This window comes from Nonomuraea aurantiaca (assembly GCF_020215705.1).
Classification (GTDB): domain Bacteria; phylum Actinomycetota; class Actinomycetes; order Streptosporangiales; family Streptosporangiaceae; genus Nonomuraea; species Nonomuraea aurantiaca.
Genome location: NZ_JAIWNB010000001.1, coordinates 110,565 through 168,235, shown reverse-complemented (window position 1 = coordinate 168,235; position 57,671 = coordinate 110,565). Strand labels below are relative to the sequence as shown.

Below are 57,671 nucleotides of genomic sequence, written 5' to 3'. Positions count from 1 at the left end.
GCGCGGATCAGCGGCGGGAAGCCGGGCTTCCCGCCGCTGATCTGCTATTTCGCCCTAGAGAAGGCCGGCCTGAGCCTGGACCTAGCTGCAGCCGCTGGTGGAGCCGCAGCCCTCGCAGACGTAGCAGCTGCCCGCCGGGCGCATCTTGGTGCCGCAGGTCATGCAGAGCGGGGCGTCGGCGGTGATGCGCTGGTGGTTCTCCAGCGTGAACTCCTGCATCGGCTCCGGCTCCGCCTGCTGCTCCGCCTCCTGCTTCGCCTCGATCGGCGCCGACTGGGCGAGCGCCTCACGGTCGACCGCCTCCTGGAGCGCGGCCGGGTCCTCGCCGCGCTGCTGCGCGGCGCGCTCGGCCGCCGAGAAGATGCCCAGCGCCGCCCGCTCGTCGTAGGGCAGGTGGTCGAGGGCCAGGCGGCGGAAGATGTAGTCCATCACCGAGGTGGCCATCCGGATGTCGGGGTCGTCCGTCATCCCGGCGGGCTCGAAGCGCATGTTGACGAACTTGCTCATGTACGTCTCGAGCGGCACGCCGTACTGGAGCCCTATCGAGATCGCCACCGAGAAGGCGTCCATGACGCCCGCCAGCGTCGAACCCTGCTTGGACATCTTCAGGAAGACCTCGCCGAGCCCGTCGTCGGGGTAGGACGAGGCGGTCATGTAGCCCTTGGCGCCGCCGACCGTGAAGCGGGTGGTCATGCTCGGCCGCTGGTTGGGCATCCGGCGGCGGGTGGGCCGGTTGACCTCGATGACCCGGACCTCGGGCTCGGCGGCCTCGGCCGCCTTGTCGGCCTTCTCGGCTTCCTTCTTGCTGCCGCCGGCCGACAGCGGCTGGCCGACCTTGCAGTTGTCGCGGTAGACCGCCAGCGCCTTGAGGCCGAGCCGCCAGCCCTCCAGGTAGACCTGCTCGATGTCGTCGATCGTGGCCGACTCCGGCAGGTTGACCGTCTTGGAGATCGCGCCGGACAGGAACGGCTGCGCGGCGGCCATCATGCGGACGTGACCCATCGGGGCGATGGCCCGCTCGCCCATCGCGCAGTCGAACACCTCATAGTGCTCCCTGCGCAGGCCGGGGGCGTCGACGACGTGGCCGTGCTCGGCGATGTACTCGACGATGGCCTCGATCTGCTCCTGCTGGTAGTTGAGCTGCCTGAGCGCGCGCGGGATCGTCTGGTTGACGATCTGCATGGAGCCGCCGCCGACGAGCTTCTTGAACTTCACCAGCGCCAGGTCGGGCTCGATGCCGGTGGTGTCGCAGTCCATCATCAGGCCGATGGTGCCCGTGGGCGCGAGCAGGCTGGCCTGCGCGTTGCGGTAACCGTTCTTCTCGCCGACCTTGAGGCACTCCGACCACTGACGGGACGCCTCGGCGTGGATCTTGGCGTCCATCGAGCCGACCGTGCGCAGGTCGTCGTTGGCGGCGGCGTGCTTGCGCATGATCCGCTTGTGCGGCTCGGCGTTGCGGGCATAGCCGTCGTACGGGCCGACGACCCCGGCCAGCTCGGCGCTGCGCCGGTAGGACACACCGGTCATCAGCGACGTGATCGCCCCGGCGACCGCGCGGCCGCCGTCGGAGTCGTACGCGTGGCCGGTGGCCATGAGCAGCGCGCCCAGGTTCGCGTAGCCGATGCCGAGCTGGCGGTAGGCGCGGGTGGTCTCCCCGATCTTCTCGGTCGGGAAGTCGGCGAACGTGATCGACACGTCCATGGCCGTGATGATCAGCTCGGTCAGCTTGACGAAGTTCGCGACGTCGAAGGTGTCGTCGTCCCGCAGGAACTTCAGCAGGTTGATGCTGGCCAGGTTGCAGGAGGAGTTGTCGAGGTGGACGTACTCGCTGCAGGGGTTGCTGGCGGTGATGCGCCCGGTCTCCGGGGTGGTGTGCCAGTCGTTGATCGTGTCGTCGTACTGGACGCCGGGGTCGGCGCACTCCCAGGCGGCCTTGGCCATCTTGCGGAACAGCTCCCGCGCGTCGACCTTCTCGATCACCTCGCCGGTCAGGCGGCCGCGCAGGGCGAAGTCGTCACCCTTCTCGACCGCGTGCATGAACTCCTCGGAGACGCGCACCGAGTTGTTGGCGTTCTGGTATTGGACCGAGACGATGTCCTTGCCGCCCAGGTCCATGTCGAACCCGGCGTCGCGCAGCGCGCGGACCTTGTCCTCCTCGCGGGCCTTGGTCTCGACGAACTCCACGATGTCGGGGTGGTCGACGTCGAGCACGACCATCTTGGCCGCCCGGCGGGTGGCGCCACCGGACTTGATGGTGCCCGCGCTCGCGTCGGCGCCGCGCATGAACGAGACCGGCCCGCTGGCCGTGCCGCCGCTGGACAGGAGCTCCTTCGAGGAGCGGATGCGGGACAGGTTGACCCCTGAGCCCGAGCCGCCCTTGAAGATCACGCCCTCTTCTTTGTACCAGTCGAGGATCGACTCCATCGTGTCGTCCACGGCCAAGATGAAGCAGGCGCTCACCTGCTGCGGGCTCGCGGTGCCCACGTTGAACCACACCGGCGAGTTGAACGCGAACACCTGGTGCGTCAGCGCGTGCTTCAACTCGTGGTCAAAAATCTCGGCGTCCTCGTCGGTGGCGAAGTAGCCGTGCTCCACCGCGGTCTTGGTGTAGACGCCGACGACCCGGTCAACCAGCTGCTTCAGGCTCCACTCGCGCTGCGGCGTGCCCACCGCGCCGCGGAAGTATTTGGTGGTGACGATGTTGGCCGCGTTGACCGACCAGAACTCGGGGAACTCGACGCCCCGCTGCTCGAAATTGATCGAGCCGTCGCGCCAATTGGTCATGACGACGTCGCGGCGCTCCCACTGGATGTCGTCATATGGGTGCACACCGGGCTTGGTGAAGATGCGCTTCATCTTGAGCCCCTTGCGCGGACGCTTACCTCCGCGCGTGACTGAACCGCTGGCCGTCTCCGTCATGACTCCCCCTTCTCCGCCTTCAACTGTTCGATCTCGGCCTCGAAGTCCGCCAGGCTCTCGAAACCGCGATATACCGATGCGAATCGCAAGTAGGCCACCTCGTCCAACTCCCGCAACGGACCCAGGATCGCCAGCCCCACCTCGTTGGAGGGGAGCTCGGCCGCACCCTTGGCCCGGATGGCCTCCTCGACGCGCTGGCCCAACTGAGCCAGCGAATCCTCGCTCACCGGCCTGCCCTGGCAGGCCCGTCGCACGCCCGCGACGACCTTGTCGCGCGAGAACGGCTCCGTCACTCCGCTGCGCTTGCTCACCATCAGCAGGACGGTCTCCTGCGTGGTGAACCGGCGCCCGCATTCCGGACAGGTACGGCGGCGCCGGATGGCCGCGCCGTCCTCTGTCGAGCGGCTGTCGATGACCCTCGTGTCGGGATGACGACAGAACGGACAGTGCACGTTTGCTCGCCCTCCTCGACCATGCGGTCACCACAGGCGTAAAGCGCTGTTCTGCGTACGCTCGCGCACGCCCCACGGCTTGCCATGGTGCGGTCAGAGAAACACAATTTGTGGTGAACTACATCGGTGTAACTACTAGATGTTGTGGTCCAACCGTAGAAGCGAGCGACCATGAACGCAAGTTGGACGGAGCCGTGCCGCCGAAGTCGCTGATCAGCGCAGCCACCTTGGTCCCGGCTCGGGCGTGTCGTCGTCAATACCGGCCGGCGGGGGTGTGTTCCCGCCTCGCTGGTCACGTTGGTTGGCCGGTCTCACGTGGGTGAACACGGCTCACAGGCGTCTCGCGGGCCACATGCGTGTGCGGTCGTCTCCGCGCTTTCGGTTGGGGACGGACCGTATCGCTACTGGGTGAGGACGGCCCGCCGTGGCGTTACCGACTGGCGACGGGTCGTGTCATTACCGGTGGAGGAGGGACCGCGTCGCTACCGATTGGCAACGGACCGGTTTCAGGGCGCCATGGCATCGCATGGCAGGCATCGCATGGCAGGCATCGCATGGCAGGCATCGCATGGCAGGCATCGCATGGCAGGCATCGCATGGCAGGCATCGCATGGCAGGCATCGCATGGCAGGCATCGCATGGGGGCTGGCTCGTCGGGGCTTCATTCGGGGCTTACGGCAGGGCACGAGCGCTCGGGACGTACAGGCGGCTGCCGGGGCGGATGAGCGAGCCGGGCAGGCCGTTCAGCCGCTTGATCTCGGTCACCACCGCTCCGGGGTCGCCCTCGTCGGGAGCCACCGCGTCGGCGATCGTCCAGAGCGTGTCCCCCTCGTGGACGGTCACCCAGGGCAGGCCCACGTGACTCGGCACGGCGGGCGCCGCGGCCGCCTGACTGGCCGCGCGGGTGCCAAGCCAGAAGCCGCCCAGGGACAGCAGAGCCATGGCCATCACCAGTACGGCCCGCCCCCGTCGCGTGAGCCGTACGGGGGGATTGCGCCGCCCCCGTCGAGTGACGCCGGCCTGCCTCCTGGACAGACGGGTCCGATCTGCGGGCAGAGGGCCCTTACGGCGGGGACGGTGCGTGTACGAGCCCGGCACCTCACGACCCCGACCCCCGGAACGACCACCTGCTTCCCGAACCCGGCCCCCGGAACGACCACTTGCTTCCCGAACCCGGCCCCCGACACGCCCACCCACACCCCGAGACCGCGCACCGTACCGGCCACCCGCCCGACGCGACCGCCCCTCCGACCGGACCACATCCTCCCGAGACTGCAACTCGGACCGGCCACCCGATTCACGGGCCGGACCCTCGGACCGGCCACCCACCCGACGAGACCGGTCCTCCGACCGGCTCTCTACCTCACGGGCCCGAACGTCTGCGTCGCGAAGAGGTACCTCCGTACGGCTCTCACCCGCCCGAAGCATCGAGTTTCCGGGCTCTGCCGATCGCCCAACTTCCGCTGAGTCTCCAGACTCCGCTGGGTGTCCAGTCGCGCCCGTAGGTCGTACTCCTCCACCAGACGACGGCGTGTCGTCGGCATCAGGTCGGGGCGCGGGCACCAGCCGCAGGAGCGGCCTTCCCTGTGCCGCAGCCCGACGACCGAGAGGCCCTCTGCCAGATGATCCTCCCCCGGCACGTACGCTGCCTCCCCCAGGACGACCCCCGCTGCCGTACTCGGGACGACCTCCGCCCGTACGTGCAGGGCGTCCCCCGCCCTCCCCGCCGAAACGGCTTCCGTCTCCACTCGAGCGAACGCTCCCGCCCCCGCTCCGCGAACGACCCGCACCCCCGGTTCCGGAGCGAGCCCCGCCCGCCATCCCGAGACGGCCTTCTGATCCAGGAGCAGACGAACCCGGACCGACCGATCCCCGACCGACGGACCCCGAACCAGCAGACCCCGGGTTGGTGAGCACTGAACCGACAGAACCCGGACCAACAGCCGCCAGTCCAACAGACCCCGGCTCGACAGACCCCTGGTCGACGGACCCCGGACCGGCCAATCCCGAACCCACGGCCCCCGCACCAACAGACCCTGGACCAGCAGATCCCGGACCGGCAGACGCCGCACCAACAGACGCCGGACCCGCGGACGGCGAACCAGCGGACCCTGAATCAATGGACTCCGGAGCCCGGTTGTCGGAGTTGTCGCGGGTATGCGGGAGTTCCCGATCTGGCCGGTTGGCGGAATCGCCACCCCGACAACCGTCCCCCCGGCCGTCACCCGTGTCGCAGCCCCCTGCCACCGGCCGCCGGGTGGCGTCAGCCAGGAGGGTGAGTCGCTTGACGTCGTCGCTGGTCGCATCTGTGATGGTGGTCGCTCGCATGTTTGACCTCCCAGCCGTCCCGGCCCGAAAAAAAGACCCAATAAAGATCGGCAAATCGAACACGGTGTCGATCGAACTCCCGTACGATGTTGTACACCACGCTGCCAACAATTTCGAGGAAGACTCGAACAATTGTTTGAAGATGATCTTCAACAGCGATACGGTCGCTGTGTGCGACACGAAGACCACGGACCGGGAGATTCGCCGGTGAGGCGGGCCGCCGGGCGAGGAGGCAGATCATGAGCGATCGGGATGACACCAACGGGGTCAGTGACCTCGCGGTGCGTCGGCGTGACTCCCTGGGCCTGACGCCCAGGCAACGCAAGATCCTCGAGGTGATTCGCGACTCGGTCCAACAGCGGGGCTACCCGCCGTCCATGCGCGAGATCGGCGAGGCCGTGCAACTGACCAGCACGTCCAGCGTGTCGCACCAGCTGACGGCGTTGCAGCGCAAGGGCTACCTGAGACGCGACCCCCACCGGCCGCGCGCGCTCGAGGTGCGTCTGCCCGGCGAGCCTGTGCTCTGGGTCGACCCCGACGCCGCCAACGAGTCCGACCCCCCGGTGAGCAGGCCCACGGCCGCGTACGTGCCGCTGGTCGGCCGGATCGCCGCCGGTGGCCCGATCCTCGCCGAGGAGAGCGTCGAAGACGTCTTCGCACTGCCCAAGCAACTGGTCGGTGAAGGCACCCTCTTCCTCCTGCAGGTCGCCGGTGATTCGATGATCGACGCCGCCATCGCCGACGGCGACTGGGTCGTCGTCCGCCAGCAGCCGGTCGCGGAGAGCGGCGACATCGTGGCGGCCATGATCGAGGGCGAGGCCACGGTGAAGACGTTCAAGCGCAAGGACGGCCACGTCTGGCTGGTGCCGCACAACGCCAACTACGACCCGATCCCCGGCGACGAGGCCAGCGTCCTGGGCAAGGTCGTAGCGGTCCTCCGCCGCCTCTGACGCCGCACACACTTCCGGGCGCATGAGGTTTCCGGGCGCATGACAAGATCATGCGCCCGGAGCACTGTCGGCGTATCTTATGGGTGATCATGGACCGTACGGGTGGCTGATGGGTATGGCAGGAAGACGCCACTCCGGTGATCCACGAGCGGTTGGTGCTGTTTCACCACCAGCCACCTTCCGGGCCTGCCATCGACGAGCGTTCGAGCATTTCGGCGAAGCTGTTGCTCTTGGTCGACAACGCATCTACCAGGGGCTTCTCTGCTTGTAGATCTAGCTCAGGAGCTCGCGATAAGCCTGTGACCTGCCGCTTCAGGGCGAAAAGGGCTCGCCGAAGTGAATATCTATTGCCGCAGCTGCAGAAATCAGTGCGGCGCGCGGTTAGGTTTTATGGCGTAACCGACGAACGTGGACCCTCGCTTTCCTCGGAAACGAGCACTGTGATACTGTCGTTCTCAGTTGCAGTTGTGGTTCCCAAAGACTTCAAGTGCCCTCGCCGGCGTCCTGTGCCGGTGGTGGCACTTTTGTATTGCCGGTGTTTTTCCGGACGGGGCAATCATCGCGGCGACGCGAGGCTCGCACGGAGCGAGCCTTACGGGCACTGCCCCGAAGGAGATACAAAATGGCTACTGGCACAGTGAAGTGGTTCAACGCGGAAAAGGGTTTCGGCTTCATCGAGCAGGATGGTGGCGGCGCTGACGTCTTCGCCCACTACTCGAACATCGCCGCCCAGGGCTACCGCGAGCTCCAGGAAGGCCAGAAGGTGAGCTTCGACGTCACGCAAGGCCAGAAGGGCCCGCAGGCCGAGAACATCGTTCCCGCCTGACACTGACGCACCACGCAGCTGGGGCCCGCGCCGTAGGGTGCGGGCCCCAGCGCGCTGCTTTTGTGGTACCCAATGTGCCGTGACGGCCTTACAAACCGCGAAGAACAACATGTCTGTTCTTCCGCCACACACCGATACACCCCTCATGACTCCGGTTCGGGCATAAGTCCGCTCCAGTCCTACGGCCCGGCTTCGCCGCCATTCTTTCCGGCGAATGCCGACCATTTCGACGTACGAGGCCAGGCTGTTTTCCGCCGACTCGACTCGTCTTTTCTTCGGTTCGTGCTCGCTGTTCTTGTGCCGCTCATCGCGTCGAGAATCACCTGACACGTGCCGCATCAAGGAAGGTTCTGCATGAACCGTGCAACTCGCACGCACGACCGCTACTCCCCGACCCGTACGGGCGGCTCTGCCAACTCCGGCAGGGGCGGCCGATTCGGCTCGTCGGCTCAGGGCCGTTCAGGCGCCCCCAGTCGTTCCGGCTACGGGCGGCGGCCCGCCGCGCTCCAGGGGGAGTTCGCGCTACCGGTCACCGTCACCCCGGCCCTGCCCCCCGCCGCGACATTCGCTGAACTGAACGTGCCGCCCGCGCTGCTGAAGATGCTCACCAGCCTGGGCATGAATGAACCGTTCCCGATCCAGGCGGCCACGCTGCCGAACTCCCTGGCCGGCCGGGACGTCCTGGGGCGGGGGCGCACCGGATCAGGCAAGACACTCGCCTTCGGCCTGGCCCTGCTCGTCCGCACCTCCGGACAGCGTGCCGAATCGCGGCAGCCGCTTGCCTTGATCCTCGTCCCTACTCGGGAACTGGCCCAACAGGTCACCGACGCACTCACCCCGTACGCGCGATCACTGAAGCTGCGGCTGGCCACCGTCGTTGGCGGCATGTCGATCGGCCAGCAGGCCAATGCGCTGCGCAGCGGTGCCGAGGTCGTTGTTGCGACCCCGGGACGGCTCAGGGATCTCATCGAGCGCGGCGACTGCCGCCTGGACCAGGTCGGCATCACCGTGCTGGACGAGGCCGACCAGATGGCCGACATGGGCTTCATGCCGCAGATCACTCACCTGCTCGACAAGGTGCGCCCAGGGGGCCAGCGGATGCTGTTCTCCGCCACTCTGGACCGCAACGTCGACCTACTGGTCCGCCGCTATCTGACCGACCCGGTGGTCCATTCGGTTGACCCCTCGGCGGGCGCGGTCACCACGATGGAGCACCACGTGCTGCACATCCAAGGCGCCGACAAGCAGGCCACCACTGTGGAGATCGCTGCTCGCGACGGCCGGGTGATCATGTTCCTGGACACCAAGCACGCCGTGGATCGGCTCACCGAGCACCTACTGAACAGCGGAGTACGCGCCGCCGCGCTACACGGGGGCAAGTCCCAGCCCCAGCGCACCCGTACCCTCGCCCAGTTCAAGACCGGCCACGTTACGGTGCTGGTGGCGACCAACGTCGCGGCCCGCGGCATCCACGTCGACAACCTCGACCTCGTCGTCAACGTAGACCCGCCAAGCGACCACAAGGACTACCTGCACCGCGGCGGCCGCACCGCCCGCGCCGGCGAGTCCGGCAGCGTCGTCACCCTGGTCCTGCCCAACCAGCGCCGTGACATGACCCGCCTGATGGCCGACGCCGGTATCGTCCCGCAGACCAGCCAGGTCCGCTCGGGCGAGGCTGAACTAAGGCGTATCACAGGCGCTCAGACGCCCTCTGGGATCCCCGTGACCATCACCGCACCGGTGGTAAATCGCCGGGCAGGACGGAACGGCCGACGATCCTGGTAGCAGTGGGTGACCGCCTCGCGCAAGACCATGTGCGGACCTGTACCGCGTCATAACGCAGCCACGACGGCTCTGACCTGTGGTTCGACTGGGCCGATCGGGCTGCTCTCGCGGCACTGGCCCGGTGGTTGCCGGCGATACTGCGCGCTCGCCGCTGGTCACCCCGGCAACCTTGCCGGCATGGCATCCTCGTCCGCAATCTTCTTACGGCCACAGGCCAGAGGGCTTGTGGAAGCGGCCTTTGAGCGGGGGGAGATGAGGGGATTCGAACCCCTGACCCCTTCGATGGGAACGAACTGATCGAAGGCGAGACCGGGCTGGGCGGCGAGATGGGGTGGCCGTGGGACGGGGTGGCCAGAAACCCGGTGGTTTCTAGAATGGCCGCGTGACCGATACAAAGCGGGCAGAAGACCTCAAGGCAACTCACGACGGATTCAAGTGGGCCAAAGCCGCCCCCGGCGTCATTCCCGCCTGGATCGCCGACATGGACCTTCCCACCGCCCCAGAAGTCGTCAACGCCCTCCAACGACGGGCCCACGGTGACCTCGGCTACCCCACCTGGCTGGACGATCCCCGCTGTGGGCCCCTGGCCGAGGCGTTCGTTGAGCGGATGGCCGGGCGGTACGGCTGGGAGCCGGAGCTTGAGTATGTGCGGAGTTATTCCGACATCAATCAAGCGCTCCAGGTGATCCTCCACGTATGGACCCGCCCAGGCGATGGCGTGGCCGTGCATACCCCCACCTATCCCCCGTTCCTCGGCACGCTGGAGACCATGAACCGGCCGCTGCATCCCCTCCAGCTGAGCGCCGACGGGGACTCGTGGCGGTTCGAGGTGCCTGATCTGTCCCGGTGCAAGGTGCTGCTGCTGGTCAACCCGCACAACCCCACGGGCCGGGTCTTCACCCGTGAGGAGCTGACCGAGCTGGCCGAGCACGCCGAGCGGCATGATCTGCTCGTCATCTCCGACGAGATCCACGCCGACCTCGCGTACGCCCCCAACCAGCACATCCCGTTCGCCACCATCCTGCCCGAGCGGACCGTCACGCTCACCTCTGCCACCAAGGCGTTCAATCTCGGCGGCATCCGGTGCTCGGTCGCTCATGTCGGCTCGCCGGAGCTGCGTAAGGCGCTCGACGCGCAGCCGCCCTTCGTGTTCGGCTCGGCCAACCTGTTCGGCGTGGAGGCGACGGTGGCGGCCTGGCGGCACGGCGACGCCTGGCTTGAGGAGACCCGTGCCCTGCTGGACAGGAACCGCCGGACGATCGCCGAGCGCCTGCCCGAGGGGGTCGGCTACCGCGTCCCGGAGGCCACCTACCTGGCCTGGCTCGACTACGGCCGTCCAGGCGTACAGGAAATGCTCGAACGTGACGCGAAGGTCATGCTGAGCGATGGCGCCACGTTCGGGCCCGGCGGCGCGCACTGCGTACGGCTGAACTTCGCCACCACCGAGCCCATCCTGACCGAGATCCTGGACCGCATCACACAGACGGGGAGCCCAAGTTCTCAGTCCGCCGGGCGGTAGTCCAGGACGATGGCGCCTGAGCTGAAGGCCGAGGTGCCGGCCAGGTTCCACGCGGAGGTGTTGATCCCGTCAGGGAACAGCCGCCTCGACCACGCCGTCCATCGAGATGTAGATGACCGCGACGACCTTGCTCATCGCTTGCTCCTCCTGCTGGGGGTTCGTCGGGGTCCACCATGCCGAAGGCGACTTAAGGTTTTCTTACCGTGCACCGGTCACAACCCCCGGGGCGGAGCCAGGCACGACAGCCGACCCGCATGACCGCTAGAAGCGAGGGAAGTCCGTCTCCCCGACCCCCGGCGGTCCGGCGCCCACCGAGTCCTTCTTCAATGCCTCTCCCACCAGGTATTCCAGCCGCGCCGTGATGGCCCCCTGAATCAGTACAAGGGCGAGGGACAACCGCCACCCCACCTTGATGGACGCCAGCCGGGCAGCCGGGTTGACGGACGCGACCAGGCGCAGCGCCGCGATCACCCCCAGCTCGGTCATGGTCGTCCAGAAGGCGTACGAGTGCAGCCGGTTGAGCTGCTTCACCGCGTCCTGCAACCCGACGGCCCGGCCCGCGGCGTAGTCGGCGAGCTGGATGCCCGCCGTGACGAAGTCGCGTAGCTTCTGGTCGGCCACGTTCTTGGCGCCGCCGTGCCATGCTGCCGCCAGTGCCTCCAGCTTCATCGGGTCCCCGGCCCCGAAGGTCTCGCCCAGAGAGTTGGCGGCGTGGCGCCAGGCCGCGATGGCCTCGTCGACCTTCTCGTCATGCCAGGTCACGGTGGCCAGCCAGAGCATGAGCCCGGTACCGGCCGTGATCGACATCGTGGCGGCGACCTTGAGCATGGACAGCGTGCGCTGGCTCAGGTTCGCCATCTTCGCCGCCTCGGCCGACAGGTTCGCGAGCCCGGCGGTCGAGCCGCGCTGGAGGTAGGAGGACGCCTCCGCCAGCCGGATGAGGGTCACGCCCGTGGTGCCGAGCGACGTGAGGCCATATCCCACGCCGTTTCGGACTTCTGACTCCGGTGAAGGCGCGTCCCCGCGTACGAGAGGCTGCCGGTGGCCGCCGACGGCAAGGACCGCGCGCATGACGTCGTTGGAGGCCCGCACGTACCCGTCGGCGGTGAGCTTCAGGTTGTGCGAGATGCCCTCGGCCGAGTCCACGCCGCGCCGCACGCGGTTGTTGAACTCGTCACTGGCCTGGTTGTGGCGTTCTCTCGCCGCACCACCGGCGATCCCGAACGTCCCCAAGGGGAGCTCTGGAACGGCGAGCTTTTCCATGGCCTTCCGGACGTCCCGGGCATTCAGTCCGGTCTCCCGGATGCCGCTCTGACGATAGGCGAGTGGTTCCATCGCCTTACGCCCGAAGAAGGGAGTCAGCGGCCACGCCCTTGGGCGGTTGCCCAGCGGCCTCACTCTGGCGATACGCGAGGGACTTCATGGGGTCAACCCTGCCGCCGGGATCCGCTCCGATCATCATCGGAGCGGATCCCGTGACAACACCGTTATGTCGCGAGGTCACGTCGCAAGCTCACGTCGCGAGGTCACGTCGCAAGCTCACGTCGCGAGCGGTGGCAGGTCCGGAGGTGTGGCCGCCGGGTGTTCGGCCAGGGCGGCGAGTGCGAGTTCGACCGCCTTCTCCAGCTGCGGATCGCGGCCCGCCACCCGGTCCTGCGGCGTTATGACCACCTCGACGTCGGGATCGACACCGTAGTTCTCCACGCCCCAGCCCTGCCCGGCCAGCCAGAACGAGTAGCGGGGCTGGGTCACCACCGTCCCGTCCACCAGCGAGTAGCGCGAGTCGATGCCGATCACCCCGCCCCACGTCCGGGTGCCCACCAGCGGGCCGATCTTCCGGTTCTTGATGCCCGCGCTGACGATGTCGCCGTCCGAGCCCGCGAACTCGTCGGTGACGGCCACGATCGGGCCGCGCGGCGAGTCCTCGGGGTAGCGCATCGGCTCGTAGCCGCGGGCGTGCGCCCAGCCGGAGACCTGGCGCGACAGCTTCTCCAGCACGAGTTCGGAGGTGTGCCCGCCACCGTTCTCGCGTACGTCCACGACCAGCCCCTCGCGGGCCATCTCCGTACGCAGGTCGCGATGGAACTGCGCCCACCCCGAGGCCACCATGTCGGGCACGTGCAGGTAGCCGAGCCGGCCGCCCGACGCCTGCCTGACGTAGGCCCGGCGGCCCTCCACCCAGTCGTGGTAGCGCAGCTGCGTCTCGTCCGAGATCGGGGTGACCACCACCCGGCGCGTCTCGCCGCCCGACGCCGGGCGTACGGTCAGCTCGATGGGCTGCCCGGCCGTGCCGGCCAGGGAGGCGAGCGGGCCGCGGACGGGGTCGACGGGCCGGCCGCCGACCGCCACGATCGCGTCGCCCTCGCGCACGGCGACGCCCGGCGCGAGCAGCGGCGAGCGCGCGTCGTGGTCGGACGACTCGCCGGGCAGGATCCGTTCGACGCGCCAGACGCCTTCCGCGTCGCGGACGATGTCGGCGCCGAGCAGGCCCTGGCGCCGGCGCGGGTCGTAGCCCCCGCCGGCGGGCCGGGCGTAGGCGTGCGAGGTGCCCAGCTCGCCCTGTACCTCCCAGAGCAGGTCGATGAGCTCGGAGTAGGAGCCGATCCGGTCGACCAGCGGCGCGTAGCGGTCGAGCGCCCCCTGCCAGTCGACGCCGTTCATGTCCGCGCGCCAGAAGTGGTCGCGCATCAACCGGCCGGCCTCGGCGTAGCCCTGCCGCCACTCGGCGATCGGGTCGATCTGGACCGTGATCCGGTCGAGGTCGATGGTGACGACCTCGTCGCCCTCGCCGCTGGTGCGGGTCTGCAGGCCGTTCTTGCCGTTGAGGACGAGCCTGCTGCCGTCGCCGCTCACCTCGAAGGCGCGCGTCTCCCTGCCGAGCTCGGCCTTGGCGCGCTTCTTGAGGTCGTAGCGTTCGAGGACGGTCTCGCCGGTCGGCTCGGTGCCGTCGCCGAGCAGCCCGGTCGCCGGGTGGCGCAGCCAGAGCAGGGCGTCCTTGGCGGTGCGCAGGTTCCGGTAGTGCGCGGCGGGCACGGGCACCGGCACCACGCGCGAGGCCAGCCCCTCGAGGTCCACCTCGGTACGCGGCGGCTCGGCGTCCTTCTTCTCCGAGGTCTTCTTGTCTTCCGAGGTGGCGGCGGGCTTGTCGTCCTCGCCGTTGAACCCGCGCCCCTGCAGGCTCGGGTCGAACGGCGAGGGCGTCGTCGCCTGCAACGGCACGAGGTACGGCCGGCAGCCCGCCGGAAACGACAGGTCGAACACGTGCGCGTCGTAGATCGGGTCGAACGTCCGTACCGACAGGAACGCCAGATGCTTGCCGTCCCTGGTGAAGACCGGGTCGAAGTCGGCGAACCGCAGCGGCGTCACGTCGATGACGGAGGTCCCGTCGAGGCGGCCCATCCTGATCTGCGACAGCCGCGCGTCGTGCGGGTGCACCCAGGCCAGCCAGGACGAGTCGGGCGAGAACGTCAGCCCGCTGATGTCCCCCTGCGTCGTGCGATCCAGCTCCCGGATATTTCCGGATTCGAGGTCGATGACCAGCAGCCGCCCGTCGTGCGTGGCCACGGCCGCGTGCTTGCCGTTGGGCGAGGCGGCCAGCTGGAGCACCCGGCCGAGCTCGCCCGCGGCCAGCGTACGGATCTCGCCACCGGGCGTGCCGATCTCCAGGCCGTCCTCACCGGTGGCGTCCGAGACCCAGACCGCCCGGCCGTCGGCGTCGAGCGCCCGCGGCAGCCGTACCCGGACGCCCGGCTCCACCCGCAACGCGCCCGCGGGACCGTCACGGTGGGTCACCCAGTGGGCGGTGCCGCGGATCTCGACCGCGCTCGCCCGCCCGGTCTCGTCCGGTGAGAACCCGCCGACGCGGGCCGGCGCCGGTCGCCGCGCGCGAGCCGGGCGCGGGCCGCCGAGCTTGACCTCCAGCTTGTACGGCTCGGCGTCGAGGCTCTCCAGCAGCCAGAGGTCGCCGGCGTGGCTGTAGACCACCCGCTGCCCGTCGGTGGCGGCGTGGCGGGCGTAGAACTCGTCGTGCCCGGTGTGCTTGCGCAGGTCGGAGCCGTCGGGCAGGGCCGAGTACACGTTGCCGGTGCCGTCGATGTCGGCCAGGAAGGCGACCCGGTCACCCACCCACATGACCGACCAGTACTGCGCGTCGCTGTCGGCGAACAGCCGGGCGAACTCGCCGCTCCCCTCGGCGTCGACCCAGAGCTTGCCCGCCGTACCTCCCCGATAGCGCTTCCACTGTGACGGCTCGCGGTAGATCGACGACACCGTCGCGACCTTCTCGCCGCTGACGGCGGCCTCGCTCACCCATCCGTACGGCAGGCGCACGGCCGGGCCGCCGTCCAGCGGGACCGCGTACGCCCACGTCCTGGCCCGCGAGCCCTCCCCGGCCGCGCTGACCGCGAGCACATCCCCGCCGGCGGTCCACGCGCGCGCGCTGGTCGTCGAGCTGCCCCAGTGGGTCAGCCGCTCGCCGTCGGCCCCGTCGATCTCGGCCGCGAACGCTTCGGGCGGTCCCTCCCGATGGCTGGTCCACGCGATGCGGGCGCCGTCGGGCGAGAACCTGGGGTAGGACACGGGCGTACGGTCGGCGGTGAACCGCCAGGCCCGTCCGCCCGCCACGGGAGCCAGCCAGACATCGTCGTCGGCGACGAAGGTGACCAGGTCACCGTGCAGGTGTGGAAATCTCAGGTATGCGCCAGTTGTCACAGCTGCACACTAGTGCGCGGCCGGCCGCGAAGTCCGCCCTTGAAGTCTTGGTCAAGGCCGCCGCCGGGCGGCGTGTGACAGATGGTGATGGGGCAGAAGCCGTATGTGATGTCATTTCTGGAGGAAGCTTGAGGATCTTCGCCCGCCCTCACCAGTGGCCGCCCCGCATCGCGGCGGGCGCCTACATCCTGGACTCCGGGCTGACCCTGGCCCAGGCCGACCGGGAGGCCGCCACCGGCGTGCACGGCATGGCGGCCACGGCCTTCCCGTTCCTCCGCCGGTACGATCCCGAGACGTTCGTCCGGCTGCTGTCCAAGTCGCAGATCGCGGTCGGGTCGGCGCTGCTGCTCCCGGTGGTGCCGTCGCTGTTCGCGGGGGCCGCGCTCACCGCGTTCGCCGGCGGGCTGCTCAGCTTCTACGTCAAGACCCCCGGGCTGCGCCAGGACGGCACCCTGCGCCCCTCTCAAGAGGGGGTCTCCGTCGCCAAGGACGTCTGGCTGATGGGCATCGGGCTGGGCCTGGTGGTGGAGGAACTGACCCAACGTTAATCTCCGGCGCCTGGTAACTAACGTGTGCAAGCCCGGGTAGGCGCCACACCATGGCAGAAATCGGCTACACCTTGATGTGCGAGCAGACTCCGGCCCGGCAGCTGGTGGACGACGCGGCCACAGCCGAAAGGACCGGATTCGACTACGCGGTCATCTCCGACCACTACTTCCCGTGGCTTGAGGAGCAGGGTCACGCCCCCTACGCCTGGTCGGTCCTGGGCGCGGTGGCGAACGCCACCGAGCGGCTGCCCCTCATGACCTACGTGACGTGCCCGCTGATGCGCTACCACCCGGCCGTGGTCGCGCAGAAGGCCGCCACGATGGGCGTGCTCAGCCAGGGCCGGTTCACGCTGGGGCTGGGCTCCGGCGAGAACCTGAACGAGCACGTGATCGGCGAGGGCTGGCCACCGGTCAACACCCGGCACCGGATGCTGCGCGAGGCCGTCCAGATCATCAAGAAGCTGTTCTCCGGCGAGTACGTCACCTACCAGGGCGAGTTCTACGACGTGGACTCGGCCAAGCTCTATGACCTGCCCGAGCGCCGGATCCCGATCGGGGTCGCCGCCTCCGGTGGGCAGTCGGCGGACCTGGCGGCCGAGTTCGGCGACCTGCTGATCGTCAACGAGCCGATGCCGGAGGTGGTGGAGCAGTTCAACTCGCTCGGCGGCTCGGGCAAGCCGGTGTACGGCCAGCTGGCCATCTCGTACGACACCGACGCGGAGGCGGCCAAGCAGCGGGCCCACGAGCTGTGGCGCTGGTCGGCGGCCGGGTGGAAGGTCATGGCCGAGCTGCCGGGGCCGGTCAACTTCGGCGCCTACGCCGACTATGTACGGCCCGAGGACGTCGCCGACAGCGTGCCGTGCGGCGACGACGTGGACGCGGTGGTCGAGGCGGTCCGGAAGTACACCGACGCCGGCTTCACGCACGTCGCGCTCGTACAGATCGGCCACGACCAGCAGCAGCCCTTCTTCGGCTGGGCCGAGAAGGAACTGCTGCCCGCGCTGCGCCGCCTCTGACTCACGGCGCCGTCAAGTCGGCGTCAGGGGACGATGTTGACCAGCTTCGGCGCCCGCACGATCACCTTGCGCGGCTCGCCCGTCAGGTAGGAGCGGACCTTCTCCGAGTCCAGGGCCAGCGCCCTCAGGTCGGCCTCCGAGATGTCGGGCGACACCTCCAGGCGCTCGCGCACCTTGCCGGCCACCTGGACGACGCAGGTCACCGACTCCTGCACCAGCAGCGCCGGGTCGGCGGCGGGCCAGCCGGCCCGGCTGACGCCGCCCTCGTGGCCCAGGCGCTCCCAGCCCTCCTCGGCGGTGTAGGGCGCCACCAGCGACAGCATGATGGCCAGCGTCTCGGCCGCCTCGCGGACGGCGGGGTCGGCGGCGCCGGGACCGGAGTCGATGGCCTTGCGGGCCGCCGAGGTCAGCTCCATCATGCGCGCGATCGCGACGTTGAAGCGCTGGGACTCCACCAGCCTGGTGACCTCGTCGATCGCGTGGTGCGTGGCCCTGCGCAGCTCGACGTCGCCGCCCTCGAACGGCACGCCGGGCTCGGCGGCCACCTCGTCCATCACGCGGAAGGCGCGGGCCAGGAACTTCTGCGACGCGGCCGGCGACATGTCGGCCCAGTCGATGTCCTCCTCGGGCGGACCGGCGAACACCATGGTCAGGCGGACCGCGTCGACTCCGAAGTCGTCGATCTGCTTGCCCAGGTCCACGCCGTTGCCCAGGGACTTGGACATGGCCTTGCCGCCGTTGATCACCTGGCCCTGGTTGAGCATGCGCAGGAACGGCTCGGTGAAGTCCACCATGCCCATGTCGTGCAGGACCTTGGTGAAGAACCGCGAGTAGAGCAGGTGCAGCACCGCGTGCTCGATGCCGCCGACGTACTGGTCGATCGGGCCCCACTTGCGGACCGCCTCGACGTCGAACGGGCCGTCGGTGTAGCCGGGCGAGGTGTAGCGCAGGAAGTACCAGGACGAGTCGACGAAGGTGTCCATGGTGTCGGTGTCACGCTGGGCGGGACCGCCGCACTTGGGGCACTCGACGTTGACCCAGTCGGTGGCGCTGGCCAGCGGGGACACGCCCTTCGGCGCCAGGGCCTCACCGCGCAGGTCCGGCAGCGTGATCGGCAGCTGGTCGTCGGGGACGGGCACCTCGCCGCAGTCGACGCAGTGGATGATCGGGATCGGCGTGCCCCAGTAGCGCTGGCGGGACAGCAGCCAGTCGCGCAGCCGGAAGTTGATCGCGCCCGTGCCCCTGCCCTCGGTCTCCAGCACCTCGATGATCTTGGAGATGGCCTCGGTCTTGGACAGCCCGTCCAGCGGGCCGGAGTTGACCAGCGTGCCCTCGCCCGGTGTGGCCTCGCCGGTCTCGCCGGGGTCGGCCAGGCCGGTGTGCACGACGACCTTCACCGGCAGCCCGAACTTCACCGCGAAGTCCAGGTCGCGCTGGTCGTGGGCGGGCACGGCCATGATGGCGCCGTGGCCGTAGTCGGACAGCACGTAGTCGGCCGCCCAGACCTGGATGCGCTCGCCGTTGACCGGGTTGATCGCGTAGCGGCCCAGGAAGACGCCGGTCTTGTCCTTGTCGGTGGACAGCCGCTCGATGTCGCTCAGCTTGGCCGACTCGGCCCGGTATGCCTCGAAGGCCGGGCGCTGCTCGTCCGTGACGATCTCGTCGGCCAGCGGCGCGTCCACGGCCACCACGAAGAACGTCGCGCCGAACAGCGTGTCGGGCCGCGTGGTGTAGACGTGGACCGGCTCCTCGCGGCCCTCGATCTCGAACAGCACGTCGGCGCCCTCGGACCGGCCGATCCAGTTGCGCTGCATGGTCAGCAGGCGCTCCGGCCAGCCGTCCAGCTGCTGCATGTCGTCCAGCAGCCGCTGCGCGTAGTCAGTGATCTTGAAGTACCACTGCGTCAGCTCGCGGCGGATCACGTCGGCGCCGCAGCGCTCGCACTTGCCCGCCACGACCTGCTCGTTGGCCAGCACGGTCTGGTCGTTGGGGCACCAGTTGACCAGGCCGCCCTTGCGATAGGCCAGGCCGCGCTCGAAGAAGCGGATGAACAGCCACTGGTTCCAGCGGTAGTAGTCGGGGTCGCTGGTGTGCAGGCGGCGCGACCAGTCGAAGGAGATGCCGTAGCGCTTGAACGAGCCGGCCTGCGTCTCGATGTTGGCGTAGGTCCACTCGGCGGGGTGTGCGTTCCGCTTGATGGCGGCGTTCTCGGCCGGCAGGCCGAAGGAGTCCCAGCCGATCGGGTGGAGGACGTTGTAGCCCTTCTGGAACCAGTAGCGCGCGACCACATCGGCGATCGCGAACACCTCGGCATGGCCCATGTGGAGGTCACCGGAAGGATAGGGGAACATGTCCAGCATGTAGCGCCGCTCACGCGTGTCGGCGGCGTCATCGCTGGCCCGGAACGGGTCCTGCTCCTCCCACCGCTGCTGCCACTTGGCCTGCAGCGCCTGCGGGTTGTACTCACTCACGGCGGTTGTCCTTTTGGATTGACTCGGACCCATAAGAAAACCCCTCGTGCGCATGACGAGGGGCAGCCGCGACGGCGAGCTGTCAGAGCCGTCGCGGCCCGCTAAGAAGCAGGGTCGCGGAACGCATAGGTCAAGCCTAGCGCACGTCTTCGGCTGAATGCGGGTCGTCGAGTCGGCTCAGTGGGCACAATGGACTCTTCAGGTCCGGTGAGATCTGATGGTGATGTATCCGTTGTGACCTCTAATGTCCCATTAGAATACTCTCGTCGCCGTGGTGTACCCAGTAGAGCCAGAACGTCCAGATGGTGGCCTGCCCATGCAGGACCCGCCGACGGATCCGCACGGCTTCGCGCGTTTTACTGCGGAACCCCTGGTCTCACGTGAGATCATGCCGGATGCGTCAAATCCGGACATAACCTCGGGAGGTACGGCAGCAATGGCAACGGAGAATTCCGGAGCACCCCATCTGCCACCGTCCTGGCCCGAGGCGCCAAAGCCGGAGGTGCCGACATCCTGGCCCGAGGCGCCCCGGCAGGACGCGGCATGGCCTGACTCCTCACGGGGCGGTGCCGCCCAGTCGTCATGGCCGGACTCGTCGCAGTCCTCGCCGTCGTGGCCCGACCCCTCGCAGTCCTCGCCATCCTGGCCGGACCCGTCACAGTCCTCGCCTTCGTGGCCGGACCCCGCGCAGTCCTCGCCATCCTGGCCGGACCCGTCACAGTCCTCGCCTTCGTGGCCCGATCCGTCGCGGCAGGGCTCCGCGCCGCCGCAGGGGTCGCAGCAGCCCTGGGCGGACTCCGGGCCCGCCTGGTCGGAGGCGCCGCCCTCCTCGGACGCGTGGTCGAACCTCGGCCAGACCGACGCCCGGTCTCAGCCGCGTCCCGGTGACCCGATGGAACGCACGGTCTCCTATGGCCAGGGCTCTCCGGACAACCAGCCCACGGCGTACCACCAGTTCCCGCCGGCTCCGCTCGGCGAGCGCGCGTACCCGCCCCCGGACGACCGAGGCGCGCCGCGGTCCGGCTCGCCGCTGGACGGTCCTCGGTCCGGTTCCCCGCTGGACAGTCCTCGGTCCGGCTCGCCACTGGACGGTCCTCGGTCCGGCTCCCCGCTGGACGGGCCGCGAAACGTCACTCCGCTGGACAGCCGGCGCCGGGGCACTCCCCTCGACGAGCGCGCGGTGCCGCGTTCCGCCCCCTCCCCCGATGACCGCCTGGTCGCGTACGGCCAGGCGCCGGTCGGCCAGGCCCCGCCCGGCCAGCCGCTGATCGGCCCTGGGCCGGGTGGCCCTGGACCGGGCGGCCTTGGACCAGGTGGACACGGAGCGGGCGGTCAAGGACCGGGTGGGCACGGACCGGGCGGCCAGCCGCCGGGCGGGCAGCCGCCGACCGGCGAGGAGCACCAGGGCGAGCACGGCAGGCCCGGCTCCAACCTGAGCCGCGACCCGTCCGACCCGGACCACAGGTTCGTGACGGCCGGCCAGATCAGCGGCTCCCGCACGCCGCCGCCCGAGCGCCAGCAGGAGCTCTGGAACACCGTCTTCGGCGACGACTACCAGGCGATGGGCGAGCCGGAGTCGCTGGACAACCCCGGCAAACCCCTCTGGATCTACGCCCTGGCGGGCTCGGTGGCCATCGCCCTGGTCGGCGCCGTCCTCTGGGCGTTCCTGGCCGGACCGCTGGCCACCAACACGCCGGCCACCACCAACACCGCGGCCGCCAAGCCGAGCACGTCGGCCAGCGCCTCCCCCACCAAGGCGACGAGCTCGATCCCGCGCCTGCCGCGGTGGTCCGGCAAGGCCGCCCCCGTGACGGGCATCGTCGCCAACCCCTCGGCCGGCATCACGGTCCCGCGCCTCGGCGGCACCTGGCAGCAGGACCAGCGCGCCACCGTCAAGACGACGTACGGCTTCGACACCCGCCAGTACGTCGTGACGGGCAACAACAGCTCCGCCCAGATCCTCACCGGCCCGCTGCCGGCCAAGCTGGCGTCCTCGTTCACCAGCGAGGACGACCTGGAGCCGGTGATCAAGCAGGTCGTGCTGAACGCTCGCAAGCGCTTCTTCCCCGTGGGCAACACGGTCAAAAAGATCGCCCAGCAGCCGATCAAGGTCGGGCAGTCCTCGGGCCGGGTCATCGCGTACGCCCTCACCTCGGGCACCGAGAAGGCCACCATCGTCACGGCCGCCATCAACACCGGCAAGGACGTCCCGGCGATCGTCTACATGTCGATCCCGTCGACCAGCAAGCAGCTCCTGCCGGACATCAACACGGTCATCAAGCAGATCAAGGTCACCCCCACCTCCTGACCTTCCGCCCCGACCCCCGCGTCCCGGGGGTCGGGAAGGTGGCTCTAGAAGGTGCACTCCAGGTGCTTGATGCCGTTGATGAAGCTGGAGTGCAGGCGGTCCGGCTTGCCCGCCTGGATGCCGGGCACCCGGCGGAGGAGTTCCCGGTACATCACCGTGATCTCCCGCCGGGCCAGGTGCGCCCCCAGGCAGAAGTGCGGCCCCGGCCCGCCGAACCCCACGTGCGGGTTGGGTGAGCGGGTGATGTCGAACCGCTCGGGCTCCGCGAAGACGGCCTCGTCGCGGTTGGCCGCCCAGTAGTACAGCACCACCTTCTCGTCCTTCCGGTAGAGGTGGCCGTTCATCTCGTGGTCCCTGGTCACCTTGCGGCGCATGAAGTTCACCGGCGAGGCCAGCCGGACGATCTCCTCCACGGCCCCGGCCGCCCGGCCCTGGACGTCTTCCAGCCACAGCGCCCGCTGGTCGGGGTTGTTGGTGAGCAGGCGCAGGCCGTACGAGATGGCGTTGCGGGTGGTCTCGTTGCCCGCCACCACCAGCAGGATGAAGAACGACCCGAGCTCCTGCGACGTCAGCCGCTCGCCGTCGATGTTGGCGTTGACGAGGGAGGACGTCAGGTCGTTCGTGGGCTGGTCCGTACGGTAGGCGGCCAGGTCCTGGACCAGCTGCTGCAGCTCCATCCCGGCGTTGAGCAGGAGCGGGACCACCTGGGTGACGTCGTCGCCGGTGTATTCGGGGTCGAAGCCGCCCAGGATGACGTTCGAGCGCTCGTAGACGAACTGGTAGTCGCGCTCGGGGATGCCCATCATGTCGCAGATGATCTTCAAGGGCAGGCGGGCGGCGACCTGGGTGACGAAGTCGCAGCCGGAGCCCGTGACCAGCAGGTCGTCCACGATCTTGGCGGCCGCGGTGTCCACGTCCGCCTCGAACTGCTTGATCATCTTGGGGGTGAAGGCCCGGGAGACGATCCGGCGGAGGCGCGCGTGCCGGGGGTCGTCCATGTTGATCATCGAGCCGAAGTACTCGGCGAACTCGGCGGGCATGTCGAGGATGTTCGTGGCCCCGCCGTTGCCCGAGGAGAAGACCTCCGGATTGCGGCTGGCCTCCAGGATGTCGGCATGCTTGACCAGCGCGTAGTAGCCGGGCCCCTGCGGGGCGAAGTCGACCACCGGCTCGGCGAAGAAGGCCGGTGTATCTCGCGCCCGGAGCCGGTCGAAGGCGGCTCTCCGCTCCGCCATCGGCTTGGCCCAGAAGTCACGGTCCGACAGGTCGAAGTCCAGCACGTCCATGAACACCATCATTCGGATAGCGGCCTATTCACGTCAACGCGATCGAAGTACACCGTACGTCTGTGGGGCCGGGCGCGCGCGGAAAATCGGTGGCCTCCGGAGGCGGATGATCTATAGCGTGGGCGCATGACGTTCTTCTTCTTCCTGCGCTAGCGACCCGCCGGCGGGCCGTGGATGACCCACCGCCGGTGATGCGGGACGGCCGGCCGCCGTCCCGGGTCGCGACGTGGGAGAAGGACACGTGCATACGCTTGCCGTGGCCAGGGCGGTGCGTGGCATCGAGCCCCTGGTGGCCGCGGAGATCCAAGGTGCCGGGCTCGGGGTGGTGCGCGGGGTGCGCCACCGTGAGGTGTGGTTCGAGACGGCCGATCCCGGGCCGGAGTTGCTGGGGTTGCGGATGGCCGACGACGTGCTGCTGGTGGCGGCCGTCGTGGAGGGCATCGGGCGCGACAGGGAGGCGCTGGTACGTCTGTCGCGGGCGGCTCGCGAGCTCGACGCCGAGAGCCTGACGAAACTCACCCATCAGATAGGCGTGCGGGACAGCGGAGTGCTGGACGGCGGGGTGCTGGACGGCGGGGTGCTGGACGGCGGCCCACCGTACGCCGTGCGGGGAGGTGGGGTAGGCGGCCCACCGTACGCCGTGCGGGGTGGTGGGGTGGAGGTGTCGGCGTCGTTCGTCGGGCGGCGGAACTACAGCCGGTTCGACATCGAGGACGCCGTCGGCGGCGAGCTGGCCCGGCCGCTGGGCCTGGTGTACCACTCGCGCCGCGACGGCCGGGTGCCGCCCGAGGGCTCGGCGGCGTGGCGGGTCACGGTGGAGGGCGGGCAGGCGGTCATCGCGCTGCGGGTGGCCGCCAGACCGCTGCACCGCAGGCCGTACAAGACGGTGTCGGTGTCGGGCACGTTGCACCCGCCGGTGGCCGCCGCCATGGCCGGGCTGGCGCGGCTCGACCGCGCCGGCACCGTGCTCGACCCCTGCTGTGGCGCGGGTACCACGCTCATCGAGGCCCGCGCGCTCGCGCCGCACGCGCGCCTGCTCGGCTTCGACCACGACCCGCACGCCGTCCAGGTCGCCACCGCCAACGCCACCCGCGCCTCAGCCGCCGCCATCGCCTGGAGTGTGGCCGATGCGGGGCGGATTCCCCTGCCGGACGGCAGTGTGGACCGAGTCCTGGTGAATCCGCCCTGGGACCGTCAGGTCGCTCCGAGCGGGCGGCTCCGCCGCGACCCCGGCCGCCTGTGGCGGGAGATCCACCGTGTCCTGGCCGTGGACGGCACGGTCGTGGCGCTCCTTCCGGAGGCGTGGCGGCCGCCCGGATTCGGGGTGGACAAATCCATTCACCTCACCCTGGCAGGACGCCATCCGGTCGTGGCGGTCCTCAGGAGGTCGGCCAGTCGAGGACGAGCCGGTTGACCGCCGCCCTCAGGCGGTCAGCCAGTCGAGGATGAGCCGGTTGACCTCCGCCGGCTTTTCGAGGTGGAGGAAGTGACCCGCGCCGGCCACCTGCTCGGTCCGCGATCCGGCCGGCAGGTGGCTCAGCGCGTCCTTGACCAGGTCGGCCGAGAGACAGCCGTCCTGGGTCCCGTGCAGGTAGAGGATCGGCCCGGTGGTGGCGGGCTCCGGTGCCGGGTAGCGCCCGGTGGGCGGGGTGGTGCCGAGCATCGCCCGGTAGTAGCCGATGGCCGCCGCCAGGTTCGCCGGTGCGCCGATGCTCTGCCGGACGAACTCCAGGTCCTGTTCGGCGTCGTAGCCGGGCGACCAGTCGCGCCAGATGCCCTCGAGGAAGCCGGGGGCGGCGGCGGCCGTCTCGGCCAGGGCGGTCTGGAAGAGGAAGACGTAGAACGAGCGCTTGAGCTGCTCGTAGTCGAAGAACCCGGCCGCCAGGGCGCCCGTCGGCGGCACGGCCATGGCCACGGATCTGCGGAAGCGGTCGGCGGTCGCGTAGACGGGGAACGCGCCCCAGTCATGGCCGATGAGCACCGCGGCGGAGTCGCCACCGAGCTCCTCGTGCAGCGCCCGTACGTCGGCGACGAGCGCGCCGGCCTCGTAGGCGCCGTCGGCGGGGATCTCGGTCGGCGCGTAGCCGCGCAGGAACGGCGCGACCGCGCGGTAGCCACGCTCGGCAAGCGCCGGGAGCAGGTGACGCCAGGTGTGGGCCGTGTCAGGGAAGCCGTGCAGGCACAGGGCCAGCGGCCCCTCCCCTACGGCCAGATACGCGAACTCCACCCCGTTGGCGTGGACGGTTCTGATCTCCATGACTGCGAAACCTAGCAGTCGGTTCTCCGCTGGAGTAGCACTCTGCTCCGGGATCGAAATCAGCCGGCCCCCTCGACCCCCCGCAGCAGGCAGCGCAGCCCGAACTCGAACTGATCGGTGAAGTCCAGCTCGCCGGCCTCCACCACCCTCCTGGTGAACTCCGGGTAGTCGCCGCTCGCGATGACCTCCCTGAGGTATGGCGCGACGCTCGCCCGCCACTCCTGCTCGGTCATCCCGGTGCGGCGGCTCGCCTCCTGCTCGGCCAGCTCCCTGGCCACGGCCCCCAGCACGTAGTCGCCGAGCATCGCGATGACCGCGGCGGCCCGCGTGATGTCGGGGGTCAGCGCGGCGGCGGCCTTCAGCGTGGCGTCGAAGCGGCGCAGCGAGTGGGGGCCGAGCGTGGGCCGGCTCGCCATCAGCGTCCCGAGCCAGCCGTGGCGCAGCAGCGTCGACCGCTGCGCGCGCGCCACCTCGGCCAGGTCCGCCCGCCAGTCACCGCTGACCTCCCCAGGCGGCTCCTCGCCCCAGACCGCGTCGACCATGAGGTCGAGCAGCTCGTCGCGGTTGGCGACGTAGCGGTAGAGCGAGGTGGTGCCCGACTTCACCTCGGCCGCCACCCTGCGCATGGACAGGGCGTCGAGGCCCTCCGCGTCGGCGATCCCGATCGCGGCGCGTACGACCCGATCGACGCTCATCGCCTGCCGCTTGGGCGAGTACGGCTCGCGGCTCCACACCAGAGACATCCGGCCACCCCCTCTGGTGCCATCGTACGGCAGTGGGTACAGTGTTCCCATTCGCGGGAACACTGTTCCCACAACGAAAGGGGTGGAGTCATGCACGACGTCCTCATCGCCGGCGGCGGCACGGTGGGCCTGAGCGCGGCGGTCTTCCTGGCGCAGCACGGCGTCCGGGCTCAGGTGCTGGAGCGCCGGCCGGGGCCACAGATCCATCCGCGCGCCACCGGCCTGGGCATGCGCACCGCCGAGCTACTGCGCGAGGTCGGTCTGGAGGCGGCCGTCAACGAGGTGGCCGTCGACGCGACCGGCTCGGCCTTCGGCAAGATCACCGTGGACACGCTCGCGGGGGCCGACTTGGCCGCCCTGGCCAAGACCCTCCCCACCCGTGCCCAGACCGTCGCCCGGATGGACTACACGCCGGCCCGGATTCGCGGCACCTGTCCCCAGAACCGCCTGGACGCGGTGCTCCTCGACGCGGCCCGCGACCGGGGCGCGACCGTGCGCTACGGGGCCCAGGTGGTCTCGGTGGAGCAGGACGGCGAAGGCGTGACCGTGCTGCTGTCGGACGGGAGCGCGCTGCGGGCCCGCTACCTGATCGCCGCCGACGGGGTACGCAGCCGGGTGCGGTCGGAACTCGGCATCGGCGTCTCGGGACCCGGAGTGCTCGGTCCCACCACGAACAATGTCCTGTTCCGCGCTGATCTGAGCGGGCTGACCGGCGAGTACACATTCGGCCTCTGCGAGATCACGAACCCGGCCGCGCCCGGCATGATCCTGACGATCGACGCCAAGAGCGAGTGGGTGTTCCACACCGGCCAGGAGCCCACCGCCGACCTGATCAGAACCGCCATCGGCGACCCCGGCCTGGAGGTCGAGATCCTCAGCGTGCTGGCCTGGCGGGCGCGGGCCCAGGTGGCGGACCGGCTGTCCCAGGGCCGGGTGTTCCTGGCCGGGGACGCGGCGCACGCCGTACCGCCGACGGGGGCGTTCGGCCTCAACACCGGCATCGCGGACGCCCACAACCTGGCGTGGAAGCTCGCCTGGGTGCTGTCCGGCAGGGCCGCGCCCGCCCTGCTCGACACCTACCACGACGAACGGCGCCCGGTGGCGGTGCTCGCGATGGAGCAGTCGCTGCTGCGAATGCGCGATCTGCGGCTGCACTTCGACGGCGGCCCGGACGCGCCCCGGCGGCGCGCCGAGGCGGGCGCGGTGAATGCGCCCATCGTCCACCTGGGCTACCGCTACGGCGCCACGATCGACGAGCTGCCCTCGACCGAGGACGTGGCGCTGGCCCTGGACGGCTCGCCCGGCTCGCGACTGCCGCACGTCTGGGTCGGCGAGCGCTCCACGCTCGACCTGGTCGGCTCGGCGTTCTGCGTGTTCGCGGCGGAGCCGGTGACCGGGATCGACGTGCCGGTGCACGTGGTGGACGGCTGGCCGTACGGAACGCTGCTCGTACGGCCGGACGGTTTCGTGGCCTGGCGCGGCGAGGAGGGCCTGGCCGAGGCCCTCAGAAGGTGTACTTCAGGTGCTTGATCCCGTTGATGAAGTTGGACAGCAGGAAGTCGGGCTCCCCCTCTGACCTGATGCCGGGCAGCCGCGTGAACAGCTCGCGGAACATCACGGTCATCTCCCTGCGCGCCAGGTGGGCGCCCAGGCAGAAGTGCGGGCCGGGGCCGCCGAAGCCGACGTGCGGGTTCGGATCGCGGGTGATGTCGAACGTGTCGGGGTCCTTGAACACCGTCTCGTCACGGTTGGCCGAGTTGTAGAAGAGCAGGACCTTGTCCCCCTTCGTGTAGCGCATGCCGTTCATCTCATGGTCCCGCGTGAGCGTGCGGCGGAACTGGATCACCGGCGTGGCGTAGCGCACGACCTCGTCGCACGCCTTGGTGACGCGGCCGTCGAAGTCGTCCAGGAGCAGCCGCCGCTGCTCGGGGTGGTCGGTGAAGAGCTTGAGCCCGTACGCGATCGCGTTGCGGGTGGTCTCGCTGCCGGCCACCACGAGCAGGATGAAGAACGAGCCCAGCTCCTGCGAGGTCAGCCGCTCCTCACCGTTGACCAGCAGGCTGACCAGGTCGCCCGTGGGATTCCTGCGCCGCTCGTCGCCCAGGCGGGCGGCGAGCCGGTTCAGGGAGAAGCCGGCGCGCAGCAGCTTGGCCAGGCCGCGGGCCACGTTGACGCGGCTGAACTCGGGGTCGATGCCGGTGTACTCGGGGTCGGCGTTGCCGAGGATCACGTTGGTCCGCCGAAGCACCATGTCATGAAATTTCGCCGGAATGCCCATTATGTCGCAGATGACGCGGACCGGGAGCTGGGCGGCGATCTGCGCCACGAAGTCGCCCGGCCCCTCCTCGATCGCCCGGTCCACGATCTCGGCGGCGGCCGTGGCCAGGTCCTCTTCCATCTTGGACAGGATGCGCGGCGTGAACGCCCTGGACACGATCCTGCGCAGCCGGGCGTGCCGCGGGTCGTCCATGTTGATCATCGACCCGAAGTACACGGCCAGCCAGCGCGGCATGTCGGGCACGCTGTTGGAGCACGGCTCGCTGCTGAACACGGCCGCGTTCCTGCTGGCCTCGGTCACGTCCGCGTGGCGCACCAGGGCGTAGTAGCCGGGCCCGCCCTTGATGAACGGCACGGCCTGCTCCGTCAGGAACACCGGCTCGTCCAGCTGGCGCAACCGGCGGAAGACGGCCATGCGCTCGGCCTGGGGCAGCCCCCAGAACACCAGTTGCGAGATGTCCAGGTCACTGGAGAGCGTCATGAACACCAAGCCTTCTGCAAGTAGTCACTTACGTCAAGGCCGCTTGGCGATGAGCTCGGCCCCCTTCTCGCCGATCATGATGGCCGGGGCGTGCGTGTGTCCACGGTTCAGGGTCGGCATGATCGACACGTCCACGACCCTGAGCCCGTCGAGGCCGCGTACCTTGAGCTCCGGGTCGACGACCGACTCGGCGTCGGTGCCCATGCGGCAGGTGCCGACCGGGTGGTAGAGGGTCTCGCCGCGCTCGCGTACCCACTGGGTGAGCTCGGCGTCGCTCTCCGGCCCCTGGTAGGGGGCCATCGGGCCGCCCGCGTACTCCTTCATCGCCGCGGTGGCGAAGATCTGCTTGGCCGTCTTCAGCCCGGCGACCAGCCGCTTGACGTCGGCCTCCTGGGTCAGGTAGCCGGGGTCGATCACCGCCTCGCGGCCGCTCAGCCCGATCCTGCCGCGGCTCTCCGGCTGCAGCAGCACCACGCCGACGGTCAGCCCGTGGCCGGTCGGCGGTGTGAGGCCGTGGTCGATGAACGGGCCGGGCGCGAAGATCAGCTCGATGTCGGGGGCGGGCTCCTCCGGCGACGTTCTGATGAACGCCACCGCCTCGCCCACGTTCGTGGTGAGCATGCCGGAGCGCAGCACGATGTAGCGCAGGAGGTTGCCGATCGACTCCGCCTTGGTCAGCGTGACCGGCTGCTTGGACTGCACGTACACGCCGGTCGACAGGTGGTCCTGCAGGTTCTTGCCGACCTCGGGAAGGTCCCGCACGACCGGGACGCCCTCGTCGCGCAGCTCGTCGGCCGCGCCGACCCCCGAGCGCATGAGCAGGTACGGCGAGCCGATCGCGCCCGCCGACAGGATGACCTCGCGCTTCGCCTTGACCTGCGCGCCGCCGTCGTGCTCGACGCCGACGGCCCGCGTGCCGTCGAACAGCACCCGGTCCACGGTCGCGCCAGTGATCACCGTCAGGTTGGGTCGCTTCAGCGCCGGGCGCAGGTAGGCGTCGGCGGAGCTCCACCTCCTGCCCCGGTTCTGGGTGACGGGCGTGGCGCTGTAGCCCTCGTTGGAGCGGCCGTTGAGCTCGGACAGCCGCGCTAATCCGAGCTCGTCGCAGGCTTTGAGGAAGGCCGCGGTGGTGACGTTGGGACTGCGCAGCTCGGAGATGAACAGCGGGCCGGACGAGCCGTAGACGCCGCCGTTGTTGCTGCCGACGCGGTGCTCGGCCTTGGTGAAGTACGGCAGAACCTCGTCGTAGGTCCAGCCCGGGATCCCCCACTGGTCGTAGTCGCGCTCGCAGCCGCGCACCCACATCTGCGCGTTGAGTGAGGACGAGCCGCCGAGCATCCTGCCCCTGGGCCAGTAGAGCTCCCGGCCGGACATCTCGCTCTGCTTGGCGGTGGTGTAGTTCCAGTCGTAGTCGGTCTTGAACAGCTTGGCGAAGCCCGCGGGCATGCGGATCTCCAGCTTGTCGTCCTTGCCGCCCGCCTCGATCAGCGCCACGGACACCCTGGGATCGGCCGACAGCCTGTTGGCCAGCACACACCCCGCCGACCCGGCCCCGACGATCACGTAGTCGTACTCCATGGCCCCTCCCAGGCGTAAGTAATCTGGTACTTGCTTACTCCCAGGCGATATACCGCGTCCATACGCATCTGCAACCGCCCTCTGAGGTGACCGTACGGTGCGGGTTTTGCCCCTACCGACTGGTATGCCTTCCTGCCATGATGGCGCGCAAGCCGTACACAGGGAGGAAGGCGCTCATGCTCAACCTGTCGATCGTCCTGGAGGACAGTGCCAGGGCCACGCCGGATGGCACGGCCATCGTCTTCGGTGACATGCGGCTGCCGTACTCAATGATCGACACCGTGGCGGCGCAGGTGGCCAACCTGCTGGCCTCGCGCGGCATCGGCAAGGGCGACAAGGTCGCGCTGGCCTGCCCCAACCTGCCGTACTTCCCCTTCGTCTACTTCGGCATCCTCAAGGCCGGGGCGACGGTGGTGCCCCTCAACGTGCTGCTGCAGTCGCGGGAGATCGCCTACCACCTCGACGACAGCGACGCCAAGGCGCTGTTCTGCTTCGAGGGCACGCCCGAGCTGCCATTGGGCGAGCGCGGGAAGGCCGGCTTCGAGGCGGCCGAGGGGTGCGAGCACTTCTTCGTGCTGCCCGCCACGCCGCTGGCGACCGAATCCGTGTACGGCGAGTCGATCTGGGCGGCGCTCGACGGCATGTCCGGCGTGTTCGAGACCGTGCAGACGGCGGCCGAGGACACGGCGGTGATCCTCTACACCTCCGGCACCACGGGCCAGCCCAAGGGCGCCGAGCTCAGCCACCAGAACATGCTGATGAACGCCATCGTCTGCGACCGGATGTTCCCGAGCGCCGAGGGCGGCGACGTGATGATGGCGGTGCTGCCGCTGTTCCACTCGTTCGGCCAGACGGTCGTGATGAACCAGGGGTTCCTGCGGCGGGCCACGGTCGTGCTGATGCCGCGCTTCGAGCCGGGCGACGCGCTGGCGCTCATGGCCAAGGAGGGCGTCACGTTCTTCGCCGGCGTGCCGACCATGTACTGGGCGATGCTGTCGAAGGTCCACGCGGACGGCGTCGCGCCGCCCACGAGCCTGCGGACCGCCGTGGCGGGCGGCTCCGCCTCCCCGCTCGAGGTGCTGAAGGACTTCGAGAAGACGTTCGGCGTCGCCATCCTCGAGGGGTACGGCCTGTCGGAGACCTCGCCGGTGGCCAGCTTCAACCAGCCGGACCGCCCCGCCAAGCCGGGCACGGTCGGCACCCCGATCTGGGGTGTGGAGATGAAGCTCATCGACAGCGGCTGGAAGACGATCGAGGGCGAGGGCCCGGGCGAGATCGCGATCCGCGGCCACAACATCATGAAGGGCTACTACGGCCGTCCGGAGGCCACGGCCGAGGTGATGCGCGACGGCTGGTTCCGCAGCGGCGACATCGCCACCCGCGACGCCGACGGCCACTACGCGATCGTCGACCGGTCCAAGGACATGATCATCCGTGGCGGGTTCAACGTCTACCCGCGCGAGCTCGAAGAGGTCCTGATGACCCACGAGGCCGTCTCGCTGGCCGCCGTCGTGGGCGTACCGCACGAGTCGCTCGGCGAGGAGATCAAGGCGTATATCATCCGCACGCCCGGCTCTACCGCGACCGAGGACGAGCTGATCGCCTGGGCCAAGGAGAACATGGCGGCCTACAAGTACCCGCGCGTCGTGGAGTTCCGCGACGAGCTGCCGATGACCGCCACGGGCAAGATCCTCAAGCGCGAGCTCCGGTAGCTCCCTCGGAACCCGACCGGCTGTGACGGCGTGGCGCGCGTGCGCCGCGCCGTCACTCCCCCGGGCTAGCTTGCCCGCGTCGCCACCACGGCCCGGCCCATGGCCGGATCGTCGCAGAACGCGCCGTCCACGCCCAGGTCGAGCAGCCTGCTCAGCCAGCCCATCACGTCGCCGGTGGCGCGCGGGAAGGCCGGGCTGGCCGGGTTGCCCAGCCGGTAGTCGAGGGGGAGCTGGGAGTTCTCGTTACGGATGGTCCAGACGTGCACGTCCAGCCGCCTGCGGTGGGCGTCCTGGACGAGCGTGGTGGGCTCCGTCAGCTTGCCGTCCGCTCCCACGGGCACGACGCGGCGGGTGTCCACGCCGATCCCGTTCGCGTACGAGGCCACCTCGCGCAGCCCCTCCGGCTTCACCATGTCGTCATAAGTACGCTGATCACCGGCGGCGACCCAGTCGTACGGCGCCCCGCCGAACGTGATCAGCTGGATCAGCGGCAGCCTGGTCTTCTTGCGCAGCTCCCGCAGGTTCGCGGTCTCGAACGACTGGATGTACACCTTGCGCAGGTGGTTGCTGTTGAGCGTCTCCAGCAGCGGCTCCTCCAGCGACAGGCCGATGGAGTCGAAGTACGTCGGATGCTTGGTCTCGGGATAGACGCCCACGCCGTGGCGCTGCGCGAGCCGCACGACCTCCTCGAACGTCGGGATCTCCGCCACCCCGTCGAAGGCCGTGTTGTCGGGCCGCAGGTCGGGCACGCGTTCCTTGGCCCGCAGCGTCTTCAGCTCGGCCAGCGTGAAGTCCTCGGTGAACCAGCCGGTGATCGGCCGGCCGTCGACCGTCTTGGTGGTGCGCCGGTCGGCGAACTCCGGATGGGCGGCCACGTCGGTGGTGCCGGTGATGTCGTTCTCGTGCCTGGCCACCAGGATGTGGTCCTTGGTGGAGACCAGGTCGGGCTCGATGTAGTCGGCGCCCATCGCGATGGCCGCCTCGTACGAGAGCAGCGTGTGCTCGGGCCGGTGAGCGCTGGCGCCCCGATGCCCGATGACGACGGGGGCCTGGGCGCGGCGCTCGGCCGTGGCGGTGTGGGGCTGGAGCAGCACGACCGCGACCGTACCACCGGTCAGGACGGCCAGAGCGCTCGCGAATAATCTGCGCGTCAGCATGCCGCGTACGTTAGACCGGCAAAGTGGCCGGTGAGTGACGATCGGGCGCACAACCGTTGATCACCTGTTGCGCGGAAGGCCGCCGCGCGTCATCGAACACCTGTATGGTCCTGAGGCGTGCTGGCACTCTTCGACCTCGACAACACCCTGATCGACCGCCTCGACGCCTTCAAGCGCTGGGCCGCCGAGTTCGCCGCCGACAGGGGACTGGGCGCGCAGGATGTGGCCTGGATGATCGAGCTGGACGCCGACGGCTCCATCCCGATGAGCACGTTCTTCACCCACGTCCGTGAGCGGTTCGGGCTCGCCGAGTCGGCCGACTCGCTCTGGCAGGGCTACCGTGACCGCCTGCCGCACCTCGTCACCTGCCGCCCCGCCGTACTCGAGTCCCTCGATCGCCTGCGCATGTCCGGCTGGCGGGTCGGCATCGTGACCAACGGCATGGCCGACAACCAGTCCGGAAAGATCCACCACAGCGGCCTGGTGGACCGGGTGGACGGCTGGGCCATCTCGGACGCCGAGGGCTTCAGCAAGCCGGACCCCGAGCTGTTCGAGATCGCCGCCCGCCGGTGCGACACCACGCTGGCGGACGGGGACTGGATGGTCGGGGACGACGTGGAGAAGGACGTGGCGGGCGGGCGCGGCGCGGGCCTGCGCACGATCTGGATCGACCGCGGCCTGTCCCCGGGTTTATCCCCGGGGGCGGACCATGAGGTGCCCGACGTGCTCGACGCGATCGCCCTGCTCGATGTCGTCTGTTAGGGAATCTGCACAGCGGGACGCCGTCGCCCATTTACACCGGGAGCGATAGGTATGCGGCGATGGGTCCTCCGGCTGAGCGCGGCGCTCCTGATCCTGCTCGCCGCGGCCGCCGTCACGCCGCTCACCGGACTCGGCCGGCCGAGCGAGGCGGAGGTGCAAGCCCGGATCGCCATGGGCGAAGCCCCCGCCGTCGCCACCGGCCACCGCAGCGGCATCGCCGCCCTCCTGCCCTTCGACGACGCTGCGCTGCTGCTGATCGGCGCCGCCTTCGCCACGGCCGCGATACTGCTGCTCGTGGTCGGCCGCCGTCAGGGGATCGGCCCGCGCGCCGTCATCCCGGTGCGGTGGCGGATGTCGCTGACGCTGTGGAGCGTCGCGCTCGCGCTGGTGAGCATCCCGTACGCGGTCTCCCTGTTCTCTTCGACCACGACCGAGTACGACATGATCGCGATGTGGGGCGGTTGTCCCGGCTTCGACCTGTACATGTCGGCCGACTTCCTGCTGTCCCCCTTGCGCCTCGTGCCGCAACCCGCGGTGGTGGCGGTGGGCTTCGGAGTGTGGGCGCTGCTGGTGCGCAAGGGCTACCGGCGGTGGGGCCGGGCGGTCGGCTGGGCCGCGGTGATCCCCTTGGGGCTGTTCGGGGCGCTGGCCTTCGTGATGGCCGGACTCGACGCGGTCGCCGGTGAGGGATGCGCGCGAACCTGGGGTCAGATGTACGAGCCCGCCTCGTGGGCCTGGCAGCTCTACGATGTCGGCACCGCCGTACTGATCATCGTGGCGGTACGCGTGCGCCGCGCGCGACGGCCGTACCGGAGTCCGGACGTCCGCGTCGCCGCCACGCTCGCCGTCGTCCTCCTGCTGGTCACCGTGCCGCGCATGGACGCACCGATCGGGAAGGTCACGGCGGCGAGCTCCGCGGCCTGCGAACCGTGGCAAACCGCCCGCTACGTCCCGGTGCGGCCGTCCGCCGGGCAGCGCGAGCTCGCCTTCCTATGCCTCGTCAGACAGGACGGTGAACTTCCGGGGCAGTTCGCCGGTGTGCCCGACGATCGAGTCGTCGCGATCGGCCGGCGGCTGTGCGAGGCGGTCCTGCGCGGCGACACACCGGACCGGCGGGCCGAAGAGGGGCCGCTGGGGGCGTACCTGCGGAACTATGAGACCGTCGAGGCTCTCGGGTACTTGTGCCCGGAGGTCAAGCGGCGCCAGGACCAGCAGGCGGAGCGGCAACAGGACGCCAACGCGGCCTTCATCGAGCGGACCGCGCTGCTGAAATAGCGTCCTTTGCCCTATCCGAAGCTGTTGCTTCGTTCGCCCTGGGCGTCCCGAAGCTTCGGCACCGCCAGCCTCGCCGCCCGCTTGCTCAGAGCGGGCTCGAACGCTCCGAAGAAACCGTCGCTCACCAGCAATGTGACGGTGTTCTTGACTCTGATGAGCACGACATCCGCCGCCTGAATCTCGGCGTCCCTCGTCGCCATCGTCTCCTTGTACCTGATCCCGTACACCCAGTTCCCGACCGCGCCGATGGAGAGCTTGGTGATGGTCGACTTGGCGCGTTTGGTCTTCGTCTTGGTGCCGGCGCAGTCCCGGACCATGACCTTGCCCACCGTCTGCCAGGCGGCCATCTTGGCCGAGGTGCCGCTGATGGCGAACTGCTTGACGCCCGACGGCAGGCCCTCCTTGTCGATGTAGACGGACGCGGGGCTTCTGAGGAGGGGCTTCAGTGCCCTCATCGCCCGTACGCACTTCTTCGTGTGGGCCGACTCGGCGTCCAGCGCCTCGCGGATGTGTTTCGGATTGGGGGTGTAAGCGTCGCCCAAGTCCTCGGGCGTGATGAGGGCCTCGCTCAGTTGAGCCGAGGTCAGGGGCTTGTCGGGGGCGGTGGCCAGCGCGGGAGTGGCGGAGGCCAGAAGGAGAGCGGCGGCAGTGCCGCCTAAGATCACGGAGCGCATGGGAACGCATCCTAGTGAGGTGATCACCGGGACTTTCCGGGGGTTTCGTCACACGACCGTCTCGATCTCTGTGATGGTCCGGGGTGGCTGAGGCCCTCGGGAGGTGCCCCCTCCGGGGGAGCGGAAGAGGACGGTCCGTCTTGACTGAGGCCCCTCAGAATGGACGCCCCCTCCCAGGGGAGCGGAAGAAAGGGCGCCGCAGAGACCGCCTTTCGCCATTACCCACCATGGTCAATGAGCGCGATTTACAGCGCGCATGTGCATTGTCCGCCAAGGCGCCATATATTCGCCACAATTCCGCCATACGACCGCTCTACCTGTGCAGATGCCCGCCATCCGCACATTGAGCGGCGATCTGCACATTCACCTCAGCTCAGGCCCTTGTTGAGTAGGTTGCGATCATTTAATGTCCAGGTGATCAATTCATTCGCCTTCGAGGCCGGTTGCGGCGACGTCGCCCTTACTTCCCCCCGACCAACCCCTCGCGGCCCTTCTCCGTAGGCCATGGTTTTCTTCGCACTAGGCGGAAATCTCATGAAAAAGTGGGTTTTATTCTGCATCATCATGGCGTTAGCGGCCACGACAGGCGTGAGCGTGCCGGCCAATGCCACGTCGGCGGGTCTGGATGCGCAGGCCCCAACGATAGAGCCCGGGTTGAGCGCGCGGCTGGCCGCCGGTGCCAAGATCAGGGTGAATGTGGTCACCAAGAGCCGGGCGGATCTGCCGGAGGCGTCCAGTGCCGGTCAGGTGCTGCAGACGATGTCCCGGTTCCCCATGGTCACCCTGCGCGTCGACGCGGCGGCGGTGGACCGGCTGGCCAAGCTGCCGAACGTGGTGAGCGTCTCGGAGGACCGGCCCGTGCCGCCGGTGCTCGCCGAGAGCGTCCCGCTGATCGGCGCCGACAAGACGCGGGCGGCCGGCCTGACCGGCGCGGGCAGCGTGGTGGCCGTGCTGGACACCGGCGTCGCCGTCAAGCACCCCTTCCTGGGCGGACGGGTGGTCGAACAGGCGTGCTTCTCCCCCATCGACACCGACTACGGAGCCACCAGCCTGTGCCCGAACGGCGCCGCCACGCAGACGGGACCCGGCTCGGCCGACTCCGAGAGCGGGCCGTGCGCCGACGCGGCTCTCGACTGTGATCACGGCACGCACGTAGCCGGGATCGCGATCGGCGACGGCACGAACGTGGCCGGCGCCCCGCCGGCCGGGGTCGCCCCCGGGGCCAAACTCGTCGCCATTCAGGTGTTCAGCAAGTTCACCTCCGACGACTTCTGCGGGGCGGGCGCCTCTCCGTGCGTGCTGAGCTTCACCAGCGCCCAGGTGTCGGGGCTGGAGAAGGTGCTGCAGCTGAAGGAGGCCGGTACGGCGCTGGTGGCCGCCAACCTGAGCCTGGGCGGCGGCCAGTACACCTCCGCGTGTGACACCGATCCCCGCAAGCCGGCCATCGACGCGCTCCTGGCGGCCGGGGTCGCCACGGTGGTCGCGGCCGGGAACAACGGCTACGGCGACGCGGTCAGCGCGCCCGCCTGCGTGCCCTCGGCCATCACGGTCGGCAGCACCACCGACACGGACGAGGTGTCCGCCTTCAGCAACCGCGGTCCGCTGCTGGACCTGTTCGCCCCCGGCACCTCGATCGTCTCCTCGGTGCCCGGCAACACCTGGGGGTCACTGAGCGGTACGTCGATGGCCGCTCCGCATGTGGCCGGCGCGCTGGCCGTACTCCGCCAGGCCTTCCCCCAGGCGAGCATCGGGCAGCTGGAAACGGCCATGGAGAGCACCGGCAAGCCCATCGCCTACACGAGCGCCACCACTCCCCGCCTCCGGCTGGACGGCGCGGCCCTCCCGCCGACCCAGCCCACCGACGGCGCCCTCTGGCCGGTGTACTTCGCCAACTTCAACGACTACGCCATCCCCGACCCGGGCAGCGTGGACTCGCCGATCGTGGTGAGCGACCTCCTCGGCAAGACCCCGTCCCAGGTGCACGTCTACGTCTCCGTCCAGCACCCCTGGGTGGGTGATCTGAAGCTCTCTCTGATCAGCCCGGACGGAAAGGCATATGTGCTGAGGTCGCCGTCCTCGGACGGCAGCGATTTCATCGACGAGACGTACGACGTGGACATCAGCGCCGTGACGAAGCCGAACGGGACCTGGAAGCTGCGTGCCGCGGACGGCTGGTCACCCCATGCCGGCATCATCGATGCCTGGTCGATGGACTTCCCCTACTTCGAGAACTGGGCGGAATACGCCATCCCCGACAAGGGCGGCCTCGTCAAATCGCCCATCACGGTGACGGGCTGGCTCCCGGGTAACGCACCCCAGAAGATGACGGTCTCCGTGGACATCAGTCACCCCTGGAGAGGCGACCTGAAGATCGATCTGATCGGCCCGACCGGCATCGTCTATCCGCTTCGCGCGCCGAACTCCAAAGACGACGCCGACCAGATCGAGGAGACCTATCCGGTGGATGGGAGATCCTCACCGGCCAATGGGACGTGGACGTTACGCGTCGAAGACGTCACATCCGGCGACACGGGCTACATCAACGGGTGGATGCTGAGGTTCTGAGCCGTCGGCAGCAGGTGTGCCGGACCGGCGAGCATCCCACAGAGCGCGTTACCGCTTGCGGCCGACGCCCCCGTAGAGCCATCGCGTGGCCTCGGGGGCCAGGTCGTCCGGGTCCGGGTGCCAGGTGTCGATGGTGACCAGCCCGGGAGGCACCAGCTCGAATCCCTCGAAGAAGCGCGCGATCTCCGCGTGCTCGCGGAAGTAGATCGGCGTCGGCGTGGCCGCGTATACATCCTCGATCGCGGCCACCGCATCCGCCGGGTGGCCGTCGCGGGTGACGTGGGTCAACGTGAGGTAGCTGCCGGACGGCAGGGAGTCGCGCAGCTGGGACATGACCGCGCCCCGCTCGTCCATGGTCAGGAAGTGCACCATAGCGATCATCAGGACGCCGACCGGTTGGGTGAAGTCGAGGATCTTGACGGTTTGCGGGTGTTCGAGAACCTCGAGGGGACGTCGCATGTCGGCGGCGGCCACGGCGGTGTTGTCATCGGTCGCGAGGAGGGCGCGGCCGTGTTGCAGCACGACGGGGTCGTTGTCGACATAGACGACGCGGGCGTCGGGGAAGATCTCCTGGGCGATCTCGTGCGTGTTGCCGACCGTGGGCAGGCCGGAACCGATGTCGATGAACTGCCGAACGCCCTGCCGTGCCATGTGGCGTACGGCGCGGCGCAGGAACGCCCGGTTCTCCAGGGCCAACTGGCGGACCTCCGGCATAGCCTGCTCGACTCGGCGTACGGCTTCCCGGTCGATCTCGAAGTTGTCCTTGCCCCCTAAGTAATAGTCGTACATCCGGGCGACGCTCGGCCTGGTGACGTCGATGCCGCTAGGCCCGTTTGCGTTGAGTTTCGTCATGAACGACCCCCATCCCCTTGATCAATTCCCCCAAATTACCCCAAACATTGGACATGGCGTATCAAGCGGTGATTCCGCCGAAGCATAACGAAGGCCCTGACCAGGACTTATAGGGCAGGACCTTGACAAAAATCTTTATGCGGGACATGTATCGAGTCAGAAGCTTGAACCGCATCGCTGAACTCGTAGGTGTGAGGGGCCGGTGAGCCCCTCACACCGCACGCTTTAGGGCCAGTCGATCGACGGACGCAGCGGGACCCCGGAGTGTCCCTCCGAGTCGAGTTTGACGCCCAGCACCTGGTGCAGCTGCACCTTGTTGCGTTCGAAGCCCACGATGCAGCCCGCCATGTACAGAGCCCAGACACGGGCGGTGCCCATGCCGACCTCCTGCACCGCGTCGGCCCAGTTGGCGTCGAGGTTGGCGCACCAATGCCGGAGGGTCTCGGCGTAGTGCTCGCGCAGGTTCTCCTCGTGGCGGATCTCGAAGCCGAGGTCCTCCATCTGCCTGACCAGGTAACCGACCGACTCCAGCTCGCCGTCGGGGAAGACGTAGCGGTTGATGAAGCCGCCCTTGTTGAACGTCTTCTCGGTGCCGGTCGGCCGGGTGATGCAGTGGTTGAGCAGGCGGCCGCCCGGCTTGAGCTTGCTGTAGAGGAAGGCGAAGTAGGACGGCAGGTTGCGCTTGCCGATGTGCTCCGTGAGGCCGATGGAGCTGACCGCGTCGAAGTCGGACTCCACGACGTCGCGGTAGTCCATGAAGCGGACCTCGGCCAGGTCCTCGAGCCCGGCGTCGACGATGGCCTTCTGGGCCCACTCGGCCTGCTGCTTGCTGAGGGTGACGCCCAGGGCCTTGACGCCGTAGTGCTTGGCGGCGTGCATGACCATGCCGCCCCAGCCGCAGCCGACGTCGAGCAGCCGCATGCCGGGCTTGAGGCCGAGCTTGCGGGCCACCAGGTCGAACTTGGCGTATTGCGCCTCCTCCAGCGACGACTTCTTGGTGGGGAAGACGGCGCAGGTGTAGGCCATGGACGGGCCCAGGACCCACTCGTAGAAGCGGTTGGAGACGTCGTAGTGATGGTGGATCGCCTCGGCGTCACGCTGCTTGGCGTGCCGGGAGCCGAGCTTGGCCAGCGTGCTCTGGCGGATCTCCTGCGGCGGCGCCGGGACGCGCATCATCAACGGCTTCAGGCCCAGCGATCGGACGGCCGCCACCTTCTCGGCGGTCGTCAGGTCGTTGGTGGTGATGTTCCACATGCGGTCGAGCAGGGTGTACATGTCGCCGTGGACGTCGATGTGGCCGGAGATGTAGGCCCTGGCCAGGCCGAGCTCTCCGGGTGCCTGCGCGAGGTAGGCGACCGCTATCGGGGACTTCACCTCCAGGGCCAGGTCCGCGCCGTCCGGCCCGGCCTTGCTGCCGTCGTAGGCCATGAACGCGATGTTGGCCTGCGGGCCAACGATCTTCTCAAAGATGGATGCGAGAGCCATCTGCTCACCTTCCCCGTACACACTTGTCGTACAGGTCAAGCATTCGGCCGTTCGGGTCGTATTCCTGCTTGACCGGCCAGTAAGCATCGCCGTTGTACAGCTGCCAGAACTGCTCACGGGCGTAGAAAGAAGTCGAGTAAAGCGACTTGTGCCCGTCGAGCTCGTGCACAGAGTTCTCGATGAGACGGTTGTAATAACCGTCGAACTGCCCCCGTGGCAGTGGCACCATTCCCCAGAAGCCGAAGTTCACGTACAGCTTGCCGGGCTCCAGGGGGTAGAGCGGCCAGCGGGACGAGGCCCGCAGCGGGCACATCCACACCGGCGTCATGCCGACCTTGTCGTGGAAGAACTCCAGGAACTCCGCGCCCCGCTCGACCGGGGTCTCGACGTCCTGGATGACCGATTCCTGGACGGGCTGGTCGCGCCATCTGTCGACGCGCGCGACCACGCCGTATTTCCGGTCGAGCGCGACCAGGCGCCGGTAGACGTCTGAGCGCATCCAGCGGCGCGGCATCAGCGAGCGGACCACCGGTTGCTGGACGCCGAAGGCACGCGAGCACCAGAACCAGTCGGTGTCCCAGCGCCACAGGTAGTCGCGGATGCTCAGCCAGTCGCGGTTGCGCTGCCTGATGGACTGGTAGTAGATGCGCATGCCGGTGTAGTCGGAGGTGTAGGGGGCACGCTCGGCGAAGCGGCCGACCGTGAGATACATCTCCCCCGGCTCGAAGAAGACGCCGTCGACGAAGTCGACGGGCTCCCCGTCATGCTCCATGCTGTCGCAGATCTCCTGCATGGCCAGCATGCACTTGTCGGCGTCGGTGAACTTGACGTGCGTCAGCTTGACGTAGGGCTGGACCTTCCTGAGCTTGATCCTGATGCGCAGGGCGTAGCCGAGCGTGCCGTAGGAGTTGGGGAAGGCCCGGAACAGGTCGCGGTGCTCGTTGTCGTCGCGGGCGACGACGATGCGGCCGTCGCCGGTCAGGATCTCGAGCTCCTCGACCGACTCGTGCGGCAGCCCGTCTCTGAAGCTGGTCGACTCGATCCCGAGCCCCGTCACGGCGCCGCCGAGCGTGATCGTCTTGAGCTGGGGCACCACGTAGGGCATGAGCCCGTGCGGCAGCGTGGCGTCGACCAGATGCTCGTAGGTCGTCATGCCCTGGACCTCGGCCGTCATCGTCACCGGATCGACGCTGATGACCTCGTCGAGCTCCCTGGCGGAGAGCTTGGCGGTCTTGCCCGAGTCGCGGAATCTGAAGAGGTTGGACGTGGCCTTGGACAGCCGGGGCGAAGCGTCCCCCGGGATCTCCGCGTACGACTGCCTGATGTGCTCTACTGCCCGTCGGTGTGTCGACATCGTCGTCGTCACGGAAGCACCCCCTTGAGCCGGTAGAGATCGTCCGTAAGAAGGTATCTCCCTGGACTGACATCGACCAGACCGGGGTCGTTAAAGACACGAAAACTGTTTATCGTTCCCGGTCGAATGCCTACGCGGTGGGCGAACTCGGAAACTTCCGGCGGATGATCGGCGATATGCCGTTGATCACGTTGGCCACCTCGTGGCCGTCCAGCGCGGCCGTGAGGTTGGCCATCGTGGCCGTGAGCAGGCGTCCGGTGGACTCCGGCGTCACTCCGGCGACGTGCGGCGACAACAGCACGCCGTCGATCTCGCGCAGCGGGTCGCCGTCGGGCAGCGGCTCGGTGTCGAACACGTCGAGCGCGGCGCCGCCGAGGTGCCCGCCGGTGAGCGCGTCGGCCAGCGCCGCCTGGTCGACGACCCCGCCCCTGGCCGCGTTGACCAGTAACGCGCCCTGCTTCAGCCGCCGGGGATCGATCAGCCCGCGGGTCTCGTCGGACAGCGCGATCACCACGACGACCACGTCTGAGTCGGACAGCAGCGGCGCCAGCTCCTGGTAGCCCGGCTCCGCGCGGGGTGTGCGGGTCCAGTAGGACACCTGGCAGCCGAACGCCCGGAACAGCCGGGCGCAGGCCGCGCCGATCGGGCCGTAGCCGACGATGCCGACCTGCCGGCCGTGCAGCTCACGAGGCTGGAGGCCCTGCTGCGGCCAGTGGCCCGCACGGACGGCGGCGTCGGCTTCGGCGAGCTTGCGCGACAGCGACAGGGCGGCGGCCAGGCACCACTCGGACACCGCGACGGCGCTGACGCCGGCCGTGTTGGCCAGCGGCACGCCGGCGGCGGCCAGCGCGGCCAGGTCGTGGCCGTCGACGCCGACCGAGGGCTGCTGGACGAAGGCCAGCCGGGGCGCGGCGGCCACCGCCTCGGCGTCGAGGGCCAGCTGGGCCGTCCAGTCGCCGAGCACGATCTCCGCCTCGGCCAGCGAGGCCAGGAGCGCGGCGCGGTCACGGGCCGGCGGCACCCGCACGGCCACCCGGTCGCCGAGCGGCGCGAGCAACTGCCGCAGCACCTCCTCGGGGAGCGGCGCCAGCGCGAGCAGATTCCAAGGCGTCATGCCGCTACCGTAAAGCTGGCGATCACCTGCCGCATCAACCCCTGGTCTTGTCTCCACCGTGCCTCGGTGGCCGTCCACGACAGGATGTAGGCGGTGTCCCCGATCGCCACCGCCCGCTGCACCTCGTGGTACTTCACGCCCTGCGTGCTCCACGGCGCGTCGCCGGGCGGCCCCGCCGTGTAGGTGAACTCCCATTCCACGGCCTTGGTCCCCTGGTGGGTGACGGACCTGCGGCGCAGGGTCCGCAGGTCCTGGTCGTTCTGCCCGGCGGTCTCCTGCGAGTCGCGGATGATCTGGTTCGGGTCGAGGTTGACGTAGATGGCCTGGACGCCGAAGTGCCCGGTCCGGTCCCGGCGCGTCCACTCGGTGTATGCCTCCTTGCGGGCGCCCTTCCAGCCGGTGGGCCGCATGATGGACCAGCCGTCGGGCGACTTCCAGGCCCGTACCGCCGCCACCACCCTGGTCGGGGTGGGCGTCGGGGTGGGGGTGGGCGTCGCGCTCGTCTTGGCGCTGGGCGGCGGGGTGCTCGGCGGCGCGCTGGTCACGGCGCTCTGCGTGACGCGCGGCGCGCCTTCCGCCGACCCGCTGAACTTGAAGAAGGCGAACCCGCCGCCGGCGACCACCAGCACCGCCGCCGCTGCCGCCGCAAGGAGGGTACGGCCGCCGCGGGGCGGCTTCGGCTCCACCACGACCCGGTCGGCGTTCGGCTGCTTGGCGGCGACGACGGCGGCCAGCAGCGCGTCGGCCTGCTCGGCGTTGACCCGTTCGTGCGGCTCCTTGCGCAGCAGCCCTTGCAGGACCGGGTGCATGATCGGCGGGATCCGGCGGTAGTCCGGCTCCTCGCTCAGCAGCGCGTTCAGCGTGGCCATGGGATCGCCGCGCTCGAACGGCGACCGGCCGACCAGCGTGGCGTAGAGCGTGGCCCCGAGCGACCACAGGTCGGAGGCGGGCCCGGACTCGGCCGCGCGCACCCGTTCGGGAGCCAGGAAGCTCGGCGAGCCGGTCACCATCCCGGTCTGGGTGAGCGAGGCGTCGCCCTCGGCGGTGGCGATGCCGAAGTCGGTGAGCACGGCCCGGCCGTCGTCGGTGAGCAGGATGTTGCTCGGCTTGACGTCGCGGTGCAGGATCCCGACCTCGTGCGCGGCCCGCAACGCCGACAGCACCTGCCGGCCCACGTCGGCCGCCTGGCGTACCGGAAGGGCGCCGGAGGTGGCGACGACCTCCTCCACCGAGGGATACCGCACCAGCTCCATGATGATCCACGGCCGGCCGTCCTCCTCGACCACGTCGTAGATCGCCACGACGGACGGGTGGTTCAGCCGTGCCGCCATGCGCGCCTCGCGGGCGGTACGGAGCAGCTGCCGTTCCTGGTCGGCCCGGGGCAGTCCCGCGGGCAGGAGCACTTCCTTAACGGCGATCTGCCGGTTGAGCAGTGTGTCGCGGCCTTCCCAGACCACGCCCATACCGCCGCGCCCCAGTTCGCGCAGTAACTGGTAGCGCTTGGCGACCAGCCGGTTGCTATCCGAAACCATGTCCAACCCTTGTAGACCCACCCGAACAGTGGGCAAGTTTCCCATACCTCGCGTATGTCTGCCTGGAGGTCGGGAAGGCGTCTTGCCAGAGGTCACCGAATGTTGTTCTACTGAGGCCAGCCGAGTCGTAGGAGATGCCGATGTCTGAAGGCCGTCAGGGCCCGCTCGCCGGGATCCGGGTGCTGGAGCTCGCGGGGCTCGCGCCGGGCCCGTTCGCCGGGATGATGCTCGCCGACCACGGCGCCGACGTGCTGCGCGTCGACCGCGTGTCCGCCGTCTCCGACGAGCCGCGCACGGACGTCATGGACCGCGGCAAGCACACCATCGGCCTGGACCTGAAGTCTCCCGAGGGCGTCGCCGCGCTGAAGGAGCTGGCGAGGAACGCCGACGTCGTCATCGAGGTGTTCCGGCCCGGCGTGGCCGAACGGCTCGGCATCGGCCCCGCCGACCTCCACGCGGTGAACGAGCGGCTGATCTACGGCCGGATGACCGGCTGGGGCCAGGACGGGCCACTGGCCGCCACCGCGGGCCACGACATCGACTACATCGCGATCTCCGGCATCCTGTCGATGCTCGGCCGCGCGGACGACAAGCCGACGCCGCCGATCAACATCCTGGGCGACTTCGCCGGCGGCGGCCTCATGCTGGCGTACGGCGTGCTGCTCGCCCTGTTCGAGCGGGAACGCACCGGCAAGGGCCGGGTGATCGACGCGGCCATGGTGGACGGCGCCGCGATCCTGTTCGCGATGTTCTACCACGGCGTCCAGAGCGGCTTCTGGGGCGCGCGCGGCACGAACCTGCTGGACACCGGCGCGCCCATGTACGACACCTATGAGACGGCCGACGGGCAGTTCATGGCGGTCGGCTCGCTGGAGCCGCAGTTCTGGGAGGCGATGGTGACCCGGATGGGGCTGACGGACCTGCCGGACCGCGGCGACAGGAAGCAGTGGCCGGCGCTCAAGGCCCGCCTGGCCGAGGAGTTCAGGTCGCGGACGCGGGCGGAGTGGGAGGCGGTGTTCGAGGGCTCCGACGCGTGCGTGTCGCCGGTCCTGTCCATGAAGGAGGCCGTCGGGCATCCGCACAACGTGGCCAGGGGCGCCTTCGCCGACATCGGCGGGCTCACCCAGCCGGTGCCCGCCCCGCGCCTGCTCGGCGTGCCCGCCCAGGACCTCTCGCCCGCCACCCGGCTCGCCGACCTGTCCGCCTGGGGCCTGAGCGCCGAGGACGCGGAGAAGCTGCGCTCCCAGGGGGTGCTGGCCTGACATGGACCCCGACCTGCTCGACGGCGCCCTGTACGCGGGCGACCCGGCTCCCGTCTACGCCTGGCTGCGCGAGCACTCCCCCGTCCACCACGACGCCGCCAACGGGCTGTGGGGCATCTCCCGCCACGCCGACATCACCGCCATCGAGCGCGATCCCGGCCTGTGGACCAGTACCGGCGGCTACCGCCCCCAGCTGCCCTCCGATCCGTCGATGATCGGCATGGACGACCCGGAGCACGCCGAGCACCGCCGCCTCGTCTACCGCCGTTTCACGCCGCGCCATGTCCACGAGCGCTACGCCGCCCGCGTCCGCGAGGTCGTCGTCGAGCTGATCGACCGGGCCCTGGAGACCGGCACCGTCGACGCGGTGCCCGCCCTGGCCGCGCCGCTGCCTGCCCGCATGATCGGCTGGCTGCTCGGCTTCCCCGACGCGGACTGGCCGCGGCTCAAGCACTGGTCGGAGACCACGATCGTGGCGGGCGGCGGACTGCGCTACGTCACGCACGAGGCCGCGGTCGCCGCGGGCGAGTTCGGCGAGGCCGTCCTGGCCCTGGCCGCCGAGCGCCGAGCGTGCCCGGCCGACGACCTGGTGACCCTCTGGTCCGGCCGGGCCGCCTACGACGACGACCACCTGGCGAACGAGGCGCTGCTGCTGCTCGACGGCGGCGCGGAGACCACCCGCACGGTCATCGCGACCGCGATCGACGCGCTGATCCGGCACCCGGACCAGTGGCGGCTGCTGCGCGAGGACCGCGGCCTGATCGAGAACGCCGTGGAGGAGTTCATCCGCTGGACCACCCCGATCCTGAACATGTGCCGCTCGGCCACCCGCGACACCGAGCTCCACGGGCAGCGCATCGGGCGAGGCCAGCAGGTCCTGCTCATGTACGGCTCGGCGAACCGGGACGAGGCGGTGTTCGACCGCCCGGAGGTGTTCGACGTGACGCGCAAGCCGGGCGGGCACATCGCCTTCGGCCTGGGCACCCACTTCTGCCTGGGCGCGTCCCTGGCCCGGCTGGAGTTACGGATCTTCTTCGAGGAGTGGCTCGACCGGGTGGGCTCGGCCGCCTGGGCCGACGACACGGGCCCGCGCATCCTGCCCAACGCGTTCGTGCGCGGCGTCACGTCCTTTCCCGTCGTGCTCTCGCCGCGCGGGTGAACTGGTCGTCGAAGCGGCGCGGGAAGGGCACCATCCGATGCTTGTGCCGGTACGGCGCGGCCTGCCGGACCACGTTGAACCCGGCGGCGGAGACGATGCGGCCGGCCGTGGCGAACAGCGGCCAGGCCGGACTGACGGCGAGGTGGGCCACCCCGGCGGGCAGGCCGGGCGGCGCGGCGGGCGAGACGAGCACGAGGCGCGGGCTGAGCCCTTCGAGGACGGCGCTCTCGCGGGCGTACGCCACCAGCTCCAGGATCTCGCCCGGCGGCCCGGAGTGCACGATCAGCCAGTCCCCTGGAGCCGTGGCGGGCGCGGCCGGCGGATCGGCCAGCGCCAGCGGGACCACCTCGTCCGACACCGACTCCAGGTAGGCCAGGTGGGGATCGCTCACCGGCTCGGCCAGCCACGTCCGGTGGAAGCGCAGCGGCCGGGCCTGGATCAGCGGCCGGTAGGCCTCCCAGCGCAGCAACCTGGCCAGATGCACGACGCGCGGCCCCCGCGGCACCGCCGCCCCGATCTCGCCGTCGAGCCCGGCGGGAAAGGCGTCCACCACGATCTCGTCGGCCCGCGCGAGCACGGCCGGGTCACGCGGCCACTCGGTGCGGATCGTGGTCACGGCGCCCGGATGGACCGTGTGCAGGTAGGCCCGGACCCGGGTGAGGTGGCCGAGCCCGCCGCCTCTGGCGTAGCAGACGATCATGCGCTCTCGTGGAACACCCTCAGGTAGCCCTCCGTCTCGGCGGCCACCGTGAAGTCCCTGCGTACCCGCTCGGCCGCCGCGGTGCCCAGCTTGGCCAGCTGCTCGTCCGTGGCCCGCGCGGCCCTATCGACCGCCGCCCGGCACTCGTGCGGATCCCCGGCCGCGAAGCGGAAGCCGATCTCGTCGTCGACCAGGTCGGCCAGCCCGCCCGCGTCGGAGGCGAGCAGCGGGACGCCGAGGGCCGCGGCCTCCAGGGCCACGTTCGGCAGCCCGTCGTAGAACGAGGGCAGCGCGACCAGGTCGCAGGCGGCGTAGAGCGCGGGCAGCTCGTACCGGTCGAGGAACGGCAGCCGCGTGTGCCCGGCGGGCACGACCAGGTCCGCCTCCAGCTCCCCCACGAGCAGCAGGTGGAACAGGTCCGCGTGCCCGGAGGCGGCCAGCGCGTCGAGCAGGAAGCCGACGCCCTTCTTGTTCTTGAGCTGCCCGATGAGCCCGATCGTGCGCCGGCCGGCGGCGGTCCGCCTGGCCAGGCCCGCCGCGCGTTCGGAGGGCAGGATCTGCCAGCCGGCGGTGTCGATGCCGTTGGCCACCCACCGCACCCGCGCCTCCGGAACCAGCGCGGACACCAGCGGCGCGTGCCCGGAGGCCACCACGCACACCGTGGCCGAGGCCCGTAACGCGTCCAGCAGGGCGCCCCTGCGGCGCAGCGAGAAGACGCCGGTGTCGAAGTCGTTGCCACGCAGCAGCGTCACCAGCGGAGCGCCGAGCCACGCGGCCAGGACCGGGGCGCCGAGCATGGCGTACGTGCCGCCGAACGCCACCACGTGCGTGTACGACTCGCCGCGCAGCACGGTCCACAGCCGGCGCAGCGCGTGCTCGGGATTGTCCTCCAGCGGCACGGTGAGCAGCCGCCCGCCCCGCTCGCCGCCGGTCTGCCAGGGCCGCGCCCGCCTGGTCAGGTGCGCGACATCGATCTCCACGCCCGCCGCGCGCAGGCCCCTGACGATCCTGTCGCAGGACTCGGCCATGCCGCCCCTGCTCGGCGGGTAGTGCTCGGTGAGCCACAGCAGCCGCATCAGCTGTCCACGAAATCGCGCTCGTCGCCGTCGCCGAAGTCACCGAAGTCGCCCTGGTCCTCGGGGTCGAAGGCGCCTCTGTCGTAGTCGTCGAACGTGCCGTACCAGCCGGGGTCCTGGTAGGTGGACGAGGTGCTCCGGTAGTGGTCGCGGCGGAAGCCGCTGGTCCAGAACGGGTCGTAGGCGGAGCCGTAGCCCTGGGCGGTCGCGCACTCGGGACAGACGCCGCCGGGTCCGACGTGCCGCTCGCAGATCGGCCTGCCGCACCCGGCGCAGGCGGTGACCGGCGCGCGGCCGCAGCGGCCGAGCACGAAGAACCCGGTGCTCACCATGCACGGGATCACGCGGCCCGCCTCCTCTGTTTTCATCTGAACGACTTCGTCCACCTGAACGGCTCCGTCGCCACCGTCATGATCGCCCCGAGCTGGTCGCGCTCGGCCGGCAGCGGCACCTTGGCGGCCGCCCTGATCACGGTCTTCACACCCGGACGGACCTTCACCCTGATCCACCACGGCGGCGGGCTGCCCGGCCGCGCCGGCACCTGGCCCTTGGCCAGCGCGCGGCTGGTCCGGATGTGCTGTACGGCCTTCGTCTTGGTCTTGGTCTTGGTCTTGTGCTTGCCCCGCGGGTTGACCTTGACGACGCGGCGGCGCCTGACCACGTCGGTGACGGCCAGGGTGAGCACGCTGCCGTCGCGTAACTCCGAGCGGACGCTGAGCCACGGATCGCGCACCCACCACTCCTCGGCCCGGCGCACCGGTCGTACGACGGGCAGGGACCGGTGCGGGCTCTCCTTGCCGGGGACGCCGTGGCCGCGCAGATCGGCGGTGATGCCGACCACGCCGCCGCCGACGTCTTCACAGAGCACCCTGATCAGCGGCACCAGCAGGCTCTCCGTACGCGCGGGCAGCCGCCACTTGGGCCGGCGGACGAGCCCGCGGTGCCGGGCGAGACTGGCCAGCAGCGCCGCCCATTCCGCCCTGGGCAGCGTGGCCGACAGCGTGTGCTCCCAGATGAGGGTCTGGTGCAGCGGGTGGAACCCGGCGATCGCCGCCCGTGTCTTCCGCCAGAACATGGTTCGAAACACTACACACGGCGATAAACCTCGGCGAGCCTCGCCCGGGAATCCGCCCAGCTGGGCACCCTGTCCCTGGCCCGCGCCGCCATCGCCCGCGCCTGGTCGGGATACTCCAGGAGGATCCGGATCGCGCGGGCCAGCTCTGCGGGCCGGTCGGGCGCGACCAGGCGCCCGTCCTCCCCCAGGATCTCCCGTACGGCCGGCAGGTCCGAGGCCACCACCGGCGTGCCGGCCGCCATCGACTCCAGGATCTTGAGCGGGGCGCAGCCCTGGTCGAGGTTGCGCGGGCAGGCGGTGAGCGGGGCGGCGGACACGGCCGCGCCGGCCAGCCAGCCGGCCACCTCGTCGTGGGGCAGCGTGAACCGCCACACGATCCGCTCGGCCACCCCCAAGCGGTCGGCGAGGCGCTGGAGGGGTTTGGCGCGGCGTTCCAGGACGGAGGAGCAGACGACCAGCCGCAGCTCGGTCAGGTCGGCCAGCCTGGCGAAGGCGCGGAGCAGCACGTCCACGCCCTGCCAGCGCTGGAGGGCGCCTACGTAGATCAGGTAACGCTCGGGGGCGCCGTCCGGGCGGGTGGTCGGGGCGGGGTCCGCGGCGTTCGGAACGAGGAACACCTTTTCCGGATTTATCCCCATTCTACGGATGGCGTCGCCGATGACGCTCGATGGCACGACAACCGCGTCCGCCTGCTCCAGGCAGTGCGCCTCCAGCCGCCGCAACTTGGCCACCGTGGCGGGGGCCGCCTGTGGCCAGGTGTGCGGCAGCTCGATGGACGGCAGCCCGTTCACCTCGTACACCACTTTGTGCCGGTGACCGAGCACCGGCAGCGCGCTCCAGGGGTCACGGACGTGGACCAGTTCCAGCGTCTCCAGGTGGGGCGCGAGATGGCGGGCGACCCAGTGCGAGTACGCCTCGGCCCGGTCGATCAGGTTGGGGATCTGCTCGTCGAACCTGGCGATCCGGACGTCGCCCTCGCGCTGGTAGCGCGGCAGCCCGCCCCCGCCCAGCACCCCCAGCAGCCCGCCGCCGAACCGGTCGAACAGCTCGGCGGCCATCTGCCCGATGTGCACCGCCGACCCCTTGCTCGAAGGGAACCGGTCAAAGGCGAAATAGGCGGCACGCACGGCGCGCAGTCTATTCGCGCCGTTTCTACTGGCGCACAGCTTCTCCTGACGCCCGGTTTCTGGGGTACGGCCGCTACCGGCGCACGGCCTCGTACGCCGAGTAGTCCTTCAGCGCGATCGAGTCGTGCAGCCGCATGCCCTTGCTGCCGAGCTTGGTCGCGGCCTTGGTCACCGCTACCGGCAGGTGGCCGATCAGCCGCGCGGCCTGGGTGAGCGTCCACAGGTCGAACCGGTTGCCGGGCACGAGCCGCTTGGCCGCCCCGACCGCGAACGCGCGGCTCCGCCGTACGTACTCACCGATCTGGGCCTCGTAGGCCGGGAAGGCGCGCTCGTGGTCGCCGCGTGCGGCGGCCAGCTCGCCCGCGAGGATGTACGCCCCGACGACGGCCAGGCTCGTGCTGCCGCCCACGGCCGGGCCCGGGCAGTAGCCGGCGTCGCCGACCAGCGTCACGCGGCCGCGCGACCAGGTGTCGAGGCGCAGCTGGGTGATCGAGTCGAAGTAGAAGGCCGGGGTGCGGTCGAGCTCGGCCAGCAGGCGGGGAACCTGCCAGCCCATGCCCGCGAACCGCTCGCGCAGCAGTTCCTTCTGCCGGGCGACGTCGCGGTGGTGGTACTGGAGCTGCTCCGGGGTTCTGAACAGGAACAACGCCCGCGCGTCGGACATGTGCGCCGCGCCGTACATCCCGGCCACCCGCCCGATGCCGGACAGCCCCTCCATGCGGCCGTCGAGGTCGAGGTAGTTGGGCACCGAGAAGACGGCCAGGTAGGCGCCGATCCAGGTGGAGAAGCCCGGCTCGGGGCCGAAGACCAGGCCGCGCACGTTGGAGTGCAGCCCGTCGGCGCCGACGACCAGGTCGAACCGCCTGGCCGCCCCGCGCTCGAACGTCACCGTGCCGTCCGCGCCGATGGAGGTGATGGAGTCGTCGAAGACGTACTCGACGTCGTCGCGGGTGGCGTCGTAGAAGATCTCGCTGAGGTCGTCGCGCATGATCTCGACGTGGCGGTCCGACACGGCCGTGAAGACGCGCCGGAGGTCCAGCTCCACGGCCTTCTCCTGGCCTTCGCGATACATGGTGAGCCAGTTCGTACCGGTCTTCCCGGCGGTGACCGGGTCGATCAGGCCCATCTTCTCGACGATGTCCATCGCGGGCCTGAACAGGTCGATCGCGTGGCCACCCGTCTTGCGGAGCGACGGGGCGCGCTCCACGACGGTGACCTCGAAGCCGTACCTGTTGAGCCAGTACGCCAGCGCGGGTCCGGCGACGCTCGCGCCGGAGATCAGGATCCGCATGGGGGCACCTCCTTACTTAACGGATGGTAAGCCGACCCGAGCAGCGACCACAAGGGCTTACTTAACGATAGGTAAGGGATAAGATCGGTCCATGGCGAGGCCCAGTGACACCAAGGCGCGCATCCAGGCGGTGGCGCGCGAGTTGTTCGTCGAGCAAGGGGTGCGCAACACCAGCCTGCGGCAGATCTCCGACCGGCTCGGCATCACCAAGCCCGCCCTCTACTACCACTTCACCTCACGCGACGACCTGGTCAGGAGCATCATCCAGCCGCTGGTCGAGGACATGGAGCGGTTCGTCGCCACGCGGGAGCCCGGCGATGCGCGCGAGCTGCTCGACGACTACTTCGAGATGATCTGGCGGCACCGCGACATCCTGGTCATGATCGTGCGGGAGCTGTCCACGCTGGCCTATCTCGACCTGGGTGAGCGCATGTTCGAGTGGCGGCGGCGGTTCATCACGCTGCTGCTGGGCCCCGACCCCGACCCCGCCCGGCACATCCACGCGACCGTGGCGATCGGCGGGATGTCCGACTGCGCGGTGGAGTACGCCCGGCTGCCCCTCGAAGAGGTCAAGCCGGCGGCGGTCGAAGCCGCCGCCGCCGCGCTTGGTCGGTGAGACGACGACCCGAGCCCGGACGGACCCGGGTCCGGCGGACCGTTAGTAGACGGCGACGTAGAGGTCGGCGCCACCGGGGTGGTGCACCTCGAGGTCCGTCATGAACGCCCGTGCGGGCGTGCCGCCCGACTCGGTGTGCTTCCACACCTGCTGCCAGGCGTCGACGATCGCCTGCGGCATCTGGCCGCGCGCCTCGACCCGCAGGGCCGGGCCCGCGGGCACGCGTACGGCGACCATACCCTCGGGCAGCCTGGGGACCGTCCGCACGCCGACGCCGACGATCTGCGTGTAGGCGCCGTGATGATCGCTCTCGTAGTCGGTCAGCACCGCGTAAAGGTTCTCGTCGACGCGGCCCGGGATGTGCGCGAACGCCCCGGGGGCGCCCGCCCGCTGCCACAGCACGGGCAGCTTCGCCCTGGCGGGGTCGATCTCGTCGGCGTTCGAGGTGCGTACGGCGATACCGACGACTGTCAGCTCGTTTCTCTCAGTGACCTCCACAGGCCCTCCATCCCCCTAAGTATCCCGGCCGATCATATGGCCATAAGAAACGGGAACACCCTCATTAGCCACCCACCGCATAAGATGGACGAACGTGAAGTTCCTTAACGGCCTCGAGCCGCAATACGACCTGACGTACAGCGACGTGTTCATGGTCCCGTCGCGTTCCTCGGTCGGTTCCCGGCTCGCGGTCGATCTTTCGACGGACGACGGCACGGGCACCACCATTCCGATCGTCGTGGCGAACATGACCGCGGTCGCCGGCCGGCGCATGGCCGAGACGATCGCCCGCCGGGGCGGCATCACCGTGATCCCCCAGGACATTCCCATCGACGTCGTGACGGAGGTCGTCGACTGGGTCAAGAAGCGCGACCTGGTCCACGACACGCCGCTCACCCTGACGCCGCACGACACGGTCGGCGAGGCCATGCAGCTGCTGCCCAAGCGCGCGCACGGCGCGGTCATCGTCGTCGACTGGGACAACCGGCCGGTCGGCGTGGTGACCGAGGCCGACTGCCAGGGCGTCGACATGTACACCCAGCTGTCGCAGGTGATGTCGAGCGAGCTGCTGACGCTGCCGGCCGGGCTGGAGCCGCGCGCGGCGTTCGACCGGCTGCACGGGGGCCGCCACCGCCTGGCGCCCATCGTGGACGCCGAGGGCCGCCTGGTCGGCATCCTGACCCGCACGGGCGCCCTGCGCGCCACGCTCTACCAGCCCGCGCTCGACGCCGCCGGCCGGCTGCGCATCGCCGCCGCCGTCGGCGTGAACGGCGACGTCGCGGCCAAGGCCAAGGAGCTGCTCGAGGCCGGGATCGACTGCCTGGTGGTCGACACCGCGCACGGGCACCAGGAGAAGATGGTCTCCGCCCTGCGCGCGGTCCGGGCCCTCGACCCGGGCGTGCCGGTCGCGGCGGGCAACGTGGTGACCGCCGAGGGCGTGCGCGACCTGGTGGACGCGGGCGCGGACATCCTCAAGGTGGGGGTCGGCCCCGGCGCCATGTGCACGACGCGGATGATGACCGGGGTGGGGCGGCCGCAGTTCTCGGCCGTGCTCGAATGCTCGGCCGAGGCGCGGCGGCTCGGGCGGCACGTGTGGGCCGACGGCGGTGTCCGGCACCCGCGTGACGTGGCGCTCGCCCTGGCGGCGGGCGCGGCCAACGTGATGATCGGCTCGTGGTTCGCCGGGACGTACGAGTCTCCCGGCGACGCGCGCACCGACGCCGACGGGCGCAGGTACAAGGAGAACTTCGGCATGGCGTCCGCGCGGGCCGTGCGGCTGCGCACGGCCGAGGACAGCCCGTTCGACCGGGCCAGGAAGGCGCTGTTCGAGGAGGGGATCTCGACCTCGCGCATGTACCTGGATCCGCGGCGGCCGAGCGTGGAGGACCAGATCGACGCGATCGTGGCCGGGCTGCGGTCGTCGTGCACGTACGCGGGGGCGGGCAACCTGGAGGAGCTGCACGAGCGCGCGGTGGTCGGCATCCAGAGCGCCTCCGGCTACACCGAGGGCATGCCGCTGCACCAGAGCTGGTAGCTCGCTCAGGTTCGGCGCCAGCCGCCGGCCGCGTGGATCCCGCCGTCGACGTGCACCGTCGTGCCGGTCACGAACCTGGCCAGCTCACTGGCCAGGAACACCGCCGCGCCCGCCGCGTCGGCCGGCTCCCCGAGGTGCCCGAGCGGCGGCAGCCGTACCGGCTCGAAGGGTCCGTCCGCCATCCGCTCCCGCACGGCCGTCTCGCCCTCGGTGGGCAGCCCGTCGGGCGCGATGGCGTTCACCCTGATGCCCAGGGGCGCGAACTCCAGCGCGAGCGACTTCGTCAGGCTCTCCAGCCCCGCCTTCATCGCCGCGTAGACCGCGAACCCCGGCGCCGCCTGGTGCGCCTCGCTGGAGGTCACGTTGATGATCGACGCCCCGGCGCCCATCATCGGCAGCATCCGGCGGATCATGCCGGTGACCTGTGTGAAGTTCTCCTCGATCAGGGTCCGCTCGCCGCGGGCCGTCGTGTCGGCGAACGCGGCGTGGAACGTCCCGCCCGCGTTGTTCACCAGGATGTCCACCCGCCCCCACCGCTCGTGCACGGCCTGCGCGAAGACCTCCACGGCGACCGGGTCCCGCACGTCCAGCGTCATCGCGAGCTCGCTGCCCTGTTGAGGCTTGTCGCGGTCGCATATCGCGACATGAGCCCCGAATGCCGCGAACGTCTCCGCGATCGCCCGCCCGATCCCCCGGGCCGCCCCGGTGATCACGGCGACGCGTCCGGTGAGCAGGATCGCATCGGCAGAAAGGGCGGCCATGAACGATGACCATATCCCGACCGCATAGAGTCGTCGGGTCCATTCCTGATCGCCAATACTCGTAACAGGAGCAATTCGTGGCACTCGAGAAGCCGGAAATCGACTTCCCGGAGGGTAACCCGCCCGCCGACCTGGAGATCGTCGACATCGTCGAGGGGGACGGCCCCGAGGCCAAGCCCGGCCAGAACGTCAGCGTCCACTACGTGGGCGTCGCGTTCTCGACCGGCGAGGAGTTCGACGCGTCGTGGAACCGCGGCGAGGCGTTCGAGTTCCCGCTCGGCGGCGGGCGTGTCATCGCCGGCTGGGACCAGGGCGTGGCCGGGATGAAGGTGGGCGGTCGCCGCAAGCTGGTGATCCCCGCGCACCTCGGCTACGGCAACCGCGGCGCCGGCGCCCGCATCAAGCCGGGAGAGACGCTCATCTTCGTCGTCGACCTCCTGGGCGTCCGCTAACACCTGGGCGTCCGCCGGCACCCTGGGGCGGGTCGCACACCCGCCCCACCCCTCAGGGGGCCCATCGCCGGGCAAAATGCTGGTCTTGGCACGGCGGATTTGTCGGCGAAGTACGGCAACATAGGGCATGTGCTGTTGATCGACGTGGTACGGGTTTCGGAGGCGGTGACGCGCACGTCCGCCCGGCTCGGCAAGGTCGGCCACCTGGCCGAGCTGCTCGGCAGGGTCGGTGCCGATGAGGCGGAGATCGCCATCTCCTACCTGTCGGGTGAGCTGCCCCAGCGTCAGGTGGGCGTGGGCTGGCGGACCCTCCAGGATCCGCCTCCCGCCAAGCTCGCCGCCACCGCCACCCTGACCCACGTCGACGCCCTGCTGTCGAAGATCAAGGCCGTCTCCGGCCAGGGCTCGCAGGCGGCCCGCAAGGCCCTGGTCACCGAGCTGTTCGCCGGGCTGACCAGCCAGGAGCAGGCGTTCATGCTCCGGCTGCTCAGCGGCGAGCTGCGCCAGGGCGCCCTCGACGGAGTGATGATCGAGGCGATCGCCAAGGCGTCGGGGGCGCCGTCCGCCGACGTGCGGCGGGCGCTCACGCTGCGCGGCTGGCTGCCCGCCGTGGGCGCGGCGGCGCTGACCGGCGGCGTGGCGGCGCTGCACGCCTTCAAGCTGGAGGTGGGCCGGGCAGTCTCGCCCATGCTCGCCGGCAGCGCCCCGAACGTCGCCGCCGCGCTGGAGAAGGCGGGCACCCCGGCGGCGCTGGAGTGGAAGCTCGACGGCGTACGCGTGCAGGCGCACCGCTCCGGCGACCAGGTCCGCGTGTTCACCCGCACGCTCGACGACATCACCGCCCAGGTTCCCGAGCTCGTGGAGGCCGTGCTCGGCCTGGCCTCCGACGATCTCGTGCTCGACGGCGAGGTGATCGCGCTGCGGCCCGACGGGCGGCCGCACCCCTTCCAGGTGACGGCCAGCAGGGTGACCACCAAGACCGGCGCCCCGCGGCTGCGCGAGGACACGCCGCTGAGCGTGTTCTTCTTCGACGCGCTGCGGGTGGACGGGGCCGACCTGCTCGATCTCCCCTACGCCCAGCGCCAGGAGGTCCTCGCCCAGACCGTCATGCCCGGTCTGCTCACGCCGCGGCTCATCACAGGCGAGGTGCCGGAGGCGGAGCAGTACTTCATCGACGTGATCAA

General features: G+C 69.8%; 46 protein-coding genes (1 of these 46 only partly in view). 20 read left to right on the top strand and 26 right to left on the bottom strand.

Going from position 1 to position 57,671, the window contains the following annotated elements:
- Positions 1 to 81 precede the first annotated feature (81 nt).
- The 3 genes from LDL49_RS00810 to LDL49_RS00800 all read right to left on the bottom strand — a co-directional run bounded on the left by LDL49_RS00810 (position 82) and on the right by LDL49_RS00800 (position 4,313).
- Entirely contained in the window at positions 82 to 2,919 is a 2,838-nt protein-coding gene (locus tag LDL49_RS00810; RefSeq protein WP_225288894.1) for a vitamin B12-dependent ribonucleotide reductase, read from the bottom strand.
- Positions 2,916 to 3,371 carry a transcriptional regulator NrdR gene (nrdR, locus tag LDL49_RS00805; RefSeq protein ID WP_214636146.1) on the bottom strand — a complete coding sequence of 152 codons (456 nt, stop codon included), beginning with the start codon at positions 3,369 to 3,371 and terminating at the stop codon, positions 2,916 to 2,918. Before nrdR ends, LDL49_RS00810 begins: the two co-directional genes overlap by 4 nt.
- A gap of 672 nt (positions 3,372 to 4,043) precedes the next feature.
- Complete coding sequence (locus LDL49_RS00800; protein ID WP_225288893.1) at positions 4,044 to 4,313, bottom strand: LysM peptidoglycan-binding domain-containing protein; 270 nt, start codon at positions 4,311 to 4,313, stop codon at positions 4,044 to 4,046.
- 1,342 nt (positions 4,314 to 5,655) lie between these two features.
- Here LDL49_RS00800 and LDL49_RS00795 point away from each other — a divergent pair.
- The 5 genes from LDL49_RS00795 to LDL49_RS00775 all read left to right on the top strand — a co-directional run bounded on the left by LDL49_RS00795 (position 5,656) and on the right by LDL49_RS00775 (position 10,779).
- On the top strand, positions 5,656 to 5,910 hold the full coding sequence (locus LDL49_RS00795; protein WP_214635600.1) for a hypothetical protein: 255 nt from the start codon (positions 5,656 to 5,658) through the stop codon (positions 5,908 to 5,910).
- Positions 5,911 to 5,938: 28 nt separating this feature from the next.
- On the top strand, positions 5,939 to 6,649 hold the full coding sequence (lexA, locus tag LDL49_RS00790; protein ID WP_225288892.1) for a transcriptional repressor LexA: 711 nt from the start codon (positions 5,939 to 5,941) through the stop codon (positions 6,647 to 6,649).
- Between the two features lie 622 nt (positions 6,650 to 7,271).
- A complete protein-coding gene (locus LDL49_RS00785; protein WP_049562746.1) occupies positions 7,272 to 7,475 on the top strand; it encodes a cold-shock protein in 204 nt (67 codons plus the stop codon).
- A gap of 354 nt (positions 7,476 to 7,829) precedes the next feature.
- Positions 7,830 to 9,260 carry a DEAD/DEAH box helicase gene (locus LDL49_RS00780; protein ID WP_225288891.1) on the top strand — a complete coding sequence of 477 codons (1,431 nt, stop codon included), beginning with the start codon at positions 7,830 to 7,832 and terminating at the stop codon, positions 9,258 to 9,260.
- A 382-nt stretch (positions 9,261 to 9,642) separates the two neighbouring features.
- Positions 9,643 to 10,779 carry a MalY/PatB family protein gene (locus LDL49_RS00775; RefSeq protein WP_225288890.1) on the top strand — a complete coding sequence of 379 codons (1,137 nt, stop codon included), beginning with the start codon at positions 9,643 to 9,645 and terminating at the stop codon, positions 10,777 to 10,779.
- Between the two features lie 261 nt (positions 10,780 to 11,040).
- Here the strand turns inward: LDL49_RS00775 and LDL49_RS00770 are convergent, their stop codons facing one another.
- A complete protein-coding gene (locus LDL49_RS00770) occupies positions 11,041 to 12,042 on the bottom strand; it encodes a hypothetical protein (RefSeq protein ID WP_225288889.1) in 1,002 nt (333 codons plus the stop codon).
- 276 nt (positions 12,043 to 12,318) lie between these two features.
- On the bottom strand, positions 12,319 to 15,489 hold the full coding sequence (locus LDL49_RS00765; protein WP_225288888.1) for a S41 family peptidase: 3,171 nt from the start codon (positions 15,487 to 15,489) through the stop codon (positions 12,319 to 12,321).
- Positions 15,490 to 15,617: 128 nt separating this feature from the next.
- Between LDL49_RS00765 and LDL49_RS00760 the strand changes: the two genes are divergently transcribed.
- The gene (locus LDL49_RS00760; RefSeq protein ID WP_225288887.1) at positions 15,618 to 16,037 is read left to right on the top strand and encodes a hypothetical protein; all 420 of its coding nucleotides are present in this window, start codon (positions 15,618 to 15,620) and stop codon (positions 16,035 to 16,037) included.
- 50 nt (positions 16,038 to 16,087) lie between these two features.
- Positions 16,088 to 17,053, top strand: a complete 966-nt coding sequence (locus tag LDL49_RS00755; protein WP_225288886.1) for a TIGR03557 family F420-dependent LLM class oxidoreductase — start codon at positions 16,088 to 16,090, stop codon at positions 17,051 to 17,053.
- A 23-nt stretch (positions 17,054 to 17,076) separates the two neighbouring features.
- Here the strand turns inward: LDL49_RS00755 and leuS are convergent, their stop codons facing one another.
- A complete protein-coding gene (gene leuS / locus LDL49_RS00750; RefSeq protein ID WP_225288885.1) occupies positions 17,077 to 19,557 on the bottom strand; it encodes a leucine--tRNA ligase in 2,481 nt (826 codons plus the stop codon).
- Between the two features lie 859 nt (positions 19,558 to 20,416).
- Here leuS and LDL49_RS00745 point away from each other — a divergent pair.
- On the top strand, positions 20,417 to 21,832 hold the full coding sequence (locus LDL49_RS00745; RefSeq protein WP_225288884.1) for a hypothetical protein: 1,416 nt from the start codon (positions 20,417 to 20,419) through the stop codon (positions 21,830 to 21,832).
- Between the two features lie 44 nt (positions 21,833 to 21,876).
- Here LDL49_RS00745 and LDL49_RS00740 read toward each other — a convergent pair whose 3' ends face one another.
- Entirely contained in the window at positions 21,877 to 23,118 is a 1,242-nt protein-coding gene (locus tag LDL49_RS00740) for a cytochrome P450 (protein WP_225288883.1), read from the bottom strand.
- 241 nt (positions 23,119 to 23,359) lie between these two features.
- Between LDL49_RS00740 and LDL49_RS00735 the strand changes: the two genes are divergently transcribed.
- Complete coding sequence (locus LDL49_RS00735) at positions 23,360 to 24,532, top strand: TRM11 family SAM-dependent methyltransferase (protein ID WP_225288882.1); 1,173 nt, start codon at positions 23,360 to 23,362, stop codon at positions 24,530 to 24,532.
- 9 nt (positions 24,533 to 24,541) lie between these two features.
- Here the strand turns inward: LDL49_RS00735 and LDL49_RS00730 are convergent, their stop codons facing one another.
- Both LDL49_RS00730 and LDL49_RS00725 read right to left on the bottom strand, forming a co-directional pair.
- Positions 24,542 to 25,375, bottom strand: a complete 834-nt coding sequence (locus tag LDL49_RS00730; protein WP_225288881.1) for an alpha/beta fold hydrolase — start codon at positions 25,373 to 25,375, stop codon at positions 24,542 to 24,544.
- 59 nt (positions 25,376 to 25,434) lie between these two features.
- Positions 25,435 to 26,118: a TetR/AcrR family transcriptional regulator gene (locus LDL49_RS00725; protein WP_308016046.1), complete on the bottom strand. Its 684-nt coding sequence runs from the start codon at positions 26,116 to 26,118 to the stop codon at positions 25,435 to 25,437.
- Between the two features lie 90 nt (positions 26,119 to 26,208).
- On the opposite strand from LDL49_RS00725, the gene LDL49_RS00715 reads away from it, so the two are divergent.
- Positions 26,209 to 27,648: an FAD-dependent oxidoreductase gene (locus LDL49_RS00715; RefSeq protein ID WP_225288880.1), complete on the top strand. Its 1,440-nt coding sequence runs from the start codon at positions 26,209 to 26,211 to the stop codon at positions 27,646 to 27,648.
- On the opposite strand, the gene LDL49_RS00710 is transcribed toward LDL49_RS00715, so the two are convergent.
- Both LDL49_RS00710 and LDL49_RS00705 read right to left on the bottom strand, forming a co-directional pair.
- Positions 27,623 to 28,876: a cytochrome P450 gene (locus LDL49_RS00710; protein WP_225288879.1), complete on the bottom strand. Its 1,254-nt coding sequence runs from the start codon at positions 28,874 to 28,876 to the stop codon at positions 27,623 to 27,625. The genes LDL49_RS00715 and LDL49_RS00710 overlap by 26 nt on opposite strands.
- A 33-nt stretch (positions 28,877 to 28,909) precedes the next feature.
- A complete protein-coding gene (locus LDL49_RS00705) occupies positions 28,910 to 30,454 on the bottom strand; it encodes a GMC family oxidoreductase (protein WP_225288878.1) in 1,545 nt (514 codons plus the stop codon).
- Positions 30,455 to 30,630: 176 nt separating this feature from the next.
- Between LDL49_RS00705 and LDL49_RS00700 the strand changes: the two genes are divergently transcribed.
- Positions 30,631 to 32,166 carry a long-chain-fatty-acid--CoA ligase gene (locus LDL49_RS00700; RefSeq protein ID WP_225289828.1) on the top strand — a complete coding sequence of 512 codons (1,536 nt, stop codon included), beginning with the start codon at positions 30,631 to 30,633 and terminating at the stop codon, positions 32,164 to 32,166.
- 65 nt (positions 32,167 to 32,231) lie between these two features.
- Here LDL49_RS00700 and LDL49_RS00695 read toward each other — a convergent pair whose 3' ends face one another.
- Positions 32,232 to 33,323: a glycerophosphodiester phosphodiesterase gene (locus LDL49_RS00695; RefSeq protein WP_225288877.1), complete on the bottom strand. Its 1,092-nt coding sequence runs from the start codon at positions 33,321 to 33,323 to the stop codon at positions 32,232 to 32,234.
- 117 nt (positions 33,324 to 33,440) lie between these two features.
- On the opposite strand from LDL49_RS00695, the gene LDL49_RS00690 reads away from it, so the two are divergent.
- Both LDL49_RS00690 and LDL49_RS00685 read left to right on the top strand, forming a co-directional pair.
- A complete protein-coding gene (locus LDL49_RS00690) occupies positions 33,441 to 34,085 on the top strand; it encodes an HAD family hydrolase (protein ID WP_225288876.1) in 645 nt (214 codons plus the stop codon).
- Positions 34,086 to 34,136: 51 nt separating this feature from the next.
- Positions 34,137 to 35,360 carry a hypothetical protein gene (locus LDL49_RS00685; RefSeq protein ID WP_225288875.1) on the top strand — a complete coding sequence of 408 codons (1,224 nt, stop codon included), beginning with the start codon at positions 34,137 to 34,139 and terminating at the stop codon, positions 35,358 to 35,360.
- Between the two features lie 11 nt (positions 35,361 to 35,371).
- On the opposite strand, the gene LDL49_RS00680 is transcribed toward LDL49_RS00685, so the two are convergent.
- A complete protein-coding gene (locus LDL49_RS00680; RefSeq protein WP_225288874.1) occupies positions 35,372 to 36,034 on the bottom strand; it encodes a hypothetical protein in 663 nt (220 codons plus the stop codon).
- Between the two features lie 654 nt (positions 36,035 to 36,688).
- Here LDL49_RS00680 and LDL49_RS00675 point away from each other — a divergent pair.
- The gene (locus tag LDL49_RS00675; protein ID WP_225288873.1) at positions 36,689 to 38,599 is read left to right on the top strand and encodes a S8 family serine peptidase; all 1,911 of its coding nucleotides are present in this window, start codon (positions 36,689 to 36,691) and stop codon (positions 38,597 to 38,599) included.
- 48 nt (positions 38,600 to 38,647) lie between these two features.
- On the opposite strand, the gene LDL49_RS00670 is transcribed toward LDL49_RS00675, so the two are convergent.
- The 5 genes from LDL49_RS00670 to LDL49_RS00650 all read right to left on the bottom strand — a co-directional run bounded on the left by LDL49_RS00670 (position 38,648) and on the right by LDL49_RS00650 (position 44,936).
- Entirely contained in the window at positions 38,648 to 39,451 is an 804-nt protein-coding gene (locus LDL49_RS00670) for an SAM-dependent methyltransferase (RefSeq protein ID WP_225288872.1), read from the bottom strand.
- A gap of 225 nt (positions 39,452 to 39,676) precedes the next feature.
- Positions 39,677 to 40,936, bottom strand: a complete 1,260-nt coding sequence (locus LDL49_RS00665; RefSeq protein ID WP_225288871.1) for an SAM-dependent methyltransferase — start codon at positions 40,934 to 40,936, stop codon at positions 39,677 to 39,679.
- 4 nt (positions 40,937 to 40,940) lie between these two features.
- Positions 40,941 to 42,290, bottom strand: coding sequence for an FAD-binding oxidoreductase (locus LDL49_RS00660; RefSeq protein WP_225289827.1), 1,350 nt, complete (start codon positions 42,288 to 42,290; stop codon positions 40,941 to 40,943).
- Positions 42,291 to 42,420: 130 nt separating this feature from the next.
- The gene (locus LDL49_RS00655) at positions 42,421 to 43,404 is read right to left on the bottom strand and encodes an NAD(P)-dependent oxidoreductase (RefSeq protein ID WP_225288870.1); all 984 of its coding nucleotides are present in this window, start codon (positions 43,402 to 43,404) and stop codon (positions 42,421 to 42,423) included.
- Positions 43,401 to 44,936 carry a serine/threonine-protein kinase gene (locus LDL49_RS00650; RefSeq protein WP_225288869.1) on the bottom strand — a complete coding sequence of 512 codons (1,536 nt, stop codon included), beginning with the start codon at positions 44,934 to 44,936 and terminating at the stop codon, positions 43,401 to 43,403. Before LDL49_RS00650 ends, LDL49_RS00655 begins: the two co-directional genes overlap by 4 nt.
- A gap of 140 nt (positions 44,937 to 45,076) precedes the next feature.
- Here LDL49_RS00650 and LDL49_RS00645 point away from each other — a divergent pair, with 140 nt between their 5' ends.
- Both LDL49_RS00645 and LDL49_RS00640 read left to right on the top strand, forming a co-directional pair.
- Positions 45,077 to 46,198: a CaiB/BaiF CoA transferase family protein gene (locus LDL49_RS00645; RefSeq protein WP_225288868.1), complete on the top strand. Its 1,122-nt coding sequence runs from the start codon at positions 45,077 to 45,079 to the stop codon at positions 46,196 to 46,198.
- Between the two features lies 1 nt (position 46,199).
- Complete coding sequence (locus LDL49_RS00640; protein WP_225288867.1) at positions 46,200 to 47,357, top strand: cytochrome P450; 1,158 nt, start codon at positions 46,200 to 46,202, stop codon at positions 47,355 to 47,357.
- Here the strand turns inward: LDL49_RS00640 and LDL49_RS00635 are convergent.
- The 6 genes from LDL49_RS00635 to LDL49_RS00610 form a co-directional block, all read right to left on the bottom strand.
- On the bottom strand, positions 47,320 to 48,057 hold the full coding sequence (locus tag LDL49_RS00635; protein WP_225288866.1) for a hypothetical protein: 738 nt from the start codon (positions 48,055 to 48,057) through the stop codon (positions 47,320 to 47,322). The genes LDL49_RS00640 and LDL49_RS00635 overlap by 38 nt on opposite strands.
- Positions 48,054 to 49,133, bottom strand: a complete 1,080-nt coding sequence (locus tag LDL49_RS00630) for a glycosyltransferase family 4 protein (protein ID WP_225288865.1) — start codon at positions 49,131 to 49,133, stop codon at positions 48,054 to 48,056. The genes LDL49_RS00635 and LDL49_RS00630 overlap by 4 nt, the downstream gene beginning before the upstream one ends.
- On the bottom strand, positions 49,133 to 49,519 hold the full coding sequence (locus LDL49_RS00625; protein WP_225288864.1) for a hypothetical protein: 387 nt from the start codon (positions 49,517 to 49,519) through the stop codon (positions 49,133 to 49,135). The genes LDL49_RS00630 and LDL49_RS00625 overlap by 1 nt, the downstream gene beginning before the upstream one ends.
- On the bottom strand, positions 49,498 to 50,208 hold the full coding sequence (locus LDL49_RS00620) for a hypothetical protein (protein ID WP_225288863.1): 711 nt from the start codon (positions 50,206 to 50,208) through the stop codon (positions 49,498 to 49,500). The genes LDL49_RS00625 and LDL49_RS00620 overlap by 22 nt, the downstream gene beginning before the upstream one ends.
- A gap of 11 nt (positions 50,209 to 50,219) precedes the next feature.
- Positions 50,220 to 51,335, bottom strand: a complete 1,116-nt coding sequence (locus tag LDL49_RS00615; RefSeq protein WP_225288862.1) for a glycosyltransferase — start codon at positions 51,333 to 51,335, stop codon at positions 50,220 to 50,222.
- A gap of 73 nt (positions 51,336 to 51,408) precedes the next feature.
- A complete protein-coding gene (locus LDL49_RS00610) occupies positions 51,409 to 52,626 on the bottom strand; it encodes an FAD-dependent monooxygenase (RefSeq protein ID WP_225288861.1) in 1,218 nt (405 codons plus the stop codon).
- 91 nt (positions 52,627 to 52,717) lie between these two features.
- Between LDL49_RS00610 and LDL49_RS00605 the strand changes: the two genes are divergently transcribed.
- A complete protein-coding gene (locus LDL49_RS00605; RefSeq protein ID WP_225288860.1) occupies positions 52,718 to 53,242 on the top strand; it encodes a TetR/AcrR family transcriptional regulator in 525 nt (174 codons plus the stop codon).
- Between the two features lie 42 nt (positions 53,243 to 53,284).
- Here the strand turns inward: LDL49_RS00605 and LDL49_RS00600 are convergent, their stop codons facing one another.
- Positions 53,285 to 53,740, bottom strand: coding sequence for a GyrI-like domain-containing protein (locus LDL49_RS00600; protein ID WP_225288859.1), 456 nt, complete (start codon positions 53,738 to 53,740; stop codon positions 53,285 to 53,287).
- Between the two features lie 94 nt (positions 53,741 to 53,834).
- On the opposite strand from LDL49_RS00600, the gene LDL49_RS00595 reads away from it, so the two are divergent.
- Positions 53,835 to 55,274 carry a GuaB1 family IMP dehydrogenase-related protein gene (locus LDL49_RS00595; RefSeq protein WP_225288858.1) on the top strand — a complete coding sequence of 480 codons (1,440 nt, stop codon included), beginning with the start codon at positions 53,835 to 53,837 and terminating at the stop codon, positions 55,272 to 55,274.
- 5 nt (positions 55,275 to 55,279) lie between these two features.
- Here the strand turns inward: LDL49_RS00595 and LDL49_RS00590 are convergent, their stop codons facing one another.
- Complete coding sequence (locus LDL49_RS00590; RefSeq protein ID WP_225288857.1) at positions 55,280 to 56,035, bottom strand: SDR family NAD(P)-dependent oxidoreductase; 756 nt, start codon at positions 56,033 to 56,035, stop codon at positions 55,280 to 55,282.
- Between the two features lie 77 nt (positions 56,036 to 56,112).
- On the opposite strand from LDL49_RS00590, the gene LDL49_RS00585 reads away from it, so the two are divergent.
- Together LDL49_RS00585 and LDL49_RS00580 are read left to right on the top strand one after the other, a co-directional pair.
- Positions 56,113 to 56,487 carry an FKBP-type peptidyl-prolyl cis-trans isomerase gene (locus tag LDL49_RS00585; protein ID WP_225288856.1) on the top strand — a complete coding sequence of 125 codons (375 nt, stop codon included), beginning with the start codon at positions 56,113 to 56,115 and terminating at the stop codon, positions 56,485 to 56,487.
- A 129-nt stretch (positions 56,488 to 56,616) separates the two neighbouring features.
- A protein-coding gene (locus tag LDL49_RS00580) for an ATP-dependent DNA ligase (RefSeq protein ID WP_225288855.1) crosses the window boundary here: on the top strand, positions 56,617 to 57,671 show its 5' portion. The gene runs 472 nt beyond the window's last position; only the first 1,055 of its 1,527 coding nucleotides appear in the window; the start codon lies at positions 56,617 to 56,619; its stop codon lies off the right edge, out of view.

Coding starts and splice junctions, on each gene's coding strand:
- LDL49_RS00810 (WP_225288894.1), bottom strand. CDS start 2,919: ATGACGGAGACGGCCAGCGGTTCAGTCACGCGCGGAGGTAAGCGTCCG.
- LDL49_RS00800 (WP_225288893.1), bottom strand. CDS start 4,313: ATGGCTCTGCTGTCCCTGGGCGGCTTCTGGCTTGGCACCCGCGCGGCC.
- lexA (WP_225288892.1), top strand. CDS start 5,939: ATGAGCGATCGGGATGACACCAACGGGGTCAGTGACCTCGCGGTGCGT.
- LDL49_RS00785 (WP_049562746.1), top strand. CDS start 7,272: ATGGCTACTGGCACAGTGAAGTGGTTCAACGCGGAAAAGGGTTTCGGC.
- LDL49_RS00780 (WP_225288891.1), top strand. CDS start 7,830: ATGAACCGTGCAACTCGCACGCACGACCGCTACTCCCCGACCCGTACG.
- LDL49_RS00770 (WP_225288889.1), bottom strand. CDS start 12,042: ATGGAAAAGCTCGCCGTTCCAGAGCTCCCCTTGGGGACGTTCGGGATC.
- LDL49_RS00755 (WP_225288886.1), top strand. CDS start 16,088: ATGGCAGAAATCGGCTACACCTTGATGTGCGAGCAGACTCCGGCCCGG.
- leuS (WP_225288885.1), bottom strand. CDS start 19,557: ATGGGTCCGAGTCAATCCAAAAGGACAACCGCCGTGAGTGAGTACAAC.
- LDL49_RS00745 (WP_225288884.1), top strand. CDS start 20,417: ATGGAACGCACGGTCTCCTATGGCCAGGGCTCTCCGGACAACCAGCCC.
- LDL49_RS00740 (WP_225288883.1), bottom strand. CDS start 23,118: ATGGACGTGCTGGACTTCGACCTGTCGGACCGTGACTTCTGGGCCAAG.
- LDL49_RS00730 (WP_225288881.1), bottom strand. CDS start 25,375: ATGGAGATCAGAACCGTCCACGCCAACGGGGTGGAGTTCGCGTATCTG.
- LDL49_RS00725 (WP_308016046.1), bottom strand. CDS start 26,118: ATGTCTCTGGTGTGGAGCCGCGAGCCGTACTCGCCCAAGCGGCAGGCG.
- LDL49_RS00715 (WP_225288880.1), top strand. CDS start 26,209: ATGCACGACGTCCTCATCGCCGGCGGCGGCACGGTGGGCCTGAGCGCG.
- LDL49_RS00710 (WP_225288879.1), bottom strand. CDS start 28,876: ATGACGCTCTCCAGTGACCTGGACATCTCGCAACTGGTGTTCTGGGGG.
- LDL49_RS00705 (WP_225288878.1), bottom strand. CDS start 30,454: ATGGAGTACGACTACGTGATCGTCGGGGCCGGGTCGGCGGGGTGTGTG.
- LDL49_RS00700 (WP_225289828.1), top strand. CDS start 30,631: ATGCTCAACCTGTCGATCGTCCTGGAGGACAGTGCCAGGGCCACGCCG.
- LDL49_RS00695 (WP_225288877.1), bottom strand. CDS start 33,323: ATGCTGACGCGCAGATTATTCGCGAGCGCTCTGGCCGTCCTGACCGGT.
- LDL49_RS00685 (WP_225288875.1), top strand. CDS start 34,137: ATGCGGCGATGGGTCCTCCGGCTGAGCGCGGCGCTCCTGATCCTGCTC.
- LDL49_RS00680 (WP_225288874.1), bottom strand. CDS start 36,034: ATGCGCTCCGTGATCTTAGGCGGCACTGCCGCCGCTCTCCTTCTGGCC.
- LDL49_RS00670 (WP_225288872.1), bottom strand. CDS start 39,451: ATGACGAAACTCAACGCAAACGGGCCTAGCGGCATCGACGTCACCAGG.
- LDL49_RS00665 (WP_225288871.1), bottom strand. CDS start 40,936: ATGGCTCTCGCATCCATCTTTGAGAAGATCGTTGGCCCGCAGGCCAAC.
- LDL49_RS00660 (WP_225289827.1), bottom strand. CDS start 42,290: ATGTCGACACACCGACGGGCAGTAGAGCACATCAGGCAGTCGTACGCG.
- LDL49_RS00655 (WP_225288870.1), bottom strand. CDS start 43,404: ATGACGCCTTGGAATCTGCTCGCGCTGGCGCCGCTCCCCGAGGAGGTG.
- LDL49_RS00650 (WP_225288869.1), bottom strand. CDS start 44,936: ATGGTTTCGGATAGCAACCGGCTGGTCGCCAAGCGCTACCAGTTACTG.
- LDL49_RS00645 (WP_225288868.1), top strand. CDS start 45,077: ATGTCTGAAGGCCGTCAGGGCCCGCTCGCCGGGATCCGGGTGCTGGAG.
- LDL49_RS00640 (WP_225288867.1), top strand. CDS start 46,200: ATGGACCCCGACCTGCTCGACGGCGCCCTGTACGCGGGCGACCCGGCT.
- LDL49_RS00635 (WP_225288866.1), bottom strand. CDS start 48,057: ATGATCGTCTGCTACGCCAGAGGCGGCGGGCTCGGCCACCTCACCCGG.
- LDL49_RS00630 (WP_225288865.1), bottom strand. CDS start 49,133: ATGCGGCTGCTGTGGCTCACCGAGCACTACCCGCCGAGCAGGGGCGGC.
- LDL49_RS00620 (WP_225288863.1), bottom strand. CDS start 50,208: ATGTTCTGGCGGAAGACACGGGCGGCGATCGCCGGGTTCCACCCGCTG.
- LDL49_RS00610 (WP_225288861.1), bottom strand. CDS start 52,626: ATGCGGATCCTGATCTCCGGCGCGAGCGTCGCCGGACCCGCGCTGGCG.
- LDL49_RS00605 (WP_225288860.1), top strand. CDS start 52,718: ATGGCGAGGCCCAGTGACACCAAGGCGCGCATCCAGGCGGTGGCGCGC.
- LDL49_RS00590 (WP_225288857.1), bottom strand. CDS start 56,035: ATGGCCGCCCTTTCTGCCGATGCGATCCTGCTCACCGGACGCGTCGCC.